Origin of the sequence: Truepera sp., assembly GCA_032027045.1 — a bacterium.
Taxonomy (GTDB): Bacteria; Deinococcota; Deinococci; order Deinococcales; family Trueperaceae; genus JAAYYF01.
The window spans coordinates 230125-280121 of record JAVSMU010000001.1 but is presented as its reverse complement, the minus strand read 5'-3'; the positions used below and the strand labels follow the sequence as shown (position 1 = coordinate 280121).

At 66.6% G+C, this 49997-nt stretch carries 45 protein-coding genes and 1 pseudogene (1 of these 46 running past the window's edge); 16 read left to right on the top strand and 30 right to left on the bottom strand.

Annotated elements, in window-relative coordinates:
• The 14 genes and pseudogenes from ROY82_01180 to ROY82_01115 form a co-directional block, all read right to left on the bottom strand.
• A partial coding sequence (locus ROY82_01180; protein ID MDT3681077.1) for a hypothetical protein occupies positions 1–318 on the bottom strand: 318 nt, incomplete at its 3' end.
• Between the two features lie 223 nt (positions 319–541).
• Positions 542–760, bottom strand: coding sequence for a DUF2945 domain-containing protein (locus ROY82_01175; protein ID MDT3681076.1), 219 nt, complete (start codon positions 758–760; stop codon positions 542–544).
• A 129-nt stretch (positions 761–889) separates the two neighbouring features.
• On the bottom strand, positions 890–1570 hold the full coding sequence (locus ROY82_01170; GenBank protein ID MDT3681075.1) for a hypothetical protein: 681 nt from the start codon (positions 1568–1570) through the stop codon (positions 890–892).
• A 153-nt stretch (positions 1571–1723) separates the two neighbouring features.
• A complete protein-coding gene (locus ROY82_01165; GenBank protein MDT3681074.1) occupies positions 1724–2119 on the bottom strand; it encodes an EamA family transporter in 396 nt (131 codons plus the stop codon).
• Positions 2120–2232: 113 nt separating this feature from the next.
• Positions 2233–4236 carry a thioredoxin-like domain-containing protein gene (locus ROY82_01160; GenBank protein MDT3681073.1) on the bottom strand — a complete coding sequence of 668 codons (2004 nt, stop codon included), beginning with the start codon at positions 4234–4236 and terminating at the stop codon, positions 2233–2235.
• A 179-nt stretch (positions 4237–4415) separates the two neighbouring features.
• The gene (gene gdhA / locus ROY82_01155) at positions 4416–5753 is read right to left on the bottom strand and encodes an NADP-specific glutamate dehydrogenase (GenBank protein ID MDT3681072.1); all 1338 of its coding nucleotides are present in this window, start codon (positions 5751–5753) and stop codon (positions 4416–4418) included.
• Between the two features lie 154 nt (positions 5754–5907).
• The gene (locus ROY82_01150) at positions 5908–6645 is read right to left on the bottom strand and encodes an ABC transporter ATP-binding protein (protein ID MDT3681071.1); all 738 of its coding nucleotides are present in this window, start codon (positions 6643–6645) and stop codon (positions 5908–5910) included.
• Entirely contained in the window at positions 6642–7487 is an 846-nt protein-coding gene (locus tag ROY82_01145; protein ID MDT3681070.1) for an ABC transporter ATP-binding protein, read from the bottom strand. The genes ROY82_01150 and ROY82_01145 overlap by 4 nt, the downstream gene beginning before the upstream one ends.
• Positions 7488–7489: 2 nt before the next feature.
• On the bottom strand, positions 7490–8929 hold the full coding sequence (locus ROY82_01140) for a branched-chain amino acid ABC transporter permease (protein MDT3681069.1): 1440 nt from the start codon (positions 8927–8929) through the stop codon (positions 7490–7492).
• Positions 8926–9780 (bottom strand): branched-chain amino acid ABC transporter permease, encoded by an 855-nt coding sequence (locus ROY82_01135; protein ID MDT3681068.1) that lies wholly within the window; start codon positions 9778–9780, stop codon positions 8926–8928. Before ROY82_01135 ends, ROY82_01140 begins: the two co-directional genes overlap by 4 nt.
• A 66-nt stretch (positions 9781–9846) precedes the next feature.
• Positions 9847–9981 (bottom strand): annotated as a pseudogene (locus tag ROY82_01130) (branched-chain amino acid ABC transporter permease).
• Positions 9982–10253: 272 nt separating this feature from the next.
• The gene (locus ROY82_01125) at positions 10254–11396 is read right to left on the bottom strand and encodes an ABC transporter substrate-binding protein (GenBank protein ID MDT3681067.1); all 1143 of its coding nucleotides are present in this window, start codon (positions 11394–11396) and stop codon (positions 10254–10256) included.
• A gap of 175 nt (positions 11397–11571) precedes the next feature.
• Complete coding sequence (locus tag ROY82_01120; protein MDT3681066.1) at positions 11572–12606, bottom strand: 1-aminocyclopropane-1-carboxylate deaminase; 1035 nt, start codon at positions 12604–12606, stop codon at positions 11572–11574.
• Positions 12603–13286, bottom strand: coding sequence for a GntR family transcriptional regulator (locus ROY82_01115; protein MDT3681065.1), 684 nt, complete (start codon positions 13284–13286; stop codon positions 12603–12605). Before ROY82_01115 ends, ROY82_01120 begins: the two co-directional genes overlap by 4 nt.
• 142 nt (positions 13287–13428) lie before the next feature.
• Here ROY82_01115 and ROY82_01110 point away from each other — a divergent pair, with 142 nt between their 5' ends.
• The 3 genes from ROY82_01110 (at position 13429) to ROY82_01100 (ending at position 16894) form a co-directional block, all read left to right on the top strand.
• Positions 13429–14982 (top strand): ABC transporter substrate-binding protein, encoded by a 1554-nt coding sequence (locus tag ROY82_01110; GenBank protein ID MDT3681064.1) that lies wholly within the window; start codon positions 13429–13431, stop codon positions 14980–14982.
• 95 nt (positions 14983–15077) lie between these two features.
• Positions 15078–16004, top strand: a complete 927-nt coding sequence (locus ROY82_01105; protein MDT3681063.1) for an ABC transporter permease — start codon at positions 15078–15080, stop codon at positions 16002–16004.
• 11 nt (positions 16005–16015) lie between these two features.
• A complete protein-coding gene (locus ROY82_01100; GenBank protein ID MDT3681062.1) occupies positions 16016–16894 on the top strand; it encodes an ABC transporter permease in 879 nt (292 codons plus the stop codon).
• 127 nt (positions 16895–17021) lie between these two features.
• Here the strand turns inward: ROY82_01100 and ROY82_01095 are convergent, their stop codons facing one another.
• From ROY82_01095 to ROY82_01085, 3 genes are all read right to left on the bottom strand, one after another.
• The gene (locus tag ROY82_01095) at positions 17022–17435 is read right to left on the bottom strand and encodes a DUF302 domain-containing protein (GenBank protein MDT3681061.1); all 414 of its coding nucleotides are present in this window, start codon (positions 17433–17435) and stop codon (positions 17022–17024) included.
• 321 nt (positions 17436–17756) lie between these two features.
• Positions 17757–18023 carry a hypothetical protein gene (locus tag ROY82_01090; GenBank protein ID MDT3681060.1) on the bottom strand — a complete coding sequence of 89 codons (267 nt, stop codon included), beginning with the start codon at positions 18021–18023 and terminating at the stop codon, positions 17757–17759.
• Positions 18024–18149: 126 nt separating this feature from the next.
• On the bottom strand, positions 18150–19733 hold the full coding sequence (locus ROY82_01085) for a Na/Pi cotransporter family protein (GenBank protein ID MDT3681059.1): 1584 nt from the start codon (positions 19731–19733) through the stop codon (positions 18150–18152).
• A 295-nt stretch (positions 19734–20028) separates the two neighbouring features.
• Here ROY82_01085 and ROY82_01080 point away from each other — a divergent pair, with 295 nt between their 5' ends.
• From ROY82_01080 to ROY82_01060, 5 genes are read left to right on the top strand one after another with little or no spacing between them, the layout of a single operon-like run.
• Positions 20029–21228 (top strand): ABC transporter substrate-binding protein, encoded by a 1200-nt coding sequence (locus tag ROY82_01080; protein MDT3681058.1) that lies wholly within the window; start codon positions 20029–20031, stop codon positions 21226–21228.
• 38 nt (positions 21229–21266) lie between these two features.
• A complete protein-coding gene (locus ROY82_01075) occupies positions 21267–22154 on the top strand; it encodes a branched-chain amino acid ABC transporter permease (protein ID MDT3681057.1) in 888 nt (295 codons plus the stop codon).
• Positions 22151–23116, top strand: coding sequence for a branched-chain amino acid ABC transporter permease (locus ROY82_01070; GenBank protein ID MDT3681056.1), 966 nt, complete (start codon positions 22151–22153; stop codon positions 23114–23116). The genes ROY82_01075 and ROY82_01070 overlap by 4 nt, the downstream gene beginning before the upstream one ends.
• On the top strand, positions 23094–23816 hold the full coding sequence (locus ROY82_01065; GenBank protein MDT3681055.1) for an ABC transporter ATP-binding protein: 723 nt from the start codon (positions 23094–23096) through the stop codon (positions 23814–23816). Before ROY82_01070 ends, ROY82_01065 begins: the two co-directional genes overlap by 23 nt.
• The gene (locus ROY82_01060; protein MDT3681054.1) at positions 23809–24582 is read left to right on the top strand and encodes an ABC transporter ATP-binding protein; all 774 of its coding nucleotides are present in this window, start codon (positions 23809–23811) and stop codon (positions 24580–24582) included. Before ROY82_01065 ends, ROY82_01060 begins: the two co-directional genes overlap by 8 nt.
• Before the next feature lie 65 nt (positions 24583–24647).
• Here the strand turns inward: ROY82_01060 and ROY82_01055 are convergent, their stop codons facing one another.
• On the bottom strand, positions 24648–25313 hold the full coding sequence (locus tag ROY82_01055; GenBank protein ID MDT3681053.1) for a zinc metallopeptidase: 666 nt from the start codon (positions 25311–25313) through the stop codon (positions 24648–24650).
• 342 nt (positions 25314–25655) lie between these two features.
• Here ROY82_01055 and ROY82_01050 point away from each other — a divergent pair, with 342 nt between their 5' ends.
• From ROY82_01050 to ROY82_01025, 6 genes are all read left to right on the top strand, one after another.
• Complete coding sequence (locus tag ROY82_01050; GenBank protein MDT3681052.1) at positions 25656–26105, top strand: cytochrome c; 450 nt, start codon at positions 25656–25658, stop codon at positions 26103–26105.
• A gap of 60 nt (positions 26106–26165) precedes the next feature.
• Complete coding sequence (gene nosZ / locus ROY82_01045; GenBank protein MDT3681051.1) at positions 26166–28121, top strand: Sec-dependent nitrous-oxide reductase; 1956 nt, start codon at positions 26166–26168, stop codon at positions 28119–28121.
• 188 nt (positions 28122–28309) lie between these two features.
• On the top strand, positions 28310–29461 hold the full coding sequence (locus ROY82_01040; protein MDT3681050.1) for a nitrous oxide reductase accessory protein NosL: 1152 nt from the start codon (positions 28310–28312) through the stop codon (positions 29459–29461).
• Complete coding sequence (locus tag ROY82_01035; GenBank protein ID MDT3681049.1) at positions 29458–30726, top strand: nitrous oxide reductase family maturation protein NosD; 1269 nt, start codon at positions 29458–29460, stop codon at positions 30724–30726. The genes ROY82_01040 and ROY82_01035 overlap by 4 nt, the downstream gene beginning before the upstream one ends.
• Positions 30720–31484, top strand: a complete 765-nt coding sequence (locus ROY82_01030; GenBank protein ID MDT3681048.1) for an ABC transporter ATP-binding protein — start codon at positions 30720–30722, stop codon at positions 31482–31484. The genes ROY82_01035 and ROY82_01030 overlap by 7 nt, the downstream gene beginning before the upstream one ends.
• Positions 31481–32272 carry an ABC transporter permease subunit gene (locus ROY82_01025; protein MDT3681047.1) on the top strand — a complete coding sequence of 264 codons (792 nt, stop codon included), beginning with the start codon at positions 31481–31483 and terminating at the stop codon, positions 32270–32272. Before ROY82_01030 ends, ROY82_01025 begins: the two co-directional genes overlap by 4 nt.
• A 109-nt stretch (positions 32273–32381) precedes the next feature.
• Here the strand turns inward: ROY82_01025 and ROY82_01020 are convergent, their stop codons facing one another.
• Together ROY82_01020 and ROY82_01015 are read right to left on the bottom strand one after the other, a co-directional pair.
• Positions 32382–32924, bottom strand: a complete 543-nt coding sequence (locus ROY82_01020) for a TlpA disulfide reductase family protein (GenBank protein ID MDT3681046.1) — start codon at positions 32922–32924, stop codon at positions 32382–32384.
• 48 nt (positions 32925–32972) lie between these two features.
• Positions 32973–33206, bottom strand: a complete 234-nt coding sequence (locus tag ROY82_01015; GenBank protein ID MDT3681045.1) for a hypothetical protein — start codon at positions 33204–33206, stop codon at positions 32973–32975.
• 289 nt (positions 33207–33495) lie between these two features.
• Here ROY82_01015 and ROY82_01010 point away from each other — a divergent pair, with 289 nt between their 5' ends.
• Positions 33496–35118 carry an FAD-dependent oxidoreductase gene (locus ROY82_01010; protein ID MDT3681044.1) on the top strand — a complete coding sequence of 541 codons (1623 nt, stop codon included), beginning with the start codon at positions 33496–33498 and terminating at the stop codon, positions 35116–35118.
• Between the two features lie 5 nt (positions 35119–35123).
• On the opposite strand, the gene ROY82_01005 is transcribed toward ROY82_01010, so the two are convergent.
• From ROY82_01005 to ROY82_00965, 9 genes are all read right to left on the bottom strand, one after another.
• Entirely contained in the window at positions 35124–37019 is a 1896-nt protein-coding gene (locus ROY82_01005; GenBank protein ID MDT3681043.1) for an MDR family MFS transporter, read from the bottom strand.
• A 173-nt stretch (positions 37020–37192) separates the two neighbouring features.
• The gene (locus ROY82_01000) at positions 37193–38242 is read right to left on the bottom strand and encodes an ABC transporter substrate-binding protein (GenBank protein ID MDT3681042.1); all 1050 of its coding nucleotides are present in this window, start codon (positions 38240–38242) and stop codon (positions 37193–37195) included.
• A 73-nt stretch (positions 38243–38315) separates the two neighbouring features.
• Entirely contained in the window at positions 38316–39524 is a 1209-nt protein-coding gene (locus ROY82_00995) for an ABC transporter permease (GenBank protein MDT3681041.1), read from the bottom strand.
• Positions 39509–41437 carry an ABC transporter permease subunit gene (locus tag ROY82_00990; GenBank protein MDT3681040.1) on the bottom strand — a complete coding sequence of 643 codons (1929 nt, stop codon included), beginning with the start codon at positions 41435–41437 and terminating at the stop codon, positions 39509–39511. Before ROY82_00990 ends, ROY82_00995 begins: the two co-directional genes overlap by 16 nt.
• Positions 41438–42274, bottom strand: coding sequence for an ABC transporter ATP-binding protein (locus tag ROY82_00985; protein ID MDT3681039.1), 837 nt, complete (start codon positions 42272–42274; stop codon positions 41438–41440).
• A 7-nt stretch (positions 42275–42281) separates the two neighbouring features.
• Entirely contained in the window at positions 42282–43661 is a 1380-nt protein-coding gene (gene hydA, locus ROY82_00980) for a dihydropyrimidinase (protein MDT3681038.1), read from the bottom strand.
• 69 nt (positions 43662–43730) lie between these two features.
• A complete protein-coding gene (gene preA / locus ROY82_00975) occupies positions 43731–45086 on the bottom strand; it encodes an NAD-dependent dihydropyrimidine dehydrogenase subunit PreA (GenBank protein MDT3681037.1) in 1356 nt (451 codons plus the stop codon).
• Positions 45079–46512, bottom strand: a complete 1434-nt coding sequence (locus tag ROY82_00970) for an NAD(P)-dependent oxidoreductase (GenBank protein MDT3681036.1) — start codon at positions 46510–46512, stop codon at positions 45079–45081. The genes preA and ROY82_00970 overlap by 8 nt, the downstream gene beginning before the upstream one ends.
• Positions 46513–46627: 115 nt before the next feature.
• The gene (locus ROY82_00965; protein ID MDT3681035.1) at positions 46628–48109 is read right to left on the bottom strand and encodes a CoA-acylating methylmalonate-semialdehyde dehydrogenase; all 1482 of its coding nucleotides are present in this window, start codon (positions 48107–48109) and stop codon (positions 46628–46630) included.
• Positions 48110–48290: 181 nt separating this feature from the next.
• On the opposite strand from ROY82_00965, the gene ROY82_00960 reads away from it, so the two are divergent.
• Positions 48291–49493: a PLP-dependent aspartate aminotransferase family protein gene (locus ROY82_00960; protein MDT3681034.1), complete on the top strand. Its 1203-nt coding sequence runs from the start codon at positions 48291–48293 to the stop codon at positions 49491–49493.
• A 234-nt stretch (positions 49494–49727) separates the two neighbouring features.
• On the opposite strand, the gene ROY82_00955 is transcribed toward ROY82_00960, so the two are convergent.
• A protein-coding gene (locus tag ROY82_00955; GenBank protein ID MDT3681033.1) for a DUF4342 domain-containing protein crosses the window boundary here: on the bottom strand, positions 49728–49997 show its 3' portion. 99 nt of this gene lie beyond the right edge of the window; only the last 270 of its 369 coding nucleotides appear in the window; the start codon falls outside the window, past its right edge — the gene reads right to left on this strand; it ends in the stop codon at positions 49728–49730.

The following is a 49997-nucleotide window of genomic DNA, read 5'->3' as shown; positions in this document are numbered from 1 at the left end:
GGCGGGCACCACGTCGACATGCCCCTGCAGGATGAGTGACCGGCCACCACCCGTGCCGAGCCAGTCCGCGGCAAGGTTGGGGCGCCCCGAGTAGTCCCATTCGGGAGTGGAGAAGCCGGGCAAGTCGGCGAGGGAGTCCGGGGTGACTTCGTACGTTTCGCTCGCCAGCCCCGCGGCGCCCAGCTCGAGCGCGAGCTCACGCTGAACCGGCGCTTCTCCGCCGCGCACACTCGGCAGTGCCACCAGGCGCCGCAAGCAGTCGACCTGCGCACCGAAGTTCTCGTCTACGCGCTTCAAGGCCCGCTCGAGTAGGCTCACGTCACAAGGTCCTCGGCATTTGGCCCGCCGCTACCACGCTGAACCGTGCCCCCACGTCGCCACACCCTGCCAGTATTGCCATGGCTGCGATGGTAACCCACGCGCTATTTCGTGACACCGGGCGCACACCTAGGCTTAGGCGGCGCGGATTCCACGGCGCTTGCGCCGGTGGTTCAGCGCCGGTGGCGCCGGTGGTTGCCCGCGTAGGCCAGAGCGTCCCCCGTCAGCTCTTCAGCTTTGTGAGGGTGGAACCCTTGTGCATCGCCACGTGATCGGTCTTGTCGCTCTCGATCTCGTACTGCGGCTCGTCCTCGCTCGCGTGGACCGTGTAGCCCTTGAACTGGATCTCCTTGGTGACGACGCGCGTGATGTGCCCGCTCACGCGCCCGGCCTCCGAGTTCCAGCTCACGTGGTCACCCACCTCGTAGCGCTTCTGGGCCATCGTCATACCTCCTCGCCCCGCACGCCGTGGGAACGCCAGGACCTCAGCGCCTGCTCCTCGCTGGGGCACTTCAGGATGCGCCGGCACTTGTAAGGCGCGTGGCCTCTCGTCACACGCGACCCGAGTTCCTCACTGACCGAGCAGTTCGAGCGGCAGTTGAGAGCCGAAGACGCGCTCGATGTTGAAGGTCGCCTCGAAGGGCAAGATGTCGTTCGGATTGTGCTCGACCGAGTAACTCTCCTGGAAGCTCAGGGTGCCGAGGATCGTCCCGGTTATCGCGAGGGTGCGCTCGTCGACGACCTCGACGCTGTCGAGTCGCAGCGCCCCTTCCGTCAACGCGTAGAAGTCCGTCGTGCTCCACGATCCGGGGAAGTACCGGACCTCGATGTCGCTCTCAGTGTCGAGCGCAAGCGAGTCGAGATCGAGCGCGAAGTTCATGTCGATCTGGCCGGTCTTGGCGGTCGCGTCCTCGCTGGTGCGGGTACCGATGCTTACGAAGAGCATGGCGGGGAGAAGCACCATGCCGCCCATCTCGAAAGCGTCGGTGATCATCCAGGTGGCCGTGTGCTGCTCAGTGCCCGCCAGCTTCTCCAGCAGCGCCCGCGCCTCGGGGTCGCTGGTGCGCTTCGCGGCGTCCACGGGCACCACCGTTACGTAGGAGCGCATCGTGTGAGCCTTGCCGCCGATGACGGCTTCGAGCGTGCCCGTGGGCACCCAGTCGGGCGCCGTCTGTGCCCAAGCCGGGATAGCAATACCTAAGATAAGAGCCGCAGCAAGCGAAATTATCGATCTTCTTGGATTACGAACCATACTCGATTCTACGCAACTTCGCCGCAATTGGTGGAAGCCGGCGTCTACAAGCTGCCCTTCTCAGGAAACGGACCGGCTTGGATCCGCCCCAAACCTTCCGGGCTCCGTGGCAAGAACGGCCGAAGCCGGCGAGATCCTTGCACCTCCAAACCCTTAGCGCCTACCGGCGGAACGCACCGCCAGCACCACACTCAGCACCACGCTCAACACCACGATCGCCATCCCGAACACGCCCGGCAGCCCGAGCTGCTCGTCCGCGACCACCCTTCCCAACAGAACCGCGACGACCGGGTTGACGTAGGCGTACGAGGTCAGTAACGCGGGTCTGACCCGCGCGTTCAGCAAGAAGACGTAGGCGCTGAAGCCGATCAACGAACCGAACACGACGAGGTACGCGAGCGCGAGGCCGGACGTTAGCGAAGGCACCGCCGCCACGCGCTCGCCACGCAGCAGGCCGAACGGCACGAAGCTGGCGCCGGCGGCCAGCATGAGATACGGCGGCATGTCTACCACGGCGAACTTGATGGCCAGGTAGGTGGAACCCCAGATGACCTAGAGGATGAGGAGCGCGACCGCGACCTCGAACGAGACCGGACCGATGCTTCGCTTCCGGAGGCCCGCCAAGCGAGTCACGGCGGTCATTGTAAGGCGGTGTGCCTTCCTCAGTACCCGCTTGGCAACGCCGGCGGCTGCCAAGCCGCGCGTACGGCCGGCCGCTCCTCCTCGCCCTGCGCGCCACCACTCACTACCTCTATCGGCAGCACGATGCGCGCCGTCCGGATCAGGCAGAGCTCGGCCATCACCTCGCGGCAGTAGTAGAGCGTCACGTCGGCAGTAACGGCGGCGTTGCCCGGCGTGAACGAGGCGGGCACCTCAACCACGAGCGGATAAGTGGGATCATCGACGGCCAGGGCGGCGCCCTCGGAGAGTGTCACGGCGCTGCTCGAACTGCTCCACGCAACCTGTAGGGGCGCCAAGTCGTTCGCCTTGTAGCCGTCGGGCAACGTCAGCTCGAGCTCGATCTTGCCCTCTCCGACGTGCACCTTGGCGACGGGCAGTTTGAGCGTCTCGTCGAACCGTGTGGGCTGGCCAGGCGCGCTGGTCAGGAGACCCTTCGGGTCACTGAGCGCCAGCGTCCTCACGTCGAGGGTGTCGAGGTTCGCCACGCGGATGGCGTTGTTGTTCGTGTCGGCGACGAAGAGCCGGCGTCCGGCCACGCTCAAGCCGCCGGGCTCGTGGAACTGCGCCTCGGCGCCGTCGACCAGCCCGGCCTCACCGGTACCGAAGAGCGTCGTGCTTTCACGCGTGGCTGGATCGATGCGTTTGACTTTGTTGTTGTAGGTGTCGGCCACGTAGAGCTGTCCGCCTGCGTAAGCCAGGCCGGTGGGGTGTTGCAGGCGCACCCGGTCGCCTACCCCGTCGACGTCGCCGAACTCGAACAAGCCCATGCCCACGACCGTGTTCACCGCGCCGCCAGGCTCCACGTCGACGCGGCGCACGGCGCTGGCCTCACTGTCGGCCACGAACAGCTCGTGACCATCGCTCGCCAGGCCGCTCGGCTGGTTCAAACCGGCTCGAAGGGCGGGGCCGTCGCGCAGCTCCTCGCGGCCGCTGCCGGCGTGCAAGTACAACTTGCCGGCCGCCGGGTCGTAGCGCCACACCTGGTGCTGCCCCGCCATGGCCACGAAGAGTTGATCGTCCAGCCAGAGCACGTCCCACGGCGAGTTCAGCCCGCTGCTCGCGTCGACGGTGTCGAGGCCGAAGAGGTAGCGCTGTTGGCCCGTGCCGGCCACCGTGGTCACCGTGCGTTTCTCCAGGTCGACCAACCGGATGCTGTGGTTACCCGTGTCAGCCACGTAAAGCGTGTTGGGATCCGCGAGCGCCATCCCCTGCGGCGCCTTGAAGCCCGCCGCCTCGAAGTCGCCGTCGCGCAGTTCCGCCGTGCCGCTGCCTATCACGGCTTGCACCACCCCTTCGAAGTCGGTCACGACGATGCGGTCGTTGCTGCTGTCGGCTATGAAGAGGCGCTGCCCGGCCGCGTCCGCCAGCACCTTGCCCGGGAAACGCAGGGCCGTCCGGGGCGCCACCACTCCCCGGGAACCCAAGTCCAACCGGGTGCGGTCAAGGGTCCCGCGCTCCGCGAAGGCGTCGATCATGCCGGCGATGTCCTCGTCGAAGGCGTCGTAGACCCCCTCGCCGGCATGCCGGCCCAGGATGTGGCCCTCGGGGTCGATGAGCACGAAGCTGGGCCAGGCCGACACGTTGTACGACTTCCACACCTCGAAGCGGAGGTCGTTGACGATCGGTTCGGTCCGCCCGTAACGCTCGGCCACCAGGCGGATGTTCTCCGTCTTGCTCTCGTTCAGGAACTTGGCAGAGTGCACACCGATGACGACCAGCTCGTCGGCATACTTCCTCTCGAGCGCCTGCAACTCGGGGATCACGTGGATGCAGTTGATGCAGCCGTAGGTCCAGAAGTCGAGCAACACGATCTTGCCTTTGAGGTCATCAAGCGTGAGGGGCTTGTCGGTATTGATCCAGTCGAGCCCCGGCGGGAACTCGTGAGCCGGCGCGGTGCCCACGTACGGCCCGGCGGCCGATCTGCGCGTCGCGAGCACGCCGATGAGCGCCGCGAGCACGCCTACGAGGATTAGTAACCTCTTCATGACCCGATGATAGTGGCGCAATCACCAACTCGGTGTCTGGCGCACGGTGCCGCGCCCAAGCATCCGGGTACGGCGGAAGGAGGCGCGCACATACACCCGGGTACGGCAGAAGGAGCCGCACGCGAGCACCCGGGCACGGCGGAAGGGGCACCACGCGGTCGCCCGTTAGCGGGCCCGCCCTACACGACGCCCAGCATCAGCATCGCCACCGCCACCTTGCGAAACGAGGCGATGTTGGAGCCCAGCACGTAGTTGCCCGGCTCGCCGAACTCGGCGGCCGTCTCGAAACAGACGGTGTGGATGTCGGTCATGATCTCGCGCAGCCGCTCATCCGTGTAAGCGAAGGTCCAGGCGTCACGGCTGGCGTTCTGCTGCATCTCGAGCGCCGAGGTGGCCACGCCGCCGGCGTTCGCGGCCTTACCCGGCCCGAACGCCACGCCGGCGCCGATGAACGCGTCGATCGCGTCCGGGGTACACGGCATGTTCGCGCCCTCCCCGAGGGCGAGCAGGCCGCCTTCGATCAGGCTCTTGGCGTCGCTCCCGTCGAGTTCGTTCTGCGTGGCGCTCGGGAACGCGAGGTCACAGGGGATGTGCCAGATGTTGCCGCCGCCGCGGTACTCGGAGCCGGGGTGGTGCTGCACGTACTCGGCGATGCGGCGGCGCTGCACCTCCTTGAGACGCTTCACCGTGGCGAGGTCGATGCCCTTCGGGTCGTACACCACGCCGTTCGAATCGGAGCAAGCGACGACCTTGGCGCCGAGGCGCTCCAGCTTCTGCATGGTGTAGATGGCCACGTTGCCAGAGCCGGACACCACGCACGTCTTGCCCTCCAGGGTCTCGCCGCGCGCCGCTAGCATCTGCTCGACGAAATAGACGCAGCCGTAGCCCGTGGCCTCGGTGCGCACGAGCGCCCCGCCGATCGCGAGGTTCTTGCCCGTCAACACCCCCGACTCGTAGCGGTTGGTGATGCGCTTGTACTGTCCGAACAGGTAGCCGATCTCGCGCTGGCCCACCCCGATGTCGCCGGCCGGCACGTCCGTGTACTCGCCGAGGTGGCGGTAGAGCTCGGTCATGAAGCTCTGGCAGAAACGCATGATCTCGCCGTCGCTGCGGCCCTTGGGGTCGAAGTCCGACCCCCCTTTGGCGCCGCCTACCGGCAGCCCGGTCAGGGCGTTCTTGAAGGTCTGCTCGAACGCCAGGAACTTCATCACGCCGAGGTTGACGCTGGGGTGGAAGCGGAGCCCGCCCTTGTAGGGACCCAGGGCGCTGTTGAACTCGATGCGAAAACCGCGGTTGACGTGCACTTCGCCCTGATCGTCGGTCCAGGGCACCCGGAAGATCAGCTGGCGTTCTGGCTCTACCAGTCGTTCGATCAGGTGCTGGTCCAAGAGTCGTGGCTGCTTGGCGAGCAGGGGTCCCAGGCTTTGGAAGATCTCTCCCACCGCCTGCAAGAACTCGCCCTCCCCGCGGCTGCGGCGCTCGACGACGTCGAAGATCTCGCTCAGCGCTTCCGTCATGTGGCTGCCAGCCTCCCTATCACCGCTAATTCATGCGCGTGAGCGCTAGAAGTAGCGGGTAGGGACCGAATCTACCACCAGTTCGCCGCGTTGGGCCAATATCACATGGCAGCGCTTGTTCCTACGCTGCTTGCAGATGAGAGTACACAGGTTCTCAGGTCTCGCCGAGGTACGCCCGTTTCATGCCCTCGTCGGCCAACAACTCGCCGGCCGGGCCCGACAACACGACCTCGCCCGTCTGCAGCACGTAGCCGCGATCGGCGATGGACAGTGCCACGTTGGCGTTCTGCTCCACCACGAACACGCTGATGCCGCGATCGTTCACTTGCTTGATGATCTCGAAGATGCGCTCCACGAACAGCGGCGCCAGGCCCATGCTCGGCTCGTCCATGAGGATCAGCCTGGGCCGGCTCATCAGCGCGCGTCCCATGGCCAGCATCTGCTGTTCTCCCCCACTCATGGTTCCGCCCTGTTGGTGAAGCCGTTCCCCCAACCGAGGGAACAGTTCGAAGACGTAGGCGAGGTCCTCCTCGGTCTCACCACCGCGCTTGCGCAAGTAGGCGCCCATCTCGAGGTTCTCCCTCACCGTCATCTTCGGGAAGATGCGGCGGTTCTCGGGAACGACCGCCATGCCACGAGCGATCCGGTCCGACGTGCTGAGGGCATCGGCGCGCTCACCGCGGAACCAGAGTTCGCCCTCGCTGAGGCCCACGATGCCCAATATGGTCTTGAGCGTCGTGCTCTTACCGGAAGCGTTGCCGCCCAAGAGACACACCATCTCACCCGGATAGATGACCATGTCAACGTCGTGCAGCACGCGGATGGGGCCGTAATGCGTCGTCACGCCCTTCAGTTCGAGCAGCGGCTCGTGGACCTGCGCCCCGTCGCTCATGGTCGTTCCTCGTCGGTGGGACCATGCGCCACCATGCCATCGGCGGCCTGCGCGCGGGCAACCGGACTGGTCTTGTCGGAGCGTTTACCCAGGTACGCCTCGATCACGGCTGGGTCGTTGACCACGTCGTGGTACGAGCCCTCGGCCAGTTTGCTGCCGTAGTCGAGGACTATGACGCGGTCACTGATGTCTTTCACCAGGTTCATTTTGTGTTCGACCAGCAAGACCGTGTAACCACCCTCGTCACGCATGCGCCGGATGATCTCGGTGATCTCGCGCGTCTCCTTGGGGTTCATGCCGGCGCTCGGCTCGTCGAGGAGCAGCAGCTTCGCGCCCGTCGCCATGGCACGAGCCATCTCGGTGCGGCGGCGGTTGGCATAAGAGAGGACCTCGACGGGTTGGTGCAACCGGAAACCCATCAGGCGTGGCCCGAAGAAGGCCAGCTTCTCCAGCGCCAGGTCATGCATCACGAGTTCTTGCTTCAGGTAACCGGGAGTGCGGAAGACCGACGACACCCAGGTGGACTTCAGCTTGTGGTGTTGCGGTATGAGGACGTTCTCGAGAACGGTCAGCTTCGTGAAGAGCCGCAGGTTCTGGAAGGTCCTGGCCACCCCTCGGTCGACGATGGCGTTGGGGCGTAGGCCCTTGAGGCTATGGCCCTCGAAGCGGATGTCGCCTGAGTCGGGTTGGTACACCCCCGTTATCAGGTTGAACACCGTCGTCTTGCCCGCGCCGTTGGGGCCGATCACGCTGACTATCTCGCCCTTCCCCAACTCGAAGGAGAGGTCGGAGATGGCCTGCAGGCCGCCGAAGGCCTTGCTCACGTTGCGCACCTCGAGCATGCTCACGGCTTCACCTCCTCGTTGTCGTCGGCATCTTCTTGCTTGCCGGCTAGCGCCGGGTTGGAGAGCCACGCGTCCTGGCGCTTCTCCTCCTCGGTGGGCTCGTCCAACCGCTCGCGGAAGAGCCAGGCCCAGCTGAACTCCCGGCGCCCCATGATGCCCGAAGGGCGCAGGATCATTATGGCGATGAGCACGACGGACAGCGTGATCGCGCGCATGCCGAAGCCTTGCCACCTCGTTTGCAGGCTCGCCAGATCGCTGCCATAAAGGCCGAACAACGCCAGGCCGACGCCGAGAAGCGCGGGCACGTAGACGAGCGGGTTCAGCTGCGGCCTGAGCCTGCGCGTGCGCCGGATTATGTAGGCGATCACCGCGAGGGCCACGAGGACGGCCCCGGCCGCCACCACCCACGTGCTCAACGGGTACGACTGCTCGAGCGGGTCGCCGTACTGCCTCACCCAGACGACCAGCGCGGTGCCCAGGAGGACGCCGGTGATCGAACCCGTTCCCCCCACGCTGATGGCCACCAGGAAGTAGAAGGTCAAGAAGAAGAGGAAGAGGTCGAGGCGCGCCGTGCCCACCCAACTCACCCAGAGTCCGCCGGCGACGCCCGCGAAGAACGCGGAGATGGCGAACGCCAGGACCTTGTGATACGAGGTGTTGACGCCCATGGCCTCGCTCGCGATCTCGTCCTCCCGGATGCCCTGCAGCACCCTGCCGTAAGAGGAGTACTTGAGCCGCGCCATCACGAAGATGGTGATGGCGAGGAGGCCGAACGTCCACCACACGCTCTTGCCGAACGAGGAGGGCACGCCCGCGAACCCGAGAGCGCCGTTCGTGAACGACGACATCATGGGCGTGGAAGCGAGCAGCCTGATGGCCTCCCCGAAGGCGAAGGTCACGATGGCGAGGTAGTCGCCCCTCAACCTCAGGGACGGAAACCCGACGATCACGCCGAACAACGCCGCCATGATGCCGCCGATGAAGAGGGCTATCAAGAACCTGGCCCACAGCGTCTCGGGGGTGGTCAAGGCGTCGAGGCCGACGCCTCGCAGCATGTTCTCCACCGACAGCCCGATGGAGAAGTCGGAGAGGTTGCTGCGGGCGCTGCTGGCGAGCGTCTCGCGCGTGGCGGCCGGCAGGATGAGGAGGCCGGTGGTGTAACCGCCAACCAGCATGAAGCCGTGGTGGCCCAGCGACAAGATCCCCGTGACGCCGTTGACGAGGTTGAGGCTCACGGTGGCTATGCCCCAGATGGCGAACAGCGCGAAGACCTGCTTGAGCTTGGAGCTGGTGCCGCCGTCCACCAACAGCAGCACGAGCACCGTCAGGGCCAGGCCACCCAGCGTCAGCAGCGTGTTGCGGGTTCGCCGCTTGGTGTAGTGGGGGACGTACGCGGCGGGGGCGGGTACGGGCGGCGCGCCGTCGAGAGGGGGCTTCATACCTTCTCCGAGAGGTCTTCGCCCACGATGCCGCTAGGCCGGATCAACAGGATGAGGATCATGGCGAGGAACGCGAACGTGTCCTTGTACTCGGTGATGCCGCCGAAGGCCGCGGTGCGGGGGAACAGCGCCGTGAGGAAGTTCTCCAAGAACCCAAGCAGGACGCCACCCACGACGGCGCCGGGCAGGCTGCCGATGCCGCCGATGACGGCCGCAGCGAACGCCTTGATGCCGGGCAGGATCCCGAAGATGGCTGGTTGGTTGATGCTGCCGAAGGTCATGCCCCAGAGCACGCCGGCGGCGGCGGCCAGCATGGAGCCCAACAAGAACGTGGTCGCTATCACGCGGTCGACGTTGACCCCCATCATCTGGGCGGTCTCGGCGTCCTGGGCGGTGGCGCGCATGGCCTTCCCGAGGCGCGTGCGCGTCACGAACAGCGTCAGGGCCACCACGAGAACGGCGGTGACGACCGGCACGAGGACGATCATCCATGACGTGTACAGAGGTTCACCGAACACGTTGAACTGAAGCATGCTCGTCCAGAAGGACTGTGGCCTGAACGGCGTCTGGCGGTTTGAGAAGGCCAGGATGCCGAAGTTCTGCAGGAAGAACGACACGGCGATGGCCGTGATCAGCATCGAGTTCCTGGGGGCGCCCCTCAACGGCCGGTAGGCCACTCGGTCTATGGTCATGCCCAGCACGCCCGTGATGAACATGGACGCCACCATGGCCGCGAACCAGCCGAGTTGAGTGGAGGCGAGGGCGAACGTGACGACCGCGAACGCGATGAGCGCCCCGGCCAGAACGATCGGGTCGCGCTTCTCGGTCCTGAAGAAGCCGAGGAACTGCATGACGCCGTAACCCACCGCGGCGCCCACCAAAACGGCGACCGGCCAGGAGTAGGGCGTCTTCGTGAACAGGAAATAGGCGGCGAAGGCCCCGACCATGAACACCTCGCCGTGCGCGAAATTGATGAGCCGGATGATGCCGTAGACCATCGTGTAGCCGAGCGCTATGAGCGCGTACAGGCTGCCGAGCTGCAAGGATCTCACGACGGCGCCCGAGAAGAAGGCGGCGTTGAAGGTCTCGTTTACACCATGAAGATAGAACATGCGCCAGGCGATCAACCCCAGCCCTACCAGGCCGATCAGCCATGGAAGCCAGGGGCGGCGCTTGGGGGAGGTTGCGCTTGCCGACAAACCCTACTCCGTCCTTACTAGCCCGCTACTCTGGTTGACTCTGATCGAAGCACGAACCGTTCGCGGCAAGGGGCCGAGGCGCCCTTGCCGCGAACGCATGAGGTTCTAACTGGGTCGGGCCCCGCTCACTCGAGCGAGATGCCCTTCAGCACGACCTTGTCCCACGTGCCGTCGGCGTTGACCTTGTAGGCGTACAGGCCCATGACGCGGTTGGCAGGGGTGCCGTCGGTGCCGGCGAACGTGATGTCACCGGACACGCCGGGGAAGTCCTTGAGGCTGGCGAGGGCGTCCCGCACGGCCTTGTGGTCGGTGCTGCCGGCGTCTTCGATGGCCTTCATGAGGACCTTGTAGGCGTCGGCGCCCGCGAGCGTGAAGCCCGTGAAGTGATCGAGGGAGTAGTCCTTCTCGAAAGCCGCGCGGAACTCGCCGGCCCGCTCGGCCGCGGCGCCGGTGAGCACTTCCGGTTCACCGAAGGACGTGAAGGTGAAGCCGTCGAAGGCGGTGCCGCCACCCTCGGGGCACTGCGAGTCGTCGGACGCGTCGCCGCCCAGGATCGGCTGGTTGAAGCCCTGCTGGCGGAGCTGCGGCACGAGCGAGGCGGCCTCGGCGCAGAAGCCGGTGTAGTAGATCATGTCGGGTGCGAACGACCGCAGGTTGTTGATCTGCGCTGAGAAGTCTACGTTGTTGGAGGTGTAGTCGAGCACCGTGGTGGTGCCGCCGAAGCCCTCGAAGGCGTCCTGGAAGAAGGAGGCAAGGCCCACGCTGTAGTCGTCGTCCTGCTGACGGAAGATGGCGACCTTGCGCGCGCCGACGTCGTTGTAGGCGTACTGCGCTGCCACCGTGCCCTGGAACTGGTCGGTGTAGGGGATGCGGAAGATGTAGTCGCCGATCTGCGTAGTGGCGGGGTTGGTGGAGCCGGTGCTGATCATCACGGTGCCGGCGGGCTGCAGGACCTCGGCAGCGGGGATGGAGTGGCTGGAGGAGTAGGAGCCCAGGACCGCCACGACGCCCTCGTCGAGGAAGCGGTTGGCGCAGGCCACGGAGCCCTCGACCGTGCTGGCGTTGTCGCAGACCGACAGTTCGACGTTCATGCCGTTGACCGTCGGCTGCTGCTCATGCGCGACCTTGATGCCGTCCAGGGTGTCGTTGCCGGTGACGGCCATGCGCCCGGACAGTTCCAGGAACACTCCCACCTTCACGGTCCCCTGGGCTAGTGCCAGGCCGGCCATGGCGAGCGCAAGGACGAGCGTTAATGTCAATCGCTTCATATCTACTTCCTCTCCCACGAACGTGCTGTCGTGTGGCGCAGGTGGCGGACCTTCGGTCTACAGGGCCAATTGCACCGCCTCGACACCATACTTTATTCGTCGTCGCACTATAACTTGACGGCCGCCCCGTGTTGTCAACGCGCGCGCCGCCCCCTTCACGCAAGCCTTAGTCGCCTCAGCCGTTGCGGTAGAGGTAGCTGTACGCGTTGATCGCGGGCACTCCGCCGAGGTGAACGTACAAGACGCGCGCGCCGTCTTCGAAGAAGCCGTTGCGCGTGAGGTCTATCAACCCCTGCATCGACTTCCCCTCGTAGACGGGGTCGGTCATCATGCCCTCGGTGCGCGCGGCGAGCCGGATGGCAGCGTTGGTCTCGTCGGAGGGAACACCGTAGGCGGGGTACGCGTAGTCGGTGTTGAGGATCACGTCGGCCGCCGTCAGGCTCTCGCCCAGCTCGACCTTCTCGGCTGTGGCCTTGGCGATGCGCAGTATCTGGTCGTGCGTCTGTTCCGGCGTGGCCGAGGCGTCTATGCCGATCACTTTGCGCGCCCGGCCGTCCGCCGCGAACCCGACCACCATGCCGGCCTGGCTCGAGCCCGTGACGCTGCACACCACTACGTAGTCGAACTTGAAACCGAGCGCGGCTTCCTGTTCGCGCACCTCATCGGCGAAGTTCGTGAAGCCGAGGCCGCCGAGCGGGTGGTCCGAGGCGCCGGCGGGAATGGCGTAGGGTTTGCCGCCTCGTTGGCGCACCGCCTCGAGCGCCCGCTCCCAGCTCTCGCGGATGCCTATGTCGAACCCCTCGTCGATCAGCTCGACCTCGGCCCCCATGACACGTGACAGAAGTATGTTGCCAACCCGGTCGTACACGGCGTCGGGAAACGGCACCCAGCTCTCCTGCACGAGGTGACACTTGAGACCGAGCTTGGCGGCCACCGCAGCGACTTGCCGCGTGTGGTTGGACTGCACGCCGCCGATGGTCACCAGCGTATCCGCGCCCTGCGCTAGCGCCTCGGGCACCAGGAACTCGAGTTTCCTCACCTTGTTGCCCCCGAACGCGAGCCCCGAGTTGCAGTCCTCGCGTTTGGCGTAGAGCTTCACTTTGCCCCCAAGCGCTTCCGACAGGCGCGGCAGTTCCTCGATTGGGGTCGGACCGAACATGAGCGGGTAACGCTCGAACTTCGCTGTCAGCTTCGTGCCTCTGGTCATCATGGCCTGCCTTCCCGAGCCCGCGGCTCGTCGCTCGTTTGGTTCCGCTGCCGAAGGTAGGCCTGTGACTCCCTGGATGCCTGAGCCAGGTGGCGCTTCAGAACGGACTTGGCCCGACGCAGGTCGCGTTCGCCGCACGCCTCGAGCAGTTCGCGATGCTGCGCCTGAGAAGTCCGGCCGTGATCTTCGTCCGCCAAGTACATGAGCAGGTAACGCGCCACACTGTGGTGGAGGCTCTGCAGAGTCCGCAGGAGGGTAGGCATGCCGGCCGGCCGGTAAAGAGCCGCGTGGAACTCCCAGTTGAGCTGCGGCCACTCGCTTGGGTCGCGCGCCTCGGCTAGGTCCTCCAGCGCAGCCTCGGCCCGCCTCAGGTCCGCGGCCGTGAGGCGCGGTATAGAGCCCGTGAGAGCGAGTTCCTCCAGTGCAGCACGCATGGCGTACACCTCGGCTACCTCCTCGGCCGAGGCTCCCAGCACGAGCGAACCGCGGTTCTGGTGGAACGCCACCAGGCCCTCGCTCTTGAGCTGCTGCAACGCCTCGCGGACCGGGATCTTGCTCACCCCGAATCGCCGGGCTAGTTCGTCCTGCCTCAGCGGCTCACCGTCCTCGTAGTTGCCGGCAGCGATCTCTGCGCGCAGGCGCTCGGCGATGCGATCGGAGGTGGTCGGTGCGTCATCGAACATCTCGCAAAATCGTATACGCGTATACGCCCCCTCGTCAACTCTTCGGACCCCAGGCTCCTCGCCCAGACCCACCTAGTGCGACCCAGGCGGACGTGCTAGAGTCCTGGGCGACAAAAGCTAATGGAAGGTTGGTGGTTGGCACGTGAGACGTCCGTTCGTGCTGGTTCTCGCGCTTCTCATGAGCGTCTGGGCTCTTGCCGGGGCTCAAGGAACGCTACATCTTTCGACGAGCGAAGACTGGGAGACCCTCGACCCCGCCTTCGCTTCCGGCGTGCAGACGGGCGCCATGGTGGCCAAGCTCTACGACGGCCTCATGCGCTACGACTTCTCGAGTACCGACGTGGTGCCGGACCTCGCCGAAACCGTCGACGTCAACGACGACGCCACCGTATTCACCTTCACGCTGCATAAGGGCGTCAAGTTCCACGATGGCAGCCTGTTGCACGCCAGCGACGTCAAGTATTCGTTCGAGCGAGTGCTCGATCCCGACACGGCCAGCCCCCTGACCTGGGTGTTCGAAGATGCCAAGATCAGTGGCACGCAAGCGTTCGTGGACGGCGAGGCCGACCACGTCAGCGGCATAGAGGTCGTGGACGACAACACCGTGCGCATCACGCTCGACGCGCCTTACGCCATGTTCCTCTTCCACCTCGCCATGCCCGCGGCGGCCATCGTGCCCGAGGCAGTGGCCGGCAAGCTGGCGGCCGGCGAGGACATGTCGAGCAACCCCGTGGGCACGGGTCCCTTCAAGCTGGCCGCACGGCTGCGAGATTCGAGCCTGGACCTGGCAGCCTTCGAGGACTACTTCGCGGGCCGCGCCAAGATCGATGGCGTGAGCTACCGGATCATCACCGACCCGCTTATCGCCTGGAACGAGTACCTTGCCGGGAACCTCGACGTCACGAGCATCCCCTCGGCCAACTTCCAGGAGATCATCAATGACCCGAAGTTCGCCGACCAGATCGAGTCGACCGCCGAGCTGGCCGTCTACTACTTCGCGCTCAATCAGCGCATCGACGTCTTCAAGGACGTGCGGGTGCGCCGCGCCGTGGCCATGGCCATCGATCGCCAGGCCATCATCGACGGCCCCTACAACGGCACCGACCAGCTCGCCAACGCCCCCATCCCGCCCGGGCTTGCCGGCTACGACCCGACGATCGAACCCATCCCGTACGACCCCGAGGGCGCCAAGGCGCTACTCGCGGAGGCGGGCTACCCGAACGGCTTCGACATGGAGATCTGGTCCACGCGCTCCGAGACGACCGTTGCCGTCAACGAACTGATCCAGTTCTTCCTGAGTGAGGTCGGCATCAATGCGACCATCAATCAGGTCGACTTCGGGACCCTGATAGACGGCGCCATCAACGGCCGCGCCCCGGCCTTCTACCTCTCCTGGTTCGCCGATTACGCCGACGCCTACAACTTCCTCCACCCGCTCTACGTCGCTAGCGGCGCGAACCGCTACGGCTACTCGAACGCCAAGGTAGCCGAGCTCCTCGCCGAGGCGGCCACCAAGGCCAACCTCGCCGACCGCGTGCCGCTCTACAAGGAAGCCCAGCGCCTGATCGTGGGCGACGTGCCGGTCGTGTACATCCGCTACCCCGTGTCTTACACGGTGGTGCGGCCCGGTGTGACGGGGGTCCTCAATCACCCCATCTTCAACGCCGACAAGTTCACGCTTGTCGAGCTCCCTTGAGCTAGCCCATGCGTGGCCGCGGGGCGGGGTCCTGACGGGCCCCGCCCCGCTTTCCACTCCTGACGCATGAAGGCCACCCGCAGGCATATCTTCCAGTGCTCGTATACGTAACGAAGCGCCTCTTCCAAGCCATCCCCGTGCTGTTCGGGGTAAGCCTGCTCACGTTCATCATGATGATCTTGGTGCCGGGCGACCCAGCACAGAAGCTCCTCGGCCAGCGCGCCAGTCCCGAGGCGGTGCAGGAGCTGCGCACCCGCTTGGGACTGAACGACCCGCCCGTGCAGCAATATCTGCGGATCATGAGCAACATAGTGAGGGGTGACCTCGGCCGCTCCGTCATCACCCGTGAGCGCGTGATAGACGAGATGCGAAACCGCTTCCCCGTCACCCTGAAACTCGCCCTGCTGGCGATGGCGTTCTCGACCACGACGGGCGTCCTCGTGGGCATGGTGGCCGCGCTTTACCAGAACCGCCTGCCGGACCGGGTCCTCATGTTCATCACCCTCACCGGTATCAGCGTGCCCGTGTTCTGGTACGCGCTCATCGCCATCTTGTTGGTCGTCTTCAAGCTGAGGTGGTTGCCGCAGACCGGCATCGGCGACGGCAGCCTCACCTACTACTGGCTCCCGGCGTTCGTGCTGGGCACGCGCGCGTCGGCCTTCATCGCGCGCATCACGCGCTCGGCGATGCTCGAGGTCATCCGGCAGGACTACGTCCGGACCGCCAGGGCGAAGGGCCTCTCCGAGAGGACAGTCACCTTCAAGCACGCGGCGCGGAACATCGCGGTGCCCGTGGTCACGGTCGTCGGCCTCGACCTGGCCTCGTTCATCGACGGGGCGTTCTTGACGGAGTACGTCTTCAACATCCCGGGGCTCGGCCGTTACGGCCTGACCTCACTCCTCAATCGCGACCTTCCGGTCATGATCCCGCTAGTCATCTACACGGCCACGCTCTACATCGCCGCCAACCTGCTCGTCGACATCCTTTACGGGGTAATCGACCCGCGGATCAGGTACGACTAGTGGACGGCGCCTTGACCAACGACGCTCTGGAGACGCGCGCGCTCTCCTCCTGGGGCATAGCGTGGCGGCAGATCCGCCGCGACCCCGGCGCCCTGATCGCCGCCGGGGTGATAGTGGCGCTCATCCTGGTCGCGATCTTCGCGCCGCAGATCGCCCCCAGCGACCCGGCCCGCCCGGACCGCGCCACCGGCTTCCGCGCCGTGGCGCCAAGCGCTGAGCACCTGCTCGGCACCGATCGCGCCGGCCGCGACGTCCTCTCGCGCCTCATCTACGGCGCTCGCGTGAGCCTCGCCGTGGGGTTCGGGTCGCAGCTCCTCTCCCTCGTCTTCGGCATCGCCTTCGGGCTCACCGCCGGCTACTTCGGGGGGCTGGTGGACACCCTGGTGTCCCGGCTCATCGAGGTGCTCCAGGCGTTCCCGAGCCTGCTACTCCTGATAGTCCTCTCGGTGACCATCGGCCCCGGGTTGGTTACGGCCTACATCGCGCTGGGGATCGTGGGCTGGTCGGGGGTGGCGCGGCTGGTGCGGGGAGAAACGTTGAAGGTGAGGAACGGCGAGTACGTGGAGGGCGCGAGGGCACTGGGGGCCCGGAACGCCCGCGTGATAGTCATGCACGTCCTCCCCGCCGTGATGCCGAGCCTCATCGTCGTCTATTCGATAGGCGTGGGTGGCGCCATCGTGGGCGAGGCGACGCTATCGTTCCTGGGCCTGGGCGTGCAGCCGCCCACGCCCTCGTGGGGCCAGATGATCGCCGACGGCCAGAGCTACCTGACGACGGCCTGGTGGATCAGCGTCTTCCCGGGCGTCGCCATCGCCATAGTCGTGCTCGCCTTCAACTTCCTGGGCGATATCCTTCGTGACGCGCTCGATCCGCGCATGCGGGGGAGATGAGGCGCCGTAGGCGCCCAAGCAAGCCGAACTCGCGCTCGATCCGCGCATGCGGGGGAGATGAGCCGGAGCGAGTGGCGCCGTCGCCATGACTACCACTCGAGCCTCGCAATCGGCGGGGGGAAACTCCCTAAGCGGGCTCCAGGGCGCCCAATGCGGCCACGACCCGTCCTAGGCGGTCCCGCGCGTCTTGCACCACTGGGCCAAGTTCCGCTTGGAGCTCGGCGGGGACGACGCTGAACATGGCCTCCGGGTTCACGACACTCACTTCTACGGCGCCGTCGACTTCCCTCAGCACGACGTTGCAGGGCAACAGCAGGCCGATGCCACGGTGGGCTTCGAGCGCCTGGTGCGCCAGCGTGGGGTTGCAGGCGCCCAGGATCTCGTAGGGCTCGATGTTCTCACCCAGCTTCTGCGCGAGCGTCGCCGTCACGTCGATGACCGTGAGGACTCCGAAGCCCTCGGCCTTGAGGGCCTCGGTGACCCTCTGCTTGGCCACGCCGAACGGGGCGTCCACCTTCGTAGTCATCCCAAGATCGTTCATGTCACTACTCCCTACGGGCGCTGCGTCTCGGGCGCCCCGCGCAGGCCGGTTGCCCGGACGAAATGACCGAGCTTCCTCGCCTTGCTGCAAAGCGCGAACGCCTCGTTCCTCTAGCGCACTATACCCGCCGGGGGTATCCAAACCTTCCGCCCGCATGACGAAGCGCGGCGACCTCGTTCGGCCGCCGCGAACCTTACTCGGGGGCGGGCCCGGTCAGGGAACCACGCGCGTCAACCCGAAAGGCCGCACGCGGGCTTGGCCAGGCACCCTTGCCAGCGAGGTTGACCTGGCCTCCAATGTGGAGTCGAGGTCGGGCCCCTGTCACTGCTGCGGGTCCTCGATCGACGCCTCACCGGCATCAGCCGCCGGCGCCTTGCCGTTCGGCAACCAGCGCTTCGGGTGCGGCTGGGTCTGGGAGGGCGGATCCGAAGCCGGGAACGAGTCGTCCAAGGCGTCGTCGAGGTCGCTCTCGATCTCCGCCGTGTCCGGGAGTTTCGTAACGGCCCTCAGCGAACGGTCACTGGCCCACGCCGCGCTTGGGCCCGCGTTCCGCCTCACCTCTGGAGCCAGAGTGAGAGTGTGCATCATGGTCGTCCTCCTCGCCCCAACGTAGCCCTTTTCCAGGCGGCGCGCAGTGCCCGAAAAGGCGCACGTTCACCCGGTCTTCCCCCGCCGGCCCCCCGTCGCGCGGCATGAGCCAAGGGAACCCTGTGTCTAGCGCCTCGAGCGCGCCTCGATCTCCGCTGCCCAGCCGGCCACGCGGGTCACGCTCGCGTCGAGGTCACGCAGTAGCGTCAGGACTTCTAGGTGATGCGAGCTGGAGGCGCGTGATTCCGGCAACTGCGCCTCCAACCTGGCTAGATGGGCAACGCGCATGCGCCCGACCAACTCCTCCAACTCCTGGCGGCCGGCCACGACGCCCTTGGCCATGGCCGCGTCGCCGGTCGCGAGGGCCGTGAAGGCGCTACGCATCCTCGCCAGCACGCGCTCACCCGTGCTGGTAAGCTCGGCGCGGCCCGTCTTGCTGAACTCCACCCCCTCGGTACGCAGCTTCTCCTCGCGCCGGCCCAGGCGCCTGATCTGATCGCCCATGTGCTCCAGTTCGGTCGCGGTGAGGAGCAGGCGTTCCGAGATCGGATCCTCGCCGTTGGCGCGCCTGATCCGCGCCACGTAATCGACCACCTGGTGCGTCAGGCGGTCGACCTTGATCTCCCTTGCGGCGATGCGTCCCGGGTCCCACCGACCCGTCCTCAGGAACGCGACCGCTCTCTCCGTCATGACGCCGACCTGGTCGCTGATCCGCACCGTCTCCCTGAGTGCGAGAGCCAAGCCCAGGCCGGGGTCCGATATGGCCTCGGGGCGCAGGTACTTGGGCGCGGCGTCGTCCTCGGCCTCCGGCACCAGCCTGGCGCTCAGGGGCGCCAGTAGCCCGACGAACAGCGTGCCCACCAGGGTGATGGCGAGGTTGAAGAGCGTGTGGGCGTTCGCCACCTCACGCGCGGCGCCGCCGCCCAGCGCCTGCAACACCGAGGCGGCCGGCGCGAGGAACACCACGACGGTAACGGCGCCGAAGGCGGTCACCAGCATCTGCATCAGGGCGGCGCGTTGCGCGTTGGCGTCGAAGGTGCGCGAGACCATGAGCGGCATGACCGACGCCCCGGCGTTGCCGCCTACCACCAGCGCCAAGGCCGTCTCGAGCGAAACGGTGTTGGCGACGTACAGGCCGAGCGCCACGGCCGTGGCCGCGTTGGAGCTCGAGAGGACCGCGCCAAGCGCCACGCCCAACGTGAGCACGGCGAGCGGTTGTTGCTCGGCTGCAGCGACAAGCAGGTTGAAGATCTCGCTGCCACTCAGCGCCGACACCGACTGGACGGTGAGCTCGAGGCCGAAGAACAGCATGCCGGCGCCAAGGATGAAGTCGCCGACCGCGTGGCCGCGGCGCCACAATGACAGCACGTAACCGACGCCGACCATGGGCAGGGCGTAATCGGAGAGGTGGAAGGCGGCGAGCTGGATGGCAAGGGTGGCGCCGAGCTTGGCGCCCAGGAGTAGCGCGATCCCCTCGCGGATGGCCACCAGACCCCCGCCGACGAGGCTGAGAACGGTAACGGAGGTGGCCGTCCCGCTCTGGGTTGCGGCGGCCACGCCCGTACCGGTGAGCATCGCCATGAAGGGCGAACGGGTGGCGAAGGCCATCCAGCGCCTGGAGGCCGGACCAAGCATCTCCTGCAGGGCACCCGAGATGCGGTAGATGCCCATGAGGAAGAGCGCGAGCCCGCCGAGCGTGGTCAACAGCATGGGCCGGCGCTCCGTCTTACGCGTAACAGGCTGTACTGCTCGAATGAGGGCGTCAAGAGGCTTGGTCCCGTCCTAGATGAATAGGCAGTGTACTCCCACAGCCAAGGCGCCGCCGACGAATAATCCGCAGCCGGCCGCAACGAGGACGCCTTCGGGCCCGGCAACGGCCGTCCCTGGTTACTTGCAGCGCCATCCCGATGTGTACGCGCATGCGTACGCATCACCGTGCGCGCGGCACGCCGGGGCTGCTAACTTGCTGTCTATAAGATGCAACTCCACCCGAGGAGGGATTGACGTGAAACGAGTCTTAGTCGCTTCGTTGGTCGTTCTGGCGGCCGTTACGGCCGGCCTGACCTGGGCCCAGGGCCCCGTGAAGATCGGCGTAATCACCAGCATCACCGGCCGCTTCGCGGAGTTCGGTGAGCAGCACCAGGCGGGCATCAAGGCCGCCCTCGAGGACGTCAATGCCGCGGGCGGCATCGATGGTCGCAACGTGGAGGTGGTCTTCGAGGACGACACTTCCGAGGTTAACGCCGCCCTGACCGCCGCCGAGAAGCTGGTCAACCAGGACCTCCCCCTCGTCATGGGCGCGTACTCCTCCTCGATCACCAACCCCCTCGCCCAGTACTTCACGCGCCAGAAGCGCCCGTTCCTCGTGTTCACCTCGTCCGATGACGCCATCACGCGCCCGGGCTCCGACTGGATCTTCCGCATCAACCAACCCTCCTACGCCTACGCACAGGTGCTGTTCGACGTGTTCGACGCGATCAACGAACAGCGTGGCGCTGGAACCCTGAAGACCATCGTCACCATCCACGGCAACGGCGCCTTCGAGAGCGCGGTGGCCGACGCCGTCGACGAGATCTCGAAAGACCGCGGTTACACGGTCCTGCAACGCCAGGACTACGACCAGGCCGGTGCCGACTTCCGCCCCATCCTCAACCGCTTCAAGACCCTCGACCCCGACGTGCTCTTCATGGTGTCGTACGCGGCCGACTCCGTGGCGCTCATGCGCCAGGTGCAAGAGGTCGGCCTGAACGCCAAGGTGTTCGCCGGCGGAGCCGCCGGCTTCGCGCTGCCAGGCTTCATCGAGGGCTCCGGTCCGGCCGCCAACTACGTCTACACGGCCACCATGTGGACCAAGGACGTGCCCTACCCGGGCGCCGCCGAGCTCAATGCACGCCTCACCGAGATCCTCGGGCGCACGCCCTCGTACCACGCGGCCCAGGCGTACGCCGGAATCATCACGGCCGTCGACGCGCTCAAGCGCGCCGCCTCCTTCGCCCCCGACGACGTGCGCAAGGCCCTGCTGGCGACGAACATGCCCGACACGGTCTACGGCCCCATCAAGTTCGAGGACTACCAGGGCTACAAGAACCAGGCCCCCCTGCCGGCCGTTGCCGAACAGGTGCAAGACGGCAAGTTCGTGACCGTGTTCGTCAACGGCCAGGTAGTGGGCGACCTGCTGGAAACGCCCGCGTGGAACGCCCGCTGACGGCCCACTAACTTGCGCAGTCGATTCATGAGGAGCCAGTGACCTTGGAGGGGCTGGCTCCTTTCCTCCAGAACCTGAGCGGCGGCCTCCTGATCGGCGGCATCTACGCCCTCATCGGCGTGGGGCTGTCGCTGATCTTCGGGGTCATGCGCATCATCAACTTCGCGCACGGGGACTTCGTGGCGCTGGGGATGTACTCGGCAATCGTGTTGTTCCAGTACCTCGGCTTCGACCCGTACGTCTCGCTCATCATCGTCGCGCCGCTGGGGTTCTTGGTCGGCGTGGTCCTGCAGCGCCTGGTCCTTTCGCGCCTGATAGACGCCCCGGGCGACAGCACACTGCTGGTCACGCTGGGCCTGGCGCTCGTCATCGCGAACGTGTTGTTCCTCGTCTTCGGGGCCGAACCCAAGTCCATCTACCTGCCGTATGCCACCGCGACAGTCACCCTTGCCGGCGTGCGGCTGCCCGTAGCGCAACTGATAGCGGGCGCCATCACGCTCGTCATCATCCTGGCGCTGTGGCTGATGTTGCGGCGCACCGAGGTGGGTCGGGCGGTGCGCGCCACCTCCCAGAACCGCCTCGGCGCCGAGCTGGTGGGGATCAACACGCCGGGGATCCACTCCTTGGTGTTCGGCATGGGCATGGCCCTCGCCATGTGCGCCGGCGTCATACTCGCCCCCCTGCTCTTCGCGGTGCCCACCGTCGGCTCGAGCTACACCCTCAAGGCGTTCGTGGTCACGGTCCTCGGCGGCCTGGGCAGCGTGCCGGGCGCCATCGCCGGTGGGCTGCTCTTGGGCGTCGTGGAGTTCATGGGCGCCTCGTACCTGTCCTCGGGCTACCGTGACGCCTACGGGCTCTTCGTCTTTCTCATCGTCCTCTTGCTGCGCCCCGAGGGACTCTTCGGACGCACGGTGAAGCGCGTATGAGGAGCCCGGGAGCCGCGCGCTGGTTGGGCATCGGCGTCGTCGCGGCGCTCGGCGCCTCCTGGTATTTCCTCTTCCCCAGCTCGCTATCACTCGGCATCGGGCTGCTGCTCCTGGCCGGCTGGGCCGGCGCCTGGGACATCCTGGGCGGCTGGACCGGTCAGACGAGCCTCGGGCATGCGGCCTTCGTCGGCGTCGGCGCCTACACGATCGGCGTGACGGCCGCCAAGTTCGACCTTGCCCCGTGGTGGAGCGCCCTCCTGGCGTGCGCCATCGCGGCGATACTCGCGTTCTTCTGGGGCCGGCTGACTTTCGGGCTGAGGGGCTCCTACTTCGTCCTCTCGAGCATCGCGGTGGCCGAGATCTTGCGGCTGGTGGCCATCAACGAGCGCAAGCTGACAGGCGGCGCCATCGGCCTGTTCATCTTCGACCTGAAGGAACCCTTCGGCATCGACCTCTTCAGCCGCCAGTCGGAGTTCTGGCTCGCCCTCGGCTACTTGGTGCTCGTACTCGTGGTCGTGCTGCTCGTCACTCAGGGCAAGCTCGGTTACCAGATGCGAGCGGTACGCGAGGACGAGGCCTCCGCCCAGGCGGCGGGCATCAACCCCGTAGCGGTCAAGTCCTGGGCGTTCATGCTCTCGGCGGCGCTGACCGCTTTGGGCGGGTGCATCTACGGCATCTTCCTCTCCGCGCTGCAGCCACAACCCATGTTCGAGCTACAACTGAGCGTCCGCATCGCCCTCGTGGCCATCATCGGCGGACGCGGCACGCTCTTCGGCCCCCTCGTCGGAGCCGCCCTCCTCACCCTCGCGGGCGAGCTCTTCCGCACCACCTTCGCCCAGGCGAACCTACTCATCTACGGCCTGCTCATCGTCGTCGTCGTGCTGTTCGTGCCGCGCGGCCTCATGGGCGAACTGCAAAGGCGCGCGATCAGGAGGCGTTATGTCGAGAGCGCTGGAGGCTGAGCACATCACCGTGCAGTTCGGCGGCCTCATCGCCGTCAACGACCTGTCGCTGAGCCTGGACGCGGGCAAGATCGTCGGCCTGATCGGCCCCAACGGTGCAGGCAAGTCCACGCTGTTCAACGCCCTGACCGGTTACGCGAAGACCAAGCGTGGCAAGGTGACGCTCGAGGGCCGCAACGTCAGCCGACTGCAGCCGTACGCCCGAACCCGCCTCGGGATGGGCCGCACGTTCCAGATCGAGCGCCCGTTCGAGGGCCTGACCGTGCTCGAGAACGTCCTCATCCCCGCCTTCTTGAGAACCAGCAGCCGCGCCGCCGCCACCAGTGCGGCCATGCATGCGCTCGAGCAGGTCGGACTGGCCGACCGGGCCCTGCAGTCGTCGTCCGAACTCAATCTCGCCAGGCGCCGGCGACTGGAGCTCGCCAAGGCGCTGGCCGTCCAGCCCCGGGTACTGTTCCTGGACGAGTTGATGGCCGGCCTCAACCCGCCGGCCCTCAAGGAGATGATCGGTTTCGTGCGGTCGCTGGCGCGCTCGGGGATGGCCATCGTCATGGTGGAACACATCATGCAGGCGGTCACGGAGCTGTGTGAGGAGGTCATCGTGTTGGCGTTCGGTGAGAAGATCGCCCACGGCGTCCCGGAACAAGTGATGAACGACGAGCGTGTCATCGAGGCGTACCTCGGGGGCTCCGATGAGTGACCGGCCACAGGGCTTGATGAGCTCGGTCGGCGTCCCGGAGGCCCCCGCGGAGCCGAAACGGATGCTCGAGGTGATAGACGCCAACCTCGGCTATAGCGAGCTGCAGGTCGTGTTCGGCGTGTCCTTGCACGTCAACCTAGGAGAACTCGTCGGCCTGGTGGGCGGAAACGGCAGCGGCAAATCGACCATCTTACGCGCCGTCTCGGGCATGATAAGGCCGCGCGGCGGCAAGATAATCCTCGACGGCGAGGACGTAACCGGCCTCAAGCCCCACGCCCTGGCGCTGCGGGGCCTGGCCCACGTGCCGATGGGCCGCCAGCTCTTCCCCGACATGACGGTCGAGGAGAACCTCTCGCTCGGCGCCTACCTGCCGCCGGCCCGCGCCCGCCGCGCCGAGGGCTTCGAACGCGTGTACCAGCTCTTCCCCGACCTGGAGAACAAGCGCCGGATCCAGGCTGGGGCGCTCTCGGGCGGCCAGCAGCAGATGGTGGCCATCGGCCGCGCCCTCATGCTCCACCCCAAGGCCCTCATCATGGACGAGCCGTCCCTCGGTCTGGCGCCGCTCCTCGTGCGCGAGGTCATGCAGGTGGTGAAGCGCGTCTCGGATACCGGCATGCCGATACTGCTCGTCGAGCAGAACGTGACGCAGGTCCTGAAGATCAGCGACCGCGCATACGTGCTGGAGAATGGCCGCCTCGTCCTGGACGGCCGCTCCGAGCAGTTGCGCGGCGATCCGATGATCCGCCGGGCTTACCTGGGGCTCTGAGCACCCAGGTGGGCCCGGCCTCCACTGTGGCTTGGTCGCGCACGGTAGCTTAGTCGCACGGTGGCTTAGTCGCGACCGCCCAAGAACATCGACGCGTAATAGAGCAGGAACAGCGCCGACGATGCGGCTGCCGCAACGTAGGTCAGCGCCGCGGCGTTCAGCACCTGCTTGGTGCCGGCGACCTCGCCCGTGGTGGCGATGCCCAGGCGAGCGAGTTCCAAGCCGGCACGGCGGCTGGCGTCGTACTCCACGGGCAACGTGACGAGCTGGAATGCCACGGCGAGCCCGAAGAGGACCACACCCAGCTGCACCATCCCGAGGAAGCCGATCATGGCGCCGAGGATGATGATCCAGGGCGCGAACCTGGCGCCGATGTTCGCGGCCGGCACCAGCACCGTGCGTATCCGCAGCGGGGCATAGGCCTTCGCGTGCTGGATGGCGTGGCCGACCTCGTGCGCCGCCACGGCGTTGGCCGCGACGCTCGAACCGCGGTAGTTGGGTGCGGACAGCCGCAGCACCTGCTGTGTGGGGTCGTAATGGTCGGTGAGTTGGCCGGGCACCTCTTCGACCCTCACGGCTTGGAGGCCGTTGGAATCTAGGATGGTCCGTGCGGTCTGGGCCCCCGTAAGGCCGGAGGCCGCCGGTTGCGCCTGCCACTTGGCGTAGGTGTTCCGCAGGTACAACTGCACCAGTAGGGTGGCGGCCAAGGTCGCTATGAAAATGAGCCACATGCTAGAGTCAACCTCCGAGCGTCTACGTGCCTTGGTGGCACGCTTTGGTTCGAAGCTTGAGATTACCCGTAACGGAACCTGGCCAAGTGAGCCCGGACTACTACGTCCGTGCGGCGACGACCACGCCCGGCGAGGACCACGTCCGGCGACGACCACTCCCGACGACGACCACGTCCGGAACGGTCACGGGCGTGCCGCGCGTCGGTGAGGCTCCTCGCCTCGTCCGAACCCCATTCATGAGAAACGTGGGGGAAGAACGTCCCTAGCCCCTCGCTGGTCGTCTAACTAATGTGGATGTGCATGTCCAGGATGGACTGTTCTCATGGAGGTGTCCGGATGCAGATGAAACCACCAGCGGGTCACGGCGGATCGTGGCCGCTCCTCGCGCTAGTCGCGGTGCTTACCTTGTTAGCAGCCGCGGCGTTCGCCCAAGAAGCCGGCGGCGAACTGCCCAAGGGCGTCGGCCCGATCCAGGAACTCACGTTGCCGGGCGAGATCGACCCCACCCTCGTCGCCGAGGGAGAGGCCACCTTCACGACCTACTGCTCTGCCTGTCACAAGATCGAGGAGCGCTACGTGGGCCCCGCCCTCGCAGGCGTCACGACCAGGCGCTCACCCGAGTGGATCATGAACATGATCCTCAACACCAATGAGATGCTATTCAACGACGACACGGCCTACGACCTCCTTGCCGAGTACATGACGCCCATGCCGGAGCTTCCGCTGAGCGAGGAGCAGGTGCGCGCCGTCCTCGAGTACTTCCGCCAGACCGATCACGACCTGGGCCTCTAGCTTCCAGGACCACGGCTCAAAAGCAGCATCAAGCAGCATCAAGAAGGAGTCACTCATCCTATGAAGAAACGCCAACTGATTCTCGTGCTACTCGGTTTCGCGGTGTTGGCCGCGGGGCTGGTGCTAGCACAGGGCGCGCGCAGCATGGCCCGCGTGGCCAACGACGCCGCCACCCGCACGTTCGTGCCGCCAGGCGAACACGACGAGTTCTACGGGTTCTTCTCTGGGGGCTTCAACGGCCAGCTCAGCGTAGTGGGCCTGCCGTCGGGTCGCACCATCAAGAACATCCCCGTGTTCTCGCAGTACGGCGAGAACGGCTACGGCTACTCCGAGGAGACGAAGGCGTTCTTCAACACCTCGCACGGCCCCGTCTACTGGGACGACTCGCACCACCCCGAGTTCTCCATGACGAACGGCGTGCCCGACGGCCGCTGGATCTTCATCAACGGCAACAACACGCCGAGGATCGCGCGCATCGACCTCACCACGTTCGAGACCGTCGAGATCATCGAGATCCCGAACATCGCGGGTAACCACCCCTCGCCGTTCACGACCATGAACAGCGAGTACGTGGTGGCCGGCACGCGCTTCAGCGTGCCCGTGCCGCAACGCGACATGCCCATCGCCGAGTACAAGGGCAACTTCAAGGGCATGCTCACGTTCGTCTCGGTCGAACCACAAACGGGCGAGATGGCCGTGGCGTTCCAGATCATGATGCCGGGCTTCGACTACGACCTGTCGCACTGCGGCAAGGGCCCCTCGGCCGACTGGTGCTTCTTCAGCTCCTACAACACCGAGGAGGCGCACACCCTGCTTGAGGTCAACGCCTCGCAGAACGACAAGGACTTCGTCACCGCCGTCAACTGGCGCCGTGCCGAGCAGTGCGTCGCCGAGGGTCTCGGGAGCGAGATGCCCTCGTACTACGCACACAACCTCCTGAACGAAGCCACTCACACCGCCGAGACCACCTGGCATGACAGCGCCACCGTCTTGCAGCCCGAGGACTGTAGCGACCTCGTCTACTTCCTCCCCACCCCGAAGTCGCCGCACGGCGTGGACGTAGACCCCACGGGCGAGTTCATCGTGCCGGGCGGCAAGCTCTCCGCCACCATCGCGGTACATAGCTTCCAGAAGATGCTCAAGGCCATCGAGGAGAAGAACTTCGACGGCGACTCCTACGGCGTCCCGATCCTCAACTTCGACGCTATCGTCGCCGGCCAGGTCGAGCGCGCCTGCCTCGGTCCGCTACATAACGAGTTCGACAGCAAGGGCAACGTCTACACGAGCTGCTTCATCACTTCCGAGATCATCAAGTGGAACCTCAAGGACTTCAAGGTCACCGACCGGATGCCCGTCTACTACTCCGTCGGTCACCTGATGATCCCGGGTGGCGACAGCGCCAAGCCCTGGGACAAGTACCTCGTGTCGCTCAACAAGATCACGAAGGACCGCTTCCTCCCCACGGGCCCCGAGCTCGCGCAGTCCGCGCAGCTGATCGACATCAGCGGCGACAAGATGCAGATGCTCCTGGACTTCCCCACCCTGGGTGAGCCGCACTACGCCCAGGCGATCCCCGCCGGGCTGGTTGCCCCCAACAGCAAGCTGATCTACGAACTGGCCGCCAACGAGCACCCCTACGTCGTCAAGAGCGAGGCCGAGACCCGCGTCGAGCGCGACGGCACCGACGTGCACGTGTACATCAGCTCCATCCGCTCGCACTTCGCGCCCGACAACATCGAGGGCATCCGCGTAGGCGACACGGTCTACTGGCACGTCACCAACCTCGAGCAGGACTGGGACGTTCCGCACGGCTTCGCCGTCCAGGGGATGCAGGACGCCAACATCCTCATCAAGCCTGGCCAGACCCTGACCATCACCTGGAAGCCGACGAAGCCCGGCGTTTACCCCTTCTACTGCACGGACTTCTGCTCGGCCCTCCACCAGGAGATGCAGGGTTACGTCCGGGTGTCGGCTGCCGACGCCGACGTGCCCCTCACTTGGAGCCTCGGGCTCTGACCCACTGAGCCCGTGCGGCCCGGCCAGCGCCGTGGCCGCGCGGGCAGCAAGGCCGGCCGCCACCATCCTGGGCGCTAGAGACCGGTCGGACACCTGCTTCCCGGGTCGGGCTCACCACTTCGGGCCCGACCCGGACCCACCGCGGACACCGCCCATGGCGCCGTCCGACCACCAGAAAGGAAGTCACCATGCGCTCACGCAAACGCGACCTATCTTGGCCGGTAAGCGTAGTGATCGCACTCGCCGCACTCGCTCCGCTGCTCACCTTCGTGTGGCCGCTGTGGCACTACTACTTCGAGGCGCCCCAGTACCCCGAAGGCCTGGCCATGCAGATCTGGTCCAGCAAGCTGACCGGGCGCGTAGACCTCATCAACGGCCTCAACCATTACGTCGGCTTCATGCACCTAGACGCCGCCGACTTCTGGGAGCTCAGGGTCCTACCCATCCTCATCGTGCTCGTCTCGGCCTTCGGCCTAGTGGCCGCCGTCGTCGGCCGCAAGCGCCTCTTCCAGGCATGGCTATGGTTCTACGGCGTCTTCGCCGTCCTCGGCATGTCGGACTTCGCGCGCTGGCTCTACAAGTTCGGTCACACCGTCGACCCAAAGGCCGCCATCACGATGGACGGCTACACTCCACCGATGGTGGGCACCAGCGTCTTCATGAACTTCTACATCACGGCCTGGCCCGGCTGGGGCGCCGTGGCGCTGGCGGGCGGCTTCGTGCTGGCCCTCGCCGTGTTCGGTTTCCGCTGGTGGCGAGTCCGCGCGAGAATGCGCGGACTCAAACTTCGCGGCGCCGCCACTGCCGCAGCGCTGGTCGTAGGCATCCTGCTCTCCGGTTGCTCCGCCCCAAAGCCCGTCAAGATCGTCATCGGCCAGGACGCCTGCGCCTCGTGCAACATGGTCATCTCCGACGCGCGCTTCGCCAGCCAGGTGGTGACCAAGACGGGTAAGGCCTACAAGTTCGACTCCGTCGAGTGCATGATCGCCTTCCTCACCGAGGGCAAGGTGCCGAAGGATCAGATCCATTCGGCTTGGGTATCCGACTACCTCGAGCCCGGGACGTGGCTAAGGGCCGAAGACGCCCACTATCTTCAGAGCGTACATATAAGGAGCCCGATGGGCCTCAACCTCTCGGCGTTCAAGACGCTCGGCCAACTCGAGAACGTGCGGGCCGAGGCCAACGGCATAGAAAGGCGTTACGCGGATCTTCCCGGCATCGTCATCGAGGCGGGTTTCCTCGAGAAACTCGATTCGGAGGGAGGCCACATGCACATGCCGTTGGACCTGAGCCCCTCGCCCGACGAACCTGGCACTGGGGAGGGCGGAGCGCCGCAGTGAGCCTGCGTCACTTCAACCGACCACTGCGGGCCGCGGTTACAGCGGCCGCTTTGCTGGCCCTAGCCGGGACCGCCTTCGGGCAGGGTCGAACGTTGGAGGTCTGCCAGAGCTGCACCTACGCGACGGTGCGCGAAGCGCTGGAGGCGGCCGCCGATGGCGACCTGGTGCTCGTCGGTCCAGGCACCTACCGCGAAGGCGCCCTGGTCATCGACAAGCGGATAACCCTCGAAGGTACGGATTGGCCGGTCCTGGACGGTGAGCACGAGTACGCCATCCTCACCGTCGACGCCGACGACGTCGTGGTCCGCGGCCTGGTGCTTCGCGATGCCGGCCGCTCGCACGTCACCGACATCGCGGCCATCCGGGTCGAGGAGGTCCAGAACTGCCTGATCGAGAACAACCGCGTCGAGAACGCCTTCTTCGGCATCTACCTCGCGAAGTCGGTCGGTTGCACCGTGCGCGGCAACCGGGTCACCAGCAACGGCGTGTCCGAGGTCTTCGCGGGCAACGCCATCCAGCTTTGGAACGCCCTATATACCTCACTGGAAGACAACTACCTTAGCGGCCACCGCGACGGCATCTATCTCGAGTTCGCCCGCTACGCCCACGTGGTCGACAACGTGAGCGAGAACAACCTGCGCTACGGGCTTCACTTCATGTTCTCGAACGAGTCCAAGTTCGAGAACAACACGTTCCGCAACAACGGCGCCGGAGTGGCGGTCATGTACTCGAAGAAGATCGACATGGTAGGCAACCACTTCGTGAACAACTGGGGCTCCGCCTCGTACGGGCTGCTCCTCAAGGACATCGACGACTCGATCGTGTCGCGGAACACGTTCGAGGACAACTCGGCGGCGGTCTATGTCGACGGCTCCAACCGCACCGACCTCGTCCGCAACGACTTCATGCGCAACGGTTACGCGCTGCGCGTACTCTCCAACTCGATGGGCATGCGGGTGATGTACAACAACTTCATCGGCAACACGTTCGACGTCGTTACCAACGCCAACCGCTCCTACAACGCCTTCCTGGAGAACTACTGGGACGCCTACGAGGGTTACGACCTCGACCGCGACGGCATCGGCGACGTGCCCTTCCGGCCGGTCAGGCTCTTCGCCATGACCGTGCAGGTGTATCCACAAGCCATGATCTTGTTGCGCAGCCCGCTCTCACAGGTGATGGACTACGCCGAGAGGCTCCTGCCGATAATCACGCCCAAGGCCATCGAGGACGATAGGCCGCTCATGGGGAGGATCCGATGGTAGTCGTCGACGCGCTGAGCAAGAGCTTCGGCAAACTGAAAGTGCTCAACGCGGTGAGCGCCCGCTTCGAGCCCGGGCGCGTGACGTCCATCATCGGTCCGAACGCGTCGGGCAAGACGACGCTGATCAAGTCGATCCTGGGCCTCGTGCTGCCCGACTCCGGCAGCGTGAGCATCGACAACGAACCCGTGCTCAACAACCCGGCCTCCCGCCGAAGCGTGGGTTACATGCCGCAAGAGCCGCGCTTCCCAGACAACCTCAAGGTCCGCGAGCTCTTCGCCTACATCCAGGACCTCCGCGGCGAACGCCCCAAGGGCCTCGACGCCCTCATCGACCGCTTCGAACTCAAGCCGCACCTGAACAAGCCCCTGCGGGTCTTGTCGGGTGGCACCAAGCAGAAGGCGAGCGCCGTGCTCACCTTCCTCTTCGAGCCCAAGGTGCTGCTCCTCGACGAGCCGAGCGCCGGCCTCGATCCTGTGGCCAGCAGCCGCCTGAAGGACCGCATCTTGGAGGAGAGAAGCCGCGGCGGCACCGTCATCCTGACCTCCCACGTCATGAGCGAGCTGGAGGAGTTGACCGACGAGGTCCTGTTCCTGCTCGAGGGCACCGTGCGCTACCGCGGCAGCCTGGGCGCCATCCGCGAGGCTACGGGCGAGAAGCGCCTCGAGCGCGCCATAGCCAAGGTCATGACCGGCGAGGCGCACCTTGACCAGGCAAGCGCCGGGGTGCCGGCGGCGGCCGCCGAGGAGGGAGCGGCATGAGCACCTCCCTCAAAGTGATGAAGTACGCCTTCTTCGACCTCATGCGCAGCCGCTGGATGCTCATCTACACGCTGTTCTTCCTGGCGGCGACCGGCGGCCTGCTCTACTTCGGCGACGACGCGGCCCAGGCGGCCCTCAGCTCGCTCAACCTGGTGCTGTTGATCATCCCGCTCGTGTCGCTGATGCTAGGCATGAACCATTACTACTACACGCGCGACTTCGTGCAGCTCATACTCACCCAACCGGTGTCCAGGCCCAGCGTGTTCCTTGGCCAGTACGCGGGCGTGGCGCTGCCGCTCGCCGGCGCGTTCGTGCTCGGCACGGGCATCCCGTTCTTCGTGTTCGGCCTGTCGCGCCACCTCGACCTGGGCATGGTGGTCAGCCTGTTGGTGGCGGGGGCGCTGATCAGCCTCATCTTCACGGCCCTTGCTTTCTGGATCGGCCTGGCGAACGAGGAGCGGGCGCGGGCCCTGGGCATCGCACTCGCCGTGTGGCTCTCTCTCACCGTCGTCTACGACGGCCTGGTCCTCTACTTCATCGTTGTGGCTCAGGCCTACCCCATCGAGGGCGCAGTCATGGCGCTGAGCATCCTCAACCCCATCGACCTCTCGCGGATCCTGGTACTCCTGCAGCTGGACACCGCGGCCCTGATGGGCTACACGGGCGCCCTCTTCAGAGCGTTCTTGGGTAGCGCCACCGGCGCCCTGGTCTCCGTGGCTGCGCTGCTCGCCTGGGTGGCCGTGCCCGTCGCGCTCGGGTTATGGGCCTTCAGGCGCAAGAACTTCTGAACCTTTAGGCGCGGCGGGCGCAGCACTCCAACGGCGCCGTGCTTCAGGGGCGCGGTGCTTCACGGGCGCAGCGCTTCAGAGCCTGCGGAGCTTCAGGGGTAGCCGGGACTCAAAGCCTTCCCCGCTTCAGGTCGCTCAGGTAGTTGATCATCTCGACCTCAGTTACCTCACCCAAGTGGGTGAGGACATGCCTTCCGTTCGCGTCGAAGAACAGGGTGACGGGCAGCCCCACGGCCCCGAAGCGGTTGGAGAGCTCGCCCGCGTCGTCCAGCAACACACCGTTCAGGTCGAGGTCCTTGCGCTCGTCGAGGTAAGACTGCACGGTCTCGCGCGTCTCGCCCTGGTCCACGAAGTAGAAGCCCACGCCCGGGTTGGAGCGGGCCGCGGCGGCGAGCATCGGGAGCTCGCGGCGGCACGGCGGACACCAGGTGGCCCACAGATTGACGACCACCGGCCGGCCCTCTACGTGGGCCAGGTTGACGGTGTCACCACCCGCCAGCGCCTCGAGCGCGACGTCGGGTAGGCCCTTGGCGTTCGCGCTGCTCGGCTTGAACAGGAACCAGCCGGCCGCGACAAGAACCGCGACAGCTGTGACGGCGATTATCAGCCGTCCTCGCCGCACGCGCTTGGCTGGCGACTCCTCAGCGCCCATCCGTTCATCTTACCGACGGGAGTGTGCTGACGCCCCCGGCAACGCGACTCAGCCGGTGGCGCCCCCAGAGAGCAGCCAGGCGAGGCCGAAGGAGAACAAGAAGGTGCCGAAGGCGAACATCATCATGCCCTCTAAGAGGCCCGCTACCCGTGGGAAGTCGGCGACCTCCAACGCACTTACGCCTGCGGGAATCTTGACTCCCGGATGCGCGAAGAACCAGTAGAGCAAGAGCGCCGAACCGGTCAACAAGCCTGAGCCGAGTACCAATATGATGGTGCCCATGCCGTTCCTCCTTCCGTTGCGCCGCCCGTGAGGGTCGCGCACGTGACCTGCTGGCGAGAGGTAGAAGCCGTGTACTCCCGGCGCGCGAGTCCAGGCCCGCCAGGCTGCGCGGCAGCCCCTGGCCACCTGTTCACAACGTTAAGCCGCCTGCCGCGCTGGAGAGAGGCAATCGTCACTCGACTCTTGTGGCGCCCTTGCCGCGAGACTTGTTACCCTCGAATGCGAACGCCACTTAGGCGACGCGGCCCCAGGGGCCCCGTCGCCACGTTGGGGAATGGGATGGCCCTCGTTGCTCGGTCAGCGCGCTAGGGACTTCGGCCGCTTGCGGCGAGAGGAGTACGACGTGCTCGTCGTGGGTGGCGGCGCGACCGGCGCGGGCACCGCGCTCGAGGCAGCCTCGCGCGGCCTTCGCACCGCGCTGGTGGAGCGCCACGACTTCGCCTCGGGCACCAGCAGCCGGAGCACGAAGCTCGTTCACGGGGGCGTCAGGTACCTTGAGCAGGCCGTCCGGCATGCCGATCGCTCGCAGTTCCACCTCGTTCGCGAGGCACTCAGGGAGCGCGCGTTGCTGCTCGCCAACGCGCCGCACCTGGCGCGCGCACTGGCCCTGCTCACCCCGATCTACGGGGCCTTGGAACTGCCCTACTACTTCACGGGCCTGAAGCTCTATGACATCCTGGCGGGCCGGGCCAATCTCAAACCCAGCCGCTTGATCGGCCGCGACCAGGCCGTGAAACGCTTCCCCATGCTCAGGCACGAGGGACTTCGTGGCGCCGTGGAGTATCACGACGGCCAGTTCGACGACGCACGCATGAACGTTGCCCTCGCACTTACGGCGGCCCGCGAGGGGGCGGTCGTCCTCAACTACGCGGAGGTCACGGAGCTCACCAAGCGGGCCGGCCGCGTGATCGGCGCGGTGGTGCGGGGCTCGCTGCCGGGAGACCCTGGTCCGGTCGAGGTAGCCGCCCGCGTGGTGGTGAACGCCACCGGCCCGTTCGCCGACGGTCTGAGGCGCATTGACGACCCGTCGACGCCTGAGATCCTGGAGACCAGTTCGGGCGTTCACATCGTGCTCCCGGCGCGTTTCAGCCCGCCCGACACGGGCCTGCTGATTCCCAAGACGGAGGACGGCCGCGTGCTCTTCTTGCTGCCTTGGCTCGGGCACACGCTGGTAGGCACGACCGACAACCCGGCGCCCGTACAGGAGGACCCCCGCGCCTCCGAGGAGGACGTGGCTTACATCCTGCGTCACGTACGGGAGTACTTCGACCTACCCGTCGAGCGGTCCGATGTCCTGTCGACCTGGTCGGGTCTCAGGCCCCTAGTGCGGCCGGACGCCATTGCGTCGCTGGAGGGCGAGGTCGCCACCCATCCAAGCGCGAGGCCCGCCGCCGAGGGTGGCCCCAAAGCCACGGCGCGCCTCTCCCGCGACCACACTATCCTAGTGAGCCCCACGGGGCTCGTGACCATCACCGGCGGCAAGTGGACGACCTACCGGCGCATGGCCGAGGACACCATCGCCGTGGCCGTCCACCAGGCGTCCCTTGCGCCCACGAAGGAGAGCGTCACCTCGCACCTGAAGCTGGTCGGCGCCGATGAGTTCCAGGACGACGGGGGCGCAAGGCTGGTGAACGGCTTCGGGTTGCCGGCCGACGTGGCGGCGCACTTGTCGGCCGCGTACGGCGACCGGGCGGAAGTGGTGGCGCGCTTGGCGAGCGCCGGCCTGCGGGAGCGCCTGGCTCCCGGCCTCCCCTACCTCGAGGCCGAGGTCGTCTACGCCCGCGACCACGAGTACGCCCACTCCGCCGCCGACGTGCTTGAGCGGCGGCTGCGCCTTGGCTTCTTGGACACGCGCGCGGCCGCCGCGGCGCAAGAGCGGGTGCAGGCCCTGCTGCAAACTCGGGCGCCGTAGACCTGTCAGTCGGCCTTGGCCGCCCCGCGGGCCACGTCCATGGCGGCCACCTTGCGCAGCGGCAAGCCAGGGATGAAGGGGATGACGGCCGACCCCAGTAGCAAGATGACAAAGCTCACCTGGAAGAGAAGCCGGATGGACACCGCGAAGCCTTGCTTGATCCCGTGCTCGAACTGGCGGCCCAAGTCCGTCAGGTAGGTCTCCAGGGCCCCCATCACTTGCGGCAGTCGAGCTTCGCGCTCTACCGGCGTGAGACTCGGCGCCTCGGCGGCGAACTGCCGCACCGCCTCCGGCATGGTCGCGTCGGCGGCCACGGCCTGGGCGGTAGCCGCGTCGCCGGCCACGACGGCCGTGAGCCGGCCCCTGAGCGCCTCCACGACGCCCTGGAGTTCGCCATGCACGGTGCTGGGGTCCGCAGCCGCCGTCTCGCTGCCCACGCCGACCAGGGAGTTGAGGTCGAACACCTGGGTCACCCCGGGGATCGCCGGCACGTAGTTGGGTATCTCGCGCTGCACGCTGATGGTCAACAGGGTTCCGAAAACGGCGAGGCCGATGACCGAGCCGATCTGCCTGAAGAACTGGCTGGCGCTGGTGGCCACGCCCATCTGCGCGAAGGGCACCGAGTTCTGCACGGAGAGCGTGAACAGGCTCTGGGCCGGTCCCAACCCGACCCCCACGACGACCATGCGCCAACCGAGCTCGAAGAGGGTGGTGTCGAGGCTGATGTTGGTGAGGAAGTAGGCGCCTACCAGCAAGATGACCGAGCCGCCGATCATGATCGGCTTGTAGCGCCCCGTCTTGGTGACGAGGAGGCCGGCCAGGAACGAGCTGACGATCATGCCGCTCATGAGTGGCAGCAGCGTGAACCCCGAGTTGGTGGCCGACACCCCGAGCACGAGTTGCATGAAGAGCGGCAGGAACATGACGATCCCCAGGAACGCCACGTTTATGACGAACGACGCGAGGTTCGCCGTGGTGAACACCGGGATCCGGAAGAGTTCGAGCGGCAGCATGGGGTCCGCCGCCCTGCTCTCGACGAACACGAAGGCCAGCAGGGACGCGGCCGAGAAGGCGAGCATCCCGATGATGATCGGCGAACCCCAGGGGTAAGTGCTACCCGCCCACGTGAGGGCGAGCAGCATGGGCAAGAAGGTGGTGACGATGAGCGTGGCGCCCAGCGCGTCGAGGGCGCCCTTGCGGCCGGCCGGAGGCAAGGACGGCATGACGCGAGCGATCATGAACAGCGCCAGCATGCCGAGCGGGAGGTTCACGTAGAACACCCAACGCCAGCCCGCAATGGCTAGGCCCAAGAAGCTGGTGTCGCCCATGTCGGTGAAGAAGCCGCCGACCAGCGGCCCCAGTACGGCGGCCAGTCCGAACACGCCGCCGAAGAGTCCCTGGTACTTGCCGCGCTCGGACGCAGGGATCATGTCGGCGATGATGGCGAAGGCGCTCGAGAAGAGTGCTGCGCCACCCAGGCCCTGGATGGCCCTGAAGGCGATGAGTTGGGTCATGCCGCCGCCAAGCAGCGGCAGGCTGCCGAACTCCCCCGCCAGCCCGCTGAGGGCCGATCCCACCAGGAAGATCACCACGCCGATGACCAGGATCGGCTTCCGGCCGTATGAGTCTGAGAGCTTGCCGTAGATGGGCACCATTACCGTCGAGGCGAGCAGGTAGGCGGTCGTGACCCAGGTGTAGAGGTTGAGGCCACCCAGGTGCTCGATGATGCGCGGCATGGCGGTGGAAACGATGGTCTGGTCGAGCGCTCCTAGGAGGAAGACGACCAGCAGCGCGGCGAACGTGAGATTGCGTTCCCGGGCGCTGAAGCCGGCGGCCCCGGGACTTACCTTGGGCGCGACGCCGGCCGGCAGCGGAGCAGCGGTAGTGGTGCCTTGGTTCACGGTCCTCCAGGGCGCTGGACCCGAAGACCGGTGCCGGCGCAAGGGCGGAGTATAGCGCACTGCCTATCGAGATGGAGTTCACAACCTACGGGTTCCTACTGGGTGGGCCCGACGGCACGAGCGCGCGCCGGCAACCACAGGGCCGCCGGCGCGCGGATGACTGGCCTAGGCCGCTACTTTATGGCGTCGTAGATGCTCGGATCGACGAGCTCGTCCCAAGTGTAAGGGGTCTTGATCAGCCCCACGTCTACGAGGAGCTGGACCGAGCGTTCGAAGTCGGCGCGGTCTATCGAACCCACGGCCGTGTCGGGGGTGGGCTTCACGAGCTTGCCGGTCTCGGCCATCATCCAGGTCTGGTGGATGAGGGGGCTCTGGCGGCTGCCGGAGCCGGCGCACGTATCACCACAGGACTTGAGGACGATGTTGACGGCCTCTTCCTGGTTATCGACGGCGTACTGCCACCCGCGGATGGACGCGCGCAGGAAGCGCTCCGCCACCTCCTTGCCCGTCAGGCCGGAGCCCTTGAAGTTGTCCGTCGCCAGCACGTCGGCGTTCGCGAAGACGCCGTCCTCGAGGATGTCGGCGCCGATGTCGGCCGGGTTCAGCACGTTCAGGACCGAAAGGTCATAACCGAGCCCGACGATCTGGTCGAGCTCGTTGTAGGTCATGGCGCTGGCCACGTCGACCTCGTTGGGGAACACCAGGCCGGGGTCGAAGGCGTACACGACGGCCTCGACGTCGGGGTTCGAGATGGTGGGGTCGAGGCTCGACGTCAGCCCGGCCTTGGCGAAGACCGCCTCCGTCGCGAACTCGTTCCCGAAGGCCCACACCCCGACCTTGCGGCCCGCCATGTCGGCGAACGTCTCGATGCCGGAGCTCTTGAGGGCCACGAGGCGGTAGCCGGCCACCTGGAACATCTGTCCGATGTACACGACGTTCAGACCCTGCTCGCGTTGCACGAGGATGTTGGCCAACCAGTCCGTCCCGAAGTCGGCGTTACCCGAGGCCACCGCCACCGTGGGGTTGACGTTGCCGCCATCCAGCACGGTGACGTCCAGTCCCTCCTCGGCGTAGAAGCCCTTGTCTTGTGCCACGAAGTACCCCGCGAACTGCGCTTGCGGGAACCACTTCGACTGGAAGTTGACGGGGATGAGGTTCTGCGCCATCCCCACGGGCACGGACAAGAGAAGCAGGGCGGTAAGGGCGTACAGAATTCGTTTCATTCGTTGCCTCCTGAGCGAGATTCCTACGTTGTTGCCGGACTTGCGCGGTGCGGGGGCCGGGCGACTCACATACTCATGACCCCCTCGTGGACGGGTGCCAAGCCGTGAGCACGCGCTCCAATAGTGTGATGGTGGCGTACAACGCCATCGAGATGACGCTGGAGACGAAGATCGCTGCGAACACGACGTCGAAAGCGCCACGGTGCGCGGACAGGCTGATGCGCTGCCCAAGCCCGTTCGGAGGACCCGGGATGAGGAACTCGGCGACGATCACGCTGACGATGCCGATCACCACGGCCACCTTGAGGGCGTTGAACAGGTACGGCAGGGCGTTCGGTACGCGCAGCGAGAAGAACACCTTCAGGGGCCCTGCGGCGTACGAACGCAGCAGCTCCAACTTCAGCGGGTCCACGAGCGTGAGGCCCTGCACCGTGTTGAGGACGACCGGGAAGAACGTCACGATCACGACCACGGCAGCCTTCGACTCCCAGTCCACGCCGAGGGCGCGGCCGAGTACCGGCGCCAGCCCCACGATGGGTACGGCGCCGAACGCCGTGGCCAGCGGCAGGAACCCGCGCTGCAGGAAGCGGCTGAAGGCAATGGCGCTGCCCACCAGGAAGCCGGTCGTGAGCCCCACGGCGAAACCGAAGAGGACCTCCCTGACGAACGTGAGGTAGGCGTCGGCTAGCAGCACGCGCCAGGTTCCAAGCAGAGCGGCCCAGATGTCGCTTACGCGCGGGAAGATGCCCTTGGGCACCCGCGAACCGACCACGAGGCCCTCCCAGACCAGGAGGACCAGGAACGCCACGGTGGCGGCCGGCACGAGCCCCTGGAGCCTGTGCTGCCAGCGGGGTGCGTCGCTCTCGAGCTCGATGACGCTTATGCGGCCGGCCGCCGTGGCCGCCGCCGCCAGGCTGCCTACGAGCGTGAGCCAATAGCCCCAATCGGCGGCGCCAGGCAGCGAGCGTTGCCCGAGCATGGCGAGGAAGCCAGCCAGGAGCGCCAGGGGGGTGGCGATCGGCACCGTCCACGGCCCGCCCCAGGCCGCCGGCAGGACGGCCGCGCCGAGCAACACCAGCAGCGCCAGACCGCTGATCAGGGGCCCGCCGGAGTCGGTCAACAGGTACGCTCCCGCTCCGGACTCGAACGGCCCGGCCAGGCCCGCCAGCGCGATCACCAACAGCGCGAGCGTCGGCCAGTGAGGCCGCCACGCCGCTTGCGAAGCCCCAGGGACCGCGGTGCGCACGCCGTCCGCCTCCACGCCCATCATCTGAGCTCCCATGGCGCTATGAAACGTTGGAACAGGCCCACTATGGCCACGAGGGTGATCCCGAGAGCGGCCGAGATGAGCAGCAAGATCCAGACGTCGGAGACGTTTCCGGCCTGCACCTGCCCGACGATGGCGTAGCCCAGGCCTAGCCTGTTGTTCGACTCGGTTTCGGCGACCAACGCCCCCACCAACGCCGCCGCCGCGCCGAGCTTGAGGCTGATGAAGAGGTAGGGAACGGCCGCCGGGAACCTGACCTTCCAGAAGAGCTGGAACGGCGACGCCGCGTAGCTCTTCATGAGGTCGATGGAGAGGGGATCCACGGCCCGCAGGCCCGTCACGGTGCCCACCGTGACGGGGAAGAAGGCGATGTAGGCGCCGACCAGGGCGGCCGGTACGAGGCTCGTCTGCACCGTCACCCCGGCCTTGCCCAACAGGAGCACGAGCACGGGCACGAGCGCGATTATCGGCACCGTCTGAGAAGCGATCACCCACGGTAGAAGCGCACTCTCGAGCGGCCGGATGGCCACGAACAAGATGGCGAGGAGCACGCCGAAGATGCCGCCGAAGAGTAGCGCCGTCAGGGTGCCACCGGCCGTGTAGAGGGTGGCTCTCACCACGTTGCGGGAGTCGGTGAGCGGGTACGCGGTGAGGAACGGCCCGATGCGCTTGGCGATCCAGTGCGGGAACGGCATCGGGTGCTGAGGCATCGTGAGGAAGCACTCGAACTCGGTAGCGCCACAAGCGGGGTGGTCGTAGTAGGTGTACGAGGCCGCCCAGAGCGCGCTGCCCGGTTGCGGCGGCGTTGCCAGCGTGATGGTGCCGTTGGCCGGGTCGCTGACCAGGTAATCGGGGTACTGCCTGAGCGCGGCGTTACGGGCCGGCCTGGTAGTGAAGGTGATCTGGTTGCCGGAGCGCGTGAAATCCTTCCCCTCCAGGACCTCGACCCCACCGACGGTGACCACGCCCCGATCGCCCGCGAACGTGAAAGTGGCGCGCTCACCGTCGACGCGCTCCTGAGGTCGCTCGGCAGCGGACGACAGCTCGGCGCCGTCGAGCATGATGCGGCGCTCGGGGTCGGACTCCACCAGCGGAACGTGCTGCAACTGGAAGACCCGGTTAGAGCCGTCGACCGCGCCCACGAGGAGTTCCCCCAGCGACAGCTGTCTGTCGGCAACGCGAGGTGCGACACCCGAGGGCTCGGCCAGCACGATGGTGCCGGTAGCCGGGTCCACCGGCGCGTAGTCGCCGTTCACGCGGCTGACGACGGCGTTGAAAGGTGCCGGGGCGTCAAGGGTAACGTGTTTGCCCTCGGCCTCGAACCCCTCACCCTCCAGCAGGACCTTGTCGTTCACCAGGACGGGACCGCTCTCCGCGTCTGGAAACGTGAAGCTGTTCAGCACGCCGTCGGGCCGCTCCACGGCCAGGCTGACGCCGGGAAGCAACAGCCGGCCGTTCAGGTAGAGCGCCTGCTCCACGCTCGCGCCTTCGGGCAACCGGTAGATCAGCCCGCCACCGCCCGCGGGGGTGAGGGCGGACCCCCATTCGAGGAGTGGCCCCGGCAGTGCGTCCTCGAGCACGAGTTCTCCATCGATGAGGTCGAAGCGCGCGCTCAGGGGCTCGCCCCCGTACACGAGCACGGAGCGCTCGGCGCTCGAGTCCGGACCGACCCCACCGAACGCCAGCCGAGTGCCGGCCGCCGCGCCGGCAGCGGGGTCGCTGGGCGCCTGCGCCAGGGCGTGGGGCGCCGAGACGAGCCTTACCCAGTTCGCGACGTTGTCCATGCGCAGCTTGGCCAACGGCAGGCCCAGCAGGAGGGCCAGCGGGTACATGAGGGCGATCGCGATGGCCGCAACCGCCACGACGGGCAGCGCCGCCGCCAGGCGGCCTTTGCCGCGGGGCGAGGCCGTAGGGACGGCGGCCGCCACTCAGTACCCTGCCTTGGCCACCGGGCGGCGCTCGGGGCCGGGCGCAGCGACCTCCGCACCCTCCTTGCCCTCGCGCAACGCCTCGCGCACGCGCGTCGTCAGGTCGAAGAAACGCTCGCTCTCGCGCGTCTCCGTGCCTCGCGGGTAGGGGAGGTCGACCTCGATCGTCTCGCTGATCCGCCCGGGCCGGGCCGTCATCACGACGACGTGAGAGGAGAGGAAGACCGCCTCGGCGATGGAGTGCGTGACGAACACGACCGTCTTCTTCGTCTGGCTCCACAGCCTCAGGAGTTCGAAGTTCATCGCCTCGCGCGTGATCTCGTCGAGGGCGCCGAAGGGCTCGTCCATCAGCAGCAGCTTGGGGTCGAAGGCGAGAGCCCTGGCTATCGAGACGCGTTGCTGCATGCCGCCCGACAACTGCCAGGGGTAGGAGCGGTGGAAGCTCTCGAGACCCACCATCTCGAGCATCTCCTCGGCCCGCGCACGGCGCTTGGCCTTGGAGTACCCCATGATCTCGAGGGGCAGCATGACGTTGCTGAGTACGTTGCGCCAGTCATACAGGGCGGGCGCCTGGAAGACGTAGCCGTACTCGCGCGAGGCCCGCGCCTCCTTGGGCGTCTTGCCCGCCACCGTGATGCGGCCGCTGGTGGGCTCTATCAGGTCCGCCACGAGCCGCATCAGTGTGGTCTTACCGCAGCCGGATGGTCCGATCAGGCTCACGAACTGCCCGTCGGCTACTTGCAGATCGGCGTCTTGTAACGCCACCGCCTCGGTCTTGCCGACACGGAAGAGTTTACTGACGCCTTCGACTTCGATGATTGCGGGGGCCTCGGTCACTGTCTCCCTACTTCGTCGGCGTGCGCCGCAGCAGCTTGCCGCGCCCCGGGTCGCCCACGAACTTGCCGTCTTGGACGGCTACCTGACCACGGACGGTCACCACGCTGGGGCGCCCGTCGATCTCGACGCCCTCGAAACCCGAGTAGTCGACGTTCATGGTCTGAGTCTCGGCGCTGATGCGGCCCCGGAAGGTGGGGTCGTACACCACGAGGTCGGCGTCCGAGCCGACCGCGATCGTGCCCTTTCGGGGGTAGAGGTCGAAGAGTTGAGCGGCGCGGGTGCTGGCCGCACTTACGAAGCGCTCCAGCGAGAGCCGCCCGCGGCTCACGCCGTACGTGTAGAGGAGGTTCACGCGGTCCTCGATGGTGGGTATGCCGTTCGGGATCTTGGTGAAGTCGCCGCGGCCCATGTCCTTCTGACCCTTGAAGTCGAAGGGCGCATGGTCGGTGGCCACCGTGTCGACGAGCCCTGCGTTGAGCGCGTGCCACAGGGGTTCCTGGTTGCGCTTGTCTCTCAATGGTGGCGACATGACGTACTTGGCGCCCTCGAAATCGGGGCGTTCGGCGTACGACTTGTCGAGGACGAGGTGCGGCACCACGCACTCGATGGCGATGTCCACACCGCGCTCCTTGGCCGCCAGGGCCGCCTCGAGCGCCGGAGCGCAGCTGAGGTGCACCACGTAGCCTTTGGCACCGGTGATCTCGAGGAAGGCCGCGAAGTGGCTGGTGCCGTCGGCCTCCACGCGCTCGGGGCGCGATGGCTCGTGCCACTCGGGGCCCGTCTTGCCCGCCGCAAGGAGCTGTGCCTGCAGTTGCGCCACGAGTTCGTCGTTCTCGCAGTGGGCCGTTACCCGGACGCCTAGCTCCTTGGCCAAGGTGAGGGCTTTGAAGAGCTCCTCGTCGTTGACTCCGAAGAAGCCCTTGTAGGCGAGGAAGACCTTGAAAGAGGTCATGCCGTCTTGCACGATCTCGCGCAGTTGCGCCTCGGTCTGGTCGTCGAACTTGGTGACGCCGACGTGGAACGTGTAATCGCAGGCGCTGTTACCCCCGGCCAGCTCGTTCCAGTGGCGGTAGCCCTTCATGAGGTCTTCCTGCCGGTTGGGCGCCATCATCTCGATGAACGTCGTCGTGCCGCCCACCAGTGCGGCCTGGCTGCCCGTGCGGTGGGTGTCCTTGGTGACGGTGCCCATGAACGGCAAGTGAATATGCACGTGTGGGTCGATGAAACCTGGAAATACGTACTTGCCGGTAGCGTCTATCACCTGGGCGCCGGCCGGGGCGTCCAGTTTCTGGCCTATCCGCGTGATGGTCTCGTCCTCGCAATATATGTCCGCCCGCATGCGGGAGGCCGCCGTCACAATCTCGCCGTTCTTGATAAGCAGGCTCACGTTCGTCCTTTCGCGGTTGTCCTGTGGGCCGCGTGAAGGCGCTGCGCGCGCCCTCACGCGGCCCGGTCCTCAGTGGATCTCGATGCCGACTTCCTTGCGGTAGGCGATCATCGCGTCCCAATCGGTGGTCACTTCCGGCCGAGTGCGCGTGAGTTCGTTCCACGTCACGGGCGCGCGCTCGGGCGGCCGCTCGACCATGGTGATGCACGCATCCACGGGGCACACGAGGCTGCAGAGGTCGCAACCCACGCAGTCCTCCTCGCGCACTATCGGCTGGAGCAGGGCGCTGCCCGTGTAGGTAGCTGGATCCACGCGCACGCCGTCGGCCGTCAGGTCTATGCACTGGTGTGCGCCCTCGTCGCAGGCCACGTAGCAGAGGTTGCACTGGATGCACTTGTCCTCGTCGATGACGGCCACCGACTTGAACGAGAGGTCGAAGTCGCCGAAGTTGCTGATGCGGCTTACCGACGCGCCCACGACCTCACCGAGCGAGGCGGCGCCCTTGTCGTCAAGCCAGTTGGACAGCCCGTCACACAGTTCGTGGATGATCCGGAAGCCGTAATGCATGACGGCCGTGCAGACCTGGAGGCTGGTCGAACCCAGGAGGACGAACTCGGCCGCGTCGCGCCACGTCTCGATGCCGCCCATGCCCGAGATCGGGATACCGGCAGCCTGGTACTTGGGGTCCGCAGCCACCTGCGAGAGCAGGTGCAGTGCGATGGGGCGAGCCGCAGGCCCCGCGTAACCGCCGTGGCTGCCCTTGCCGCCCACGTTGGGCCTCAACTCGAAGCTGTCGAGGTCGACGCCGGCGATCGAGTTGATGGTGTTGATGAGTGAGATGCCGTCGGCGCCGGCGTTGATGGCCGCGTGAGCCGGCGGCACGATGTTGGTGACGTTGGGAGTGAGCTTCACGATCACGGGGATGCTCGCGGCCGCGGTCACCCAACCGGTGATCATCTCGCAGTACTCGGGCACCTGTCCGACGGCGGCACCCATGCCGCGCTCGCTCATGCCGTGCGGGCAGCCGTAGTTGAGCTCGATGCCGTCGGCACCCGTGTCCTCGATCTGCTGCACGACCTGCTTCCAGGCCGCCTCGTTGCTGGAGACCATGGCCGAGACGATCACGGCCCTGTCGGGCCAAAGCTTCTTGACCTCGCGGATCTCGCGCAGGTTCACTTCGATGGGGCGGTCGGAGATGAGTTCGACGTTGTTGATGGCCACGAGACGGTTGCCGGCGTACTCGAAGGCGCCGTAACGGTTGCAGACGTTAAGGACGGGGTCGCCGATCGTCTTCCACACGGCGCCGCCCCAACCGTACTCGAAGGCCTTGTTGATCTGATAGGCGGAGTTGGTCGGCGGGGCCGACGCGAGCCAGAAGGGGTTCGGGCTCTTTATCCCCGCGAAGTCGGTAGTCAGGTCAGCCATGGATCCTCCCGAACTCGTTGACTGTCTCGTGAAGGAAACGGCCGCGGGTGGCGCCCGGGGCGCTCTCGGGCTCGGGCAGGCCGAGCTGCTTGGCGATGGCGCGGGCGACGATCTTGCCGTCCTCTGCCGCCGTGACGGTGAGGGCGTGGCCGGTTGCGCGCACGCAGTCGCCGGCGCCGAACACCTTGGGGTTGCTGGTGCGCAGCTCGTCGTCGGTCTTCACGTAACCACCAACGTGGTCGACACCCACCGCGTCGTAGAGCGCGATGAGCTTCTCCTGCCCGATCGCCTTGATGACCTGATCGGCGGGAAGCAGGAACTCGCTGCCGGGAACGGTCTCCGGCCGGCGCCGACCGTCCTCGTCTGGCTCGCCCAGGCGCGTGCGCACGCAGCGCACGGCCCTTAGTCTGCCGTTCTCCCCGATGAACTCCACGGGCTGGGTCTGGAACCTGATGTCGACGCCTTCGCTGCGGACGAAGTCGACCTCGAAGTCGTACGCGCCCATCTCCTCGCGGCTGCGGCGGTAGAGCATGGTCACGCGCTCGGCGCCCAAGCGCTTGGCGACCGTGGCGGCGTCGATGGCGGTGTTGCCGGCACCCACCACGATGACCTCGTTGCCGACCTCGATGGCGTTCAGGGCCTCCAGGCCGTCCTTGTCGGCCATCTTGGTTGCCGCGATGAACGGCAGGGCCTCGACGACGCCCCGTAGGTCCTCGCCCGGAACGTCCAGGTCGGGCACGCGGCCGGTGCCGGCGGCCAATACCACGGCGTCGTAATCGTTGAGCAGCTGCTGGGCGGTGACGTCGCGCCCTATCTCTACCCCGGTGCGAACCTCGACCCCGAGCTTCCTTACGAACTCGACCTCGTCCAGGGCCACCTGGGTGGGCTCGCGGAAGACGACGATGCCGTAGGTGGAGAGGCCGCCGCCCAGCTCCTTACGCTCGAAGACGGTGGCCCGAACGCCGCGCTTGGCCAGCTCGCCGGCGGCGCTTAGGCCCGCCGGGCCCGCGCCGATGACGGCCACGCTCTTGCCCGTGTCGGGCCCGGGCTCGAACACCGGGATGTCGTTGTCGAAGACGAAGTCGGTGGCGTAGCGCTGCAGCCGGCCGATGGCGATGGGGCGGTGTTCCCGTCCGAGCACGCAGGCGCCGACGCAGAGCTCGTCCACCGGGCAAACGCGGCCGCACGAGTGACCCATGAGGTTCGACTCGAGGATGGTCGTAGCGGCGCCCAGCAGGTTGTCGTTGGCTATCTGGCGGATGAAGGTGGGAACGTCGATGCTCGTGGGGCACGCCTTTATGCAGGGGGCGTCGAAGCAGTACAGGCAGCGGTCGGCCTCCACGGTGGCTTCGTTCTTCGTGTAGCGCGGATAGGTCTCGGAGAAAGAGTCCTGTAGCTGCGCCAGCGACAACTCGTGTTGCTCCATGCTCCTCCTGGGACTCCGCCGGCGTAGGGCGCCGGCAGTGTGTTACGGGGCCGACTAGGTTTAGATAGCGTCCGCGGCCGCCTCCCTACTGCGACCGCGAACGTGCTCGATCAACTCAGAAGGTGCGGCTCCAGCTCTCGGGCCACCGCTCGATGACGATCTTCGTTTGCGTGTAGAACTCGATTCCGTGCGCTCCCTGCGCGTGCAAGTCACCGAAGAAGCTGTCGCTCCAACCGCTGAACGGGAAGAACGCCATGGGCGCCGCGACCCCTAAGTTGATGCCGATGTTGCCGGCTATCGCCTGGTGCCGGAACTGGCGGGCGGCGCTGCCGGAGCTGGTGAAGATGGAGGCTTGGTTGCCGAAGGCGCGGTCGTTGACCCAGCTGATGGCCTCGTCGAGGCTCGAGGCGTGCATCATCGACAGCACGGGGCCGAAGACCTCGGTCTTGGCGAGCTCACTGCCGGGGGCCACGTCATCGAGCACCGTCGGGTGCATGAAGTAACCGTCTCGGAAGCCGTCCACCGCGGCCTCAGCGCCGCCCGTCAGCAGGCGGGCGCCCTGGCTGACGCCCTTGTCGATCAGGCCGGCTATGCGGCTGCGTGACTCCGCGGAGATGACGGGGCCCATCTCCACGCCCTTCTCGAGGCCGTACCCGACCTTGCGCTGCTCGGCTGCCGCCACCAGGCGCTCGGTGAACTCCTTACGCGCGTCGCCCACCGTGATGGCGACCGAGGTGGCGAGGCAACGCTGGCCGGCGCAACCGAACGCGGAGTCGGTCAGGATGCGCGTGGCCATCGTCATCTCGGCGTCGGGCATTATGACGGCGGGGTTCTTGGCCCCTCCCTGGCACTGGGCCCGCTTGCCGTTCGCGGTGGCGCGGGAGTAGATGTAGCGCGCGACGGGCGTAGAGCCCACGAAGGAGATGGCCTTGACGTCGGGGTGGTCCAGGATCGCGTCGACCGTCTCCTTGCCACCGTTGACCAGCCCCACCACGCCGGGCGGGAAGCCGGCCTCCTCGAGGAGGCGGAACAGCAGCTGGGTGGTCATGGGCACTTTCTCGCTCGGCTTGAGCAGGAAGCAGTTGCCAGTCGCCACGGCGTAAGGCAGGAACCACAGCGGGATCATGCCCGGGAAGTTGAACGGCGTGATGGCCGCCACCACGCCGAGCGGCTGGCGGATCATGTGCTCGTCGATGCCGTGGGCGATGTCTTCGTTGTTGGTGCCCTGCATCATGTAAGGCGTGCCGCAGGCCACCTCGACGTTCTCAACGCCGCGCGCCATCTCGCCCATGCTCTCCGCGTAGGTCTTGCCGGCCTCGTTGGTGATGGTGCGGCCGAGTTCGTCAGCGTTCGCGATGAGCAACTCGCGCAGCTTGAATAGCGGCTTGATCCGGTCGACCACGGGCGTTTCGCGCCACGCCTTGTACGCCGCCACGCCGGCCTTCACCGCTTCGTCGACCTCGTCCTTGGCGCTCATGGGCACGCGCGCGATCGTCGCGGCAGTGGCGGGGTTGTGTACGTCTTGATGCGTGCCGGACCGCGAACGCTGCCATTCGCCGCCGACGTAGTTGAGAAGCTCCTGTGCCGTATCGATCATCTTCGAGCCACCGTCCCTGCGTATAGATATAGAGGTGTACGGGTTCCGCCGTCACCATTGTTCGGTGGCGGCATTCTACGCCTACGCCCCGGCGCTTGGCAAAGGGCCGAGGCGCACGCGCCGTGCACTCGTGCTTCCTGGACGGACGTTCGGTGGCCGGCGGGCCGTTTAGACTTGAGGCATGAACGATAACGGGACGGGGCGAGGGTTCGCCACGCGTGCCGTGCGCGCCGGACAGCATGCGGATCCGCTGACCAAGGCGCACGCCACGCCCATCTACCAGACCAGCACGTTCGTGCTGGGCGACATGGCCCGGGGCGCCGCGATCTTCGCGGGCGAAGCCGAGGGCAACGTCTACTCGCGGATCGGCAATCCCACGGTGAGGGCCGTGGAGGAGAAGGTCGCCGCCCTCGAGGGCGCCGAGGAGGGCGTGGCCTTCGCGTCCGGCATGGGCGCAATCTCGGCCGCGTTCTTGAGCCTATTGAAACAGGGTGACGAGGTGCTGCTGCTGGGACCGCTGTATGGCGGCACGCGCGGCATGCTCACCGACCTGCTGCCGCGGTTCGGCGTCACTTCACGGGCGGTGGACGACGCGGAGCTCGAGGCCGCGGTGGGTCCGAACACCCGCATGATCTACGTGGAGTCGCCCACCAACCCCGACCTGCGCGTCCACGACCTGTCGCTGGTCGGGCGGGTCGCCGCCACGCACGGCCTCATCAGCGTGGCCGACAACACGTTCGCCACCCCCTACCTGACGCGGCCCATCGAGCACGGGATCGACATCGTGGTGCACTCCGCCACCAAGTACCTTGGTGGACACGGCGACCTGCTGGGCGGCGTGATGGTCGGTCCGGCCGAGCTCCTTCACGAGGTTCGCATGGAGGGCCTGCGCCACCTTGGGGCCGCTCTGGACCCGCAGGCGGCGTACCTCTTGCTGCGCGGCATGCGCACGCTTCACTTGCGCATGGAGGCTCACTGCAGCAACGCCCGCGCGGTGGCCGAGGCGCTTCGCGGCCGGCCGGGCGTTTCGCGGGTCCACTATCCGGGGTTCGAGGATCATCCTGGTCACGCCGTAGCGGCCGGCCAGATGAGTGACTTCGGCGGCATGGTCTCGCTCGAGTTGGAGGGCGGCCTGCCTGCGGCGGCCGCGTTCCTCGAGTCCTTGCGGCTCTTCGACCACGCGGTATCGCTCGGCGACGTTGCCTCCTTGGCGTGCCACCCGGCCTCGACGACCCACCAGCTTCTGCCCCAGGAGCTGCTCGCCGCCGAGGGCGTCACCGATGGCCTCGTGCGCCTCTCGGTGGGCATCGAGGCAGCCGAGGACCTGGTGGCCGACGTGCTGCGCGCGGCCACCGTTGCAGCCGGGGTTGCGGTACCTGGCTGAGCAGACCGGAGCCCGGCGGCGCCAGGACCGCGGGCGCCGTTAGCGTCGGCGGGTCGGCAGCAGGACCAAGAGACTTGGCCGCCCGTCGGGGGCTCGCGCACCCGGCATCCGCCCTTCCTGCATCCTGGTGTCGGGCACCCGCGCGTCCGGCACCCGCGCGTCGGGCACCCGCGCGTCCGGCACCCGCGCATCTTCCGTGGTCAGTCTCGCTTCGGGCTCGGCCCAGTTACTGACTCAGGCTTGCGGCTGCTCCTCGTCTTGCACCACGCGCTCGACGGAGATCGTCAGGTGCGCGACCATCGCGGCTATCGCGCCCACCGCCGCCCAGACGGGCAGCAGCACGGTGCCGATGACCCCGATCGTGAGCGGGATCTCTATGAGCGCTTTACCGTCGTCGTTCTTAATGACGATGCGGCGCACGTTGCCCTCTCGCACGAGCTCCTTGACCTTGGAAACGACCGCCTCGCCGGATACGCGGAACTCCTCCGTAGTGGTGCGGCCGTC

What these genes read in the sequence shown, in the direction of transcription:
- gdhA (MDT3681072.1), bottom strand. Translation starts at nt 5,753, where the DNA reads ATGACGGAAGCGCTGAGCGAGATCTTCGACGTCGTCGAGCGCCGCAGC.
- ROY82_01145 (MDT3681070.1), bottom strand. Translation starts at nt 7,487, where the DNA reads ATGCTCGAGGTGCGCAACGTGAGCAAGGCCTTCGGCGGCCTGCAGGCC.
- ROY82_01120 (MDT3681066.1), bottom strand. Translation starts at nt 12,606, where the DNA reads ATGATGACCAGAGGCACGAAGCTGACAGCGAAGTTCGAGCGTTACCCG.
- ROY82_01135 (MDT3681068.1), bottom strand. Translation starts at nt 9,780, where the DNA reads ATGCAGTTCCTCGGCTTCTTCAGGACCGAGAAGCGCGACCCGATCGTT.
- ROY82_00995 (MDT3681041.1), bottom strand. Translation starts at nt 39,524, where the DNA reads ATGGGAGCTCAGATGATGGGCGTGGAGGCGGACGGCGTGCGCACCGCG.
- ROY82_01095 (MDT3681061.1), bottom strand. Translation starts at nt 17,435, where the DNA reads ATGAACGATCTTGGGATGACTACGAAGGTGGACGCCCCGTTCGGCGTG.
- ROY82_01070 (MDT3681056.1), top strand. Translation starts at nt 22,151, where the DNA reads ATGAGGAGCCCGGGAGCCGCGCGCTGGTTGGGCATCGGCGTCGTCGCG.
- ROY82_01170 (MDT3681075.1), bottom strand. Translation starts at nt 1,570, where the DNA reads ATGGTTCGTAATCCAAGAAGATCGATAATTTCGCTTGCTGCGGCTCTT.
- ROY82_01060 (MDT3681054.1), top strand. Translation starts at nt 23,809, where the DNA reads ATGAGTGACCGGCCACAGGGCTTGATGAGCTCGGTCGGCGTCCCGGAG.
- ROY82_01065 (MDT3681055.1), top strand. Translation starts at nt 23,094, where the DNA reads ATGTCGAGAGCGCTGGAGGCTGAGCACATCACCGTGCAGTTCGGCGGC.
- ROY82_01175 (MDT3681076.1), bottom strand. Translation starts at nt 760, where the DNA reads ATGGCCCAGAAGCGCTACGAGGTGGGTGACCACGTGAGCTGGAACTCG.
- ROY82_01025 (MDT3681047.1), top strand. Translation starts at nt 31,481, where the DNA reads ATGAGCACCTCCCTCAAAGTGATGAAGTACGCCTTCTTCGACCTCATG.
- preA (MDT3681037.1), bottom strand. Translation starts at nt 45,086, where the DNA reads ATGGCTGACCTGACTACCGACTTCGCGGGGATAAAGAGCCCGAACCCC.
- ROY82_01160 (MDT3681073.1), bottom strand. Translation starts at nt 4,236, where the DNA reads ATGAAGAGGTTACTAATCCTCGTAGGCGTGCTCGCGGCGCTCATCGGC.
- ROY82_01040 (MDT3681050.1), top strand. Translation starts at nt 28,310, where the DNA reads ATGCGCTCACGCAAACGCGACCTATCTTGGCCGGTAAGCGTAGTGATC.
- ROY82_01090 (MDT3681060.1), bottom strand. Translation starts at nt 18,023, where the DNA reads ATGATGCACACTCTCACTCTGGCTCCAGAGGTGAGGCGGAACGCGGGC.
- ROY82_01030 (MDT3681048.1), top strand. Translation starts at nt 30,720, where the DNA reads ATGGTAGTCGTCGACGCGCTGAGCAAGAGCTTCGGCAAACTGAAAGTG.
- ROY82_01050 (MDT3681052.1), top strand. Translation starts at nt 25,656, where the DNA reads ATGAAACCACCAGCGGGTCACGGCGGATCGTGGCCGCTCCTCGCGCTA.
- ROY82_01140 (MDT3681069.1), bottom strand. Translation starts at nt 8,929, where the DNA reads ATGAAGCCCCCTCTCGACGGCGCGCCGCCCGTACCCGCCCCCGCCGCG.
- ROY82_01125 (MDT3681067.1), bottom strand. Translation starts at nt 11,396, where the DNA reads ATGAAGCGATTGACATTAACGCTCGTCCTTGCGCTCGCCATGGCCGGC.
- nosZ (MDT3681051.1), top strand. Translation starts at nt 26,166, where the DNA reads ATGAAGAAACGCCAACTGATTCTCGTGCTACTCGGTTTCGCGGTGTTG.
- ROY82_01015 (MDT3681045.1), bottom strand. Translation starts at nt 33,206, where the DNA reads ATGGGCACCATCATATTGGTACTCGGCTCAGGCTTGTTGACCGGTTCG.
- ROY82_01150 (MDT3681071.1), bottom strand. Translation starts at nt 6,645, where the DNA reads ATGAGCGACGGGGCGCAGGTCCACGAGCCGCTGCTCGAACTGAAGGGC.
- ROY82_01020 (MDT3681046.1), bottom strand. Translation starts at nt 32,924, where the DNA reads ATGGGCGCTGAGGAGTCGCCAGCCAAGCGCGTGCGGCGAGGACGGCTG.
- ROY82_01115 (MDT3681065.1), bottom strand. Translation starts at nt 13,286, where the DNA reads ATGTTCGATGACGCACCGACCACCTCCGATCGCATCGCCGAGCGCCTG.
- ROY82_00970 (MDT3681036.1), bottom strand. Translation starts at nt 46,512, where the DNA reads ATGGAGCAACACGAGTTGTCGCTGGCGCAGCTACAGGACTCTTTCTCC.
- ROY82_00965 (MDT3681035.1), bottom strand. Translation starts at nt 48,109, where the DNA reads ATGATCGATACGGCACAGGAGCTTCTCAACTACGTCGGCGGCGAATGG.
- ROY82_01000 (MDT3681042.1), bottom strand. Translation starts at nt 38,242, where the DNA reads ATGAAACGAATTCTGTACGCCCTTACCGCCCTGCTTCTCTTGTCCGTG.
- ROY82_00960 (MDT3681034.1), top strand. Translation starts at nt 48,291, where the DNA reads ATGAACGATAACGGGACGGGGCGAGGGTTCGCCACGCGTGCCGTGCGC.
- ROY82_01085 (MDT3681059.1), bottom strand. Translation starts at nt 19,733, where the DNA reads ATGCTGTTGACCACGCTCGGCGGGCTCGCGCTCTTCCTCATGGGCATC.
- ROY82_01055 (MDT3681053.1), bottom strand. Translation starts at nt 25,313, where the DNA reads ATGTGGCTCATTTTCATAGCGACCTTGGCCGCCACCCTACTGGTGCAG.